This window comes from Vannielia litorea (assembly GCF_018424695.1).
GTDB lineage: Bacteria > Pseudomonadota > Alphaproteobacteria > Rhodobacterales > Rhodobacteraceae > Vannielia > Vannielia litorea_A.
The window spans coordinates 1-41,527 of the sequence record NZ_QTNQ01000033.1 but is presented as its reverse complement, the minus strand read 5'-3'; the positions used below and the strand labels follow the sequence as shown (position 1 = coordinate 41,527).

Here is a 41,527-nt window from a genome sequence, read left to right as displayed (position 1 = left end):
GGCCTGTTTCCTTGGCGCGCGGTGGTTGTCGCGGCGGGGGGCGGTGGAGCGGGAAGCAGCGCCTGCGCAAGAGCGCAGTGAAGGTCGGGAGGTGTAATCCGCCGGGGCCTTCTGTTTCGGCTCCTGCTCTGGCATGGATGCCGGATGCAGGAAGTGCTGACCTTTCGTCCGATCGCCCCCGAGGATGCAAGCTGGATCGCGCCCGTGCTGGCGCGCGCGGAGCTGGCGCGCAACACTGCAACGATACCGCACCCCTTGCCCGAGGGGTTTGCCGCACGTTGGATTGCCGAGTGGCAGGCCTTGCGGGCGGCGGGCGATGGGCTGCGCTCGTCGCCTTGCTGGGTGGCGCGGGTGCGGGCTCGGTCGCGCTTCGACGCGCGGGAGATGCCGCGGAGCTATCTTATTGGGTCGCGCCAGCGTTCCGCCGCAGGGGGGTGGCCATGGCGATGGCGCGCGAAGCCCTGAACGAGGCGGGCCGGATGGGGGTGGCACGGGTGACAGCGGGGCATTTTTGCGACAAAGCGGGATCGGCGGCGGTGCTGCTGCGGCTCGGCTTCCGGGCGATGGGGGAGCGGCAGGCTGTATTCAGCGCCAGCCGGGGCGCGGAGGTGGAGGCGCTGCGCTATGCCTTGCCCCTTGATGCGGACACGGGGATTGACGCAGGCCGCGCGCAGGCGTAATTCACCCTCACAAGTGGCGATTTGTTCACCGGATTGCGGGCCACTCTAAACACTTCCGCTAAAGAGGTCAGGCAGGGGAGAGTCCTCGTCGCTTGGCAGCGGTGAGGGCTTTTTTATTGGCGAAGGAGGCCAATCATGTCTGAACGCAAGACACGCACCAAGCTTGTTCATGGCGGCACGCGGCGCTCGCAGTATGGCGAGGTGAGCGAGGCGATTTTTCTTACCCAGGGCTTTGTTTATGACAGCGCGGCGCAGGCCGAGGGGCGGTTTGAGGCGCTGGGCGAGGACGAGTTCATCTATGCCCGCTACGGCAACCCGACGGTGCGGATGTTCGAGGAGCGGATCGCGCTGCTTGAAGGCGCGGAGGATGCCTTTGCAACTGCAAGCGGCATGGCCGCGGTCAACGCGGCGCTGATGGCGCCGTTGAAGGCAGGGGATCATGTGGTGAGTTCCCGCGCACTCTTTGGCTCCTGCGAGTACATCTTGAGCGAAGTGCTGGTGCGGTTTGGCGTGGAGGTCGAATTTGTCGACGGCACCGACCTGGCGGCCTGGAAGGCGGCGATCCGGCCCGACACCAAGCTGGTGTTCTTCGAGGCACTCTCGAACCCGACGCTGGAGGTGATCGACATTCGCGGCGTCAGCGAGCTCGCCCACGCGGTGGGCGCGCTGGTGGTGGTGGACAATGTCTTTGCCACGCCAGTCTTTCAGCGGTCGCTGGAGCTGGGGGCGGATGTGATCGTCTACTCGGCCACAAAGCATATCGACGGGCAGGGGCGTGTGCTGGGCGGCGTGGTGCTGGGCAGCGAAGAGTTCATCCGCAAGACGCTTGAACCCTACCTGAAGCACAGCGGCGGAGCGATGAGCCCGTTCAACGCCTGGGTGCTCTTGAAGGGCCTGGAAACGCTGGATCTGCGCTGCCGGGCGCAGGCGGGCAATGCCGAGACGGTGGCCAAGGCGCTTGTCGGCCATGAGAAGGTGAAGGCCGTGCTTTATCCCGGCCTGCCGGACCATCCGCAGCACAATCTCGCGCTGGCGCAGATGGAGAAGCCGGGCACGGTGGTGTCTTTCGAGATCAAGGGCGGCAAGGAGGCGGCCTTCCGCTTTCTCGACGCGCTGGAGATCGTGGTGATTTCCAACAACCTCGGGGATGCGAAGAGCATCATCACCCATCCGGCGACGACCACGCACCAGCGGCTTTCGGACGAGAAGAAGGCGTTGCTGGGGATCTCCCCGGGGCTGGTTCGGCTGTCTTTGGGCATCGAGGATGGAGAAGACCTTGTGGCGGATGTGATGCAGGCGCTGGAGATGGCCTGAGCGGCCCTTTCACCTGCGTTTCCACATCACCAGAGGAGAGGGCCGATGACCGCCCGCACCCCCGCCCCCGATTTCCGCCACCTGTCCGTCTGGCCCGCCCGTGGGGCGCGCTATGGCGATGGCAGCCTGACCCCCGCTTTTGCCCCGGGGCAGGCCGCTCATGCATTGCAGCCGCCGCAAGAAATGCCCGAAGCTCAGCCCCGACCCACGGACTGAAAAGGGCGCCCGCAGGTGGCTGCGGACGCCCGGGGTTGCCGGCCACGGGAGAGGCCGACGGCATGTGTGGGCTGTCAGAAGAAGCCGAGCTTGTTGGGGTTGTAGCTGACCAGCATGTTTTTGGTCTGCTGGTAGTGGTCCAGCATCATCTTGTGGTTCTCGCGCCCGACGCCCGATTGCTTGTAGCCGCCGAAGGCTGCGTGGGCGGGGTAGGCGTGGTAGTTGTTCACCCAGACGCGGCCCGCCTCGATCTCGCGGCCGAAGCGGTAGGCGCGGGTGCCGTCGCGGGTCCAGACGCCGGCGCCGAGGCCGTACATTGTGTCATTGGCGATGGCGAGGGCCTCTTCTTCGGTCTTGAAGGTCGTCACCGAGACCACCGGGCCGAAGATCTCTTCCTGGAAGACGCGCATCTTGTTGTGGCCTTTCAGGATGGTCGGCTGGACGTAGAAGCCGTTCTTCAACTCGCCGCCCATCTGGGCTGCCGCGCCGCCGGTGAGCACCTCGGCCCCCTCTTCGACACCGATGGTGAGGTAGGAGGTAATCTTCTGCTGCTGTTCGGCGCTGGCCTGGGCGCCGACCATGGTCTCCATCTCGCGCGGGTCGCCCTGCTTGATCGCCTCGACGCGGGCGATGCAGCGCTTGATGAACTCCTCGTAGATATCCTCCTGGATCAGCGCGCGGGACGGGCACGTGCAGACCTCGCCCTGGTTGAAGGCGAAAAGGACGAAGCCCTCCACCGCCTTGTCGAGAAAGGCATCATCCTGCGCCATCACATCGGAGAAGAAGATGTTGGGCGACTTGCCGCCCAGCTCCAGCGTCACCGGGATGAGGTTTTTGGTGGCGGCTTTCATGATGATGCGGCCGGTCTCTGTGGAGCCGGTGAAGGCGATCTTGGCGATGCGCGGGCTTTCGGCCAGCGGGCCACCCACATCGGGGCCCATGCCGTTGACGATGTTGAGCACGCCGTCGGGCAGCAGGTCGGCGATGACCTCCATCAGCACCATGATCGCCGCCGGGGTTTGCTCGGCGGGCTTCATCACGATGCAGTTGCCGGCGGCCAGCGCGGGCGCGAGCTTCCAGGCGGCCATCAGCACCGAGAAGTTCCAGGGGATGATCTGCCCGACCACACCGAGGGGCTCGTGGAAGTGGTAGGCGACGGTGTCGTTGTCGATCTCCGACATGCTGCCTTCCTGCGCCCGCAGCGCCCCTGCGAAGTAGCGGAAGTGATCGACGGCGAGCGGGATGTCGGCGGCCATGGTCTCGCGGATCGGCTTGCCGTTGTCCCAGGTTTCGGCGGTGGCGATGCGCTCGAGGTTCTGCTCGATCCGGTCGGCGATGCGCAGCAGCAGGTTGGAGCGCTCGGTGGCGCTGGTCTTGCCCCAGGCGTCCTTGGCGGCGTGGGCGGCATCAAGCGCCAGCTCGACGTCGGCGGCATCGGAGCGCGCCACCTGGCAGACGACGGCGCCGGTGATCGGCGTGATGTTGTCGAAGTACTTGCCGGAGGCGGGGGCGACCCATTTGCCGCCGATGAAGTTGTCGTACCGGTCCTTGAAGGGCGAGGTGAAGCTGCTCGCCAGTTGAGTCATCTCGTTCATGGATGCTCCTCCCAAATTTGCGCCCGGCCCCGTGCCGGGATGGGCAGAGCCTGCGCTGCCGGGGTGCGGCGGGGGAGGGGGGGTAGGCCGGGCGTAGGTGCGATGTGTCTCAGCGGTGAGACAGGTCAGGCCGCGCTTTCGCTCAGGCCCAGCCGCTTCATCCGGCGATAGAGCGTGGCCCGCCCGATGCCGAGGCTGCGCGCCGCAGCGCTTACGTTGCCGCCCGCGCGGGCCAGCGCCCGGTTGACGGCGGCGCGCTCGGCCTTCTCAAAGCCGGTCGGCCCGTCGGCGCGCCCGAAGATGTCGGAAGCGGGCAGGGGCGTGACGGGCCCCGTGGGGGCGAGACGGAATGCTTTGCGTGCGCCCCGCGTCGCGCCGCGCAGGATGTCGTCGGCATCGACGGCGAGCAGGGTGACAGCATCGGCCTCCTCGTCGCTGGCGGCGGAGATGATCCGGGTGCCGGGGAAAGCGGCGCGGAAGTGCGCGGCCTCGATCTTGCGGGCGGTCTGGGCGACAACGGCGGCGATGAGCTGGTTGAAGCCCTCGGTCTGGTCGGCACGCGCGGAGGAGACATCGAGCGCCCCGATCAGCTCGCCCTGCGCGCCGAAGATCGGCGCATCCATGCAACTCATCGCGGTGTTGCGGGCACGGAAGTGCTGATCGCGGTGGATAATCACCTCGCGCCGCTCGGCGATGCAGGTGCCGATGCCGTTGGTGCCTTCGGAGCCTTCCGACCAGTCATGGCCAGGTGCGAGGCCCCAGTGCTCGAAGGTGGCGGTGTCGCCCTCGGCGGCGCGCAGATCGAGCACCACGCCCTCGGCGTCGGTCAGCAGCACGCCGCAGCCCGAGCCGTCGACGAGGCGGAAGAGCGCATCCATCTGGGGCGCGGCGATGGCGCGCATCCGGCCCGCGCGCTCGTGGCGCTCGCGCAGTGCGCCTTCGGTTATCCGTTGGACGCCTGCGCGCTGGGCCGGGTCCAGCCCGTGGTGGGTGAGCGAGCGCATCCACGAAGCGGCCAGCCGCGAGCGGGCGGCGGCGGCCGGGTGGCTTGCGGTTTTCAGCACGTGGTCGACGTGGCGTGCAACATGGGTCATGCGGGTTCCTCCCCGGGTGCGATGATAGGCGCTTCGGGGCGCAATGGAACCGCCCTTGCCTACGACTTTGGGGCAATGAAGGGCAGGGCGGTGGCTGTCTCATTTGGCGGATGGCAGGTCGTCCGCGGGGCAGGAAAAGCTTGCAAGGCCGCTAGGGTGCCCCATATGCAGGCGATGGCCCGCACCCGCATGAAAGGGGGAAATTGCCATGAATATCCGTGCTGCCACGCTGGATGAGACCACCGAGGAAGAGGCGCGCGCCGCGCTGGCACAGCTCAGGCGCTGGGCGTCGAAGGCGACCCCTGAGGAGGTTGCGGCGCTCGATCCGGCGATTTCGCGGCTGTTGCCCGATGCGCCGCTGCCGAATTACCCCGCGCTGGCCCGTGCCTACCCCGAAGAGTTCAAGGCGGATGAGGCCTACAAGGCCGGGTTGCCGGACCTGCAGAACGGGCCATCGAGCCTGATCCGGGGCGCGCGGCAGCATATCGAGCATGTCGGGATTTCGAATTTCCGCCTGCCGATCCGCTTTCACACCCGCGACGGCGGGGGGATCACGCTGGAAACCTCCGTCACCGGCACGGTGAGCCTTGAGGCGGAGAAGAAGGGCATCAACATGAGCCGCATCATGCGGACCTTCTATGCCCAGGCGGAGAAGGAATTTTCGCTCGATGTGATCGAGGAGACGCTGGAGGCCTACAAGGGCGATCTGGAGAGTTTCGATGCCCGGATCCAGATGCGGTTTTCCTTTCCGATGAAGGTTGGGAGCCTGCGCAGCGGGCTGGAGGGCTACCAGTATTACGACATCGCCATGGAGGTGGTGGACGCGGGCGGGCGGCGCAAGAAGCTGATGCATCTGGATTATGTTTACAGCTCGACCTGCCCCTGTTCGCTGGAGCTGTCTGAGCACGCGCGGCGGGCGCGGGGGCAGCTGGCGACGCCCCATTCGCAGCGCTCGGTGGCGCGGGTCTCGGTGGAGTGCCTGCCGGGGCAGCGGCTCTGGTTCGAGGATCTGGTGGAGCTGTGCCGCGAGGCGGTGCCGACCGAGACCCAAGTGATGGTGAAGCGCGAGGACGAGCAGGCCTTTGCCGAGCTGAACGCGGCCAACCCGATCTTCGTGGAGGATGCCGCGCGGTCGTTCTGCGAGGCGTTGCAGGCCGAGCCGCGGGTGGGGGATTTCAGGATCGTGGCGAGCCATCAGGAATCGCTCCATTCCCACGACGCGGTGGCGGTGCTGACCGAAGGCGAGACCTTTGCAGCGCAGAGCCTCGATCCGAAGCTCTTCACGACGCTCGTGCACGGCGGGTAGCGGCTGCGAAGAGGCGCCGCGCCGTGAGGCAAGGCACCGATGAGCAGCGCCCGGGGCGGTGGGCAGATTGCCCACCCTACCGCGATACGCGTCACCTGCCCGTCTCGGGTGCGGAGCGTCGGGACAAGTCCCGACCTACAGCGGTTTCGACATGCGGGCGAGGTGGTGGGTTACGCCACCGGCGGTGTAGCTGCCGGTGTGGCCTGTCGCGGTGAAGCCTTCGCGCTCCCAGAAGGCACGGCCACGCGGATTGGCCTTCAGCACGGCGAGGGAGAGCGCGGGGCTACGGGTGGCGCGCGCGCGGGCCTCGACCTCTGCAAGGAAGGCGCGGCCATGGCCTGCGCCGCGCGCCCAGGGGCCGAGCAGCATGAGGCCGAGGAAGGCATCGCCTGGCTCGGGGAAGCCGAAGGAGAGTTCGGCGAGGCCGGAGAGCCGGTCCTCGAGAAAGAGGCCGAGGTGATGGGTGGCGGCAGGGTCGCAGCCGGGCGGGACGTCGGTGAAGAATTCGCGGGCTTTGGCGGGGCCGGGGGCCTCTCCGTCGGCCATGAGGAAGTAATCGGGTGCTGCCTCGTAGAAGGCGATGATTGCGGCGAGGTCATGCTCCGGGGTGAGCGCGCGAATGCTTCGGGCCGTCATTCGGCGGGCTGTCCAAGCCGGGTGAGGCCCTCGCGCGGGGCTTCGTTGGTGGGGAGCCGGACATGGGTGGCGAGGCCGAGCGCCTCCAGCGTGCGGATGAACCAGAAGCCCGGATCGAGCTGGCCGCGTTCCACCCCGAGGCGGGCGGAATGGGGGAAGGCGTGGTGGTTGCCGTGCCAGTTTTCTCCGAATGTGACCAGCGACCAGCCCGGCAGGTTGTAGCCCTGCACCGGCAGGCCCGCGATACGCCAGCCCTGATGGCCCGAACGGTGACAGTAGTGGCCGACCATCCAGTGCATCGTCAGCGACACCCAGACCCGCAGGCAGATGCCCCAGAGCACCCAGCCCCAGCCGCCGAGCGCCCAGAGAGCAAGGGCGAGGGGCAGTTGCTGAGCCATCCAGGTGGCTTCGGTGAAGCGGTAGACCGGGTCGCGGGCCACTTCGGGCTCGATCTCAAGCCGGGGCGGTTGCGTCAGGCGGTAGCTGCACATCAGTTGCCAGTAGGCATCTTTGAAAAACCCTGCACCGTGCGAGGGGTGCGGCGGGCAGCGCTCTTGGCGCTGGTGCCAGTCGCGCATGTCATGGGCGCGGATCATACCCATGGGGCCGGCCATGCCGACGAGGGTGCCGAGCCAGACCAGCAGACGCTCCAGCCAGAGCGGTGTGGTGAAGGCGCGGTGGATGAGCAGGCGGTGCATGCCGACGGAGTGGCCGGCGCAGATGGTGAGGCCGGTGAGGAGGATAAAGACGGCGAGGCCGCTCCAGCTTGGGAAGACCAGGACTGCGGTGAGGCCGCCGAGCCCATGCCCGGCCCACCAGGCCGCCTTGAGCGGCTCGAAGGTGATGCGCCCGGCCATGGCATCGCAGCCCGGCCCCGCTTTCACCCGCTCTGAATCGACCAGTTCCATCACACACGCCTCACCCGAGTTCCCTATAGGAACACCAAGTGTCGCATTGTGGCAATCCGTTGAATCGGCGGCGGTTATTCTGCGGCCAGAACGCCGTGTGCCTGCGTGGAGGAGTTGACGGGGAACATCCCCTTGATAGGGCATCGGTGCAACACGAGACCTTAACGCGCAGGACCATATAGCCATGAGCCGCTACACCCTTACCGTCACCTGCCCCTCCACGCGGGGCATCGTTGCCGCCATCTCCGGCTTTCTGGCCGAGAAGGGCTGCAACATCACAGACTCGGCGCAGTTTGACGACCCGGGAACCGGGAATTTCTTCATGCGGACCAGCTTCAACTCCGAGGAGGGCGCGCCGCTGGAGGCGCTGCGCGAGGCCTTCGGCGCGGTGGCGGAGCCCTTCTCGATGGGGTGGGCGATCCACGACGACGCGCAGAAGATGAAGGTGATCATCATGGTCTCGCGCTTTGGCCATTGCCTGAACGACCTGCTCTATCGCTGGCGCATCGGGGCGCTGCCGGTGGAGATCGTGGCGGTAATTTCGAACCATCTCGACTACCAGAAGGTGGTGGTGAACCACGATATCCCGTTTCACCACATCCGGGTGACGAAGGAGAACAAGCCGCAGGCCGAGCAGCGGATCATGGATGTGGTCGAGGAAACCGGGGCGGAGCTGATCGTGCTGGCGCGTTACATGCAGGTGCTGTCTGACGCGATGTGCCAGAAGATGGCGGGGCGGATCATCAACATCCACCACTCCTTCCTGCCGAGCTTCAAAGGAGCGAACCCCTACAAGCAGGCCTTCGAGCGCGGTGTGAAGCTGATTGGCGCGACGGCGCATTTTGTGACCGCCGATCTGGATGAGGGGCCGATCATTGAGCAGGACACTGTGCGGGTGACCCATGCGCAGAATGGCGACGACTACGTGAGCCTTGGCCGGGACGTGGAGGCGCAGGTGTTTGCCCGCGCGATCCACGCCTTCATCCATCACCGGGTGCTGTTGAACGGCAACAAGACGGTTGTGTTCCCGGCTTCGCCCGGCGGCTTCCGCTCGGAGCGGATGGGCTGACGGAAAGGGCAGGAGCGAGGGGCCAGCCCCTCGCGCTCCCCGGAGATACTTGCAGCAAGAAAATGGTGCGGCGCCGGTCGGGTTTCGGGCGGCGGCGTTAACCTTGATTTGGGGTTAATGCGGGGCGGGGGGGCTTGTGGTAGGCGTCCGGTCTTTGGAGCTGTTGACTCCTTGCTGGGCGGGCCGTGCAGCAAGACCGCCTGGAGCCTGCTCATCGCGCGGGAACTGCGGGTTCAGGTGAGGTTCGACTCTGAAGGGGCGTTTCACCACGTGACGGTCACGGGCCGCACCGCGGGCCCCTGAGGCTCGCTGTTGCTTGACACTTCCCGCGCCCCAAGCCAACCGTTCGTCCATGTTGGACGTTCGCCCGGTCGGTTATGTCATCGGCCTTCTCACAGCCATTCTCGGGGCCATGATGCTGGTGCCCATGATGGTCGATCTCTATGAGGGCAACAGCCAGTGGCCGGTGTTCCTTGAGAGCGGGATCATCACCATGCTCTCGGGCGGGCTCATTGCGCTGGCCTGTGCCAACGGGGTGACCGAGGGGCTGACGCTGCGGCAGACCTTCTTGCTCACCACGCTCGTTTGGGTGGCGCTGCCGCTCTTCGGGGCTGTGCCATTTATCCTTGGCGAGACCGATGCGCGGGTGGTGGATGCCTTCTTCGAGGCGATGTCGGGGCTGACGACCACCGGCTCCACCGTGCTCACCGGGCTGGACGATCTGCCCAAGGGCATTCTGCTCTGGCGGGGCATTCTGCAATGGCTGGGAGGCATCGGGATCATCGTTGTGGCCATGGTGTTCCTGCCGGAACTGAAGGTGGGGGGGATGCAGATTTTCCGCTCGGAGGCCTTCGAGACGATGGGGAAGATCCTGCCGCGCGCCACCCAGATCGCGGCGCAGATCTCGGTGATCTACATTGCCATCACGCTCGCCTGCCTCGTCACCTACCTCTTTCTGGGCATGAGCGGGTTCGATGCGGTGGTGCATGCGCTCACCACCGTCAGCACTGGGGGATTCTCGAACTACGATGCCAGCTTTGGCACCTTTCAGGGCGCGCCGGAATACGCGGCCTCGATCTTCATGATCCTCGCCGCGCTGCCCTTTGTGCGCTACGTGCAGCTGGTGAACGGCAATGCCACCCCGCTCTGGCGCGACAGCCAGGTGAGGGTGTTTCTGAGCATCATCGCGGTGCTGGTGCTGGTCACCACGCTGATCCTGACGTCGATCTTTCCGCATCACTGGGAGCAGGCGATGCGGGAGGGGCTGTTCAACATCACCTCGATCATGTCGGGCACCGGCTATGCCTCGGTGGATTACATGCAGTGGGGCGGGTTCCTGGTGATCATGTTCTTCTTCATCGGGTTGATCGGAGGCTGCGCGGGCTCGACAGCCTGCTCGGTGAAGATTTTCCGCTACCAGCTTCTGTTTGCCTCGATCCGCAGCCAGATCCGGACCATCCATTCGCCCTCGGGTATCTTCACCCCGCGTTATGACGGGCGCCCGGTGGGGCAGGATGTGCTGAGCTCGGTGATGAGCTTCTTCGTGCTCTTCACCGTGTCGCTTGGGGCGCTGGCGGTGCTGCTGAGTTTTACCGGGCTGGATTTTACCACTTCCGTTTCCGGCGCGGCGACGGCGATTGCCAACATCGGCCCGGGGCTGGGGGATATCATCGGGCCGGCGGGCAACTTCAGCACGCTGAACGACACCGCCAAGTGGCTACTGGCGGCAGGCATGCTGGTGGGGCGGCTGGAGGTGCTGGCCGTTTATGCGCTGTTCACTGTCAACTTCTGGCGCGCATAGCGCACCGGCAACTGCTGGCGGGCATAACGCGCGGGACGGGGCCGGGAAGGTGGGCAGATTGCCCACCCTACGGGAGCCCTACACCGCGCGTGGGGATCACTCCCAACAGCTGACCAGAACCGTCATACCTTCGGCCAGGGAGGTGAGATCCTCGGGGGCGAGTGCGGAGCTGGCCTCCGACGGCGTGGCATCGAGCCCGGCGGCGGAGAGGAAGCCCGCGATCGAGGGCACGTCGCGTGCGAATTGCACGTTGTCAGGCAACTGGCGGCTGCCGTCCTGCTGGCGGGCAAGCAACATGCCGAGCACCGCGCCGGACTGGTCGAGCACCGGGCCGCCCGCATCGCCGGGCAGGGTGGAAAGCTCCAGCCGCTGCACGCCGTTTTCGCCGCCCAGCCCGCGCAGGTCGGCGAGGGTGCCGAAGGTGACGGTGGGCAGGCCAAGCACCTCTTCGTAGCTGTAGCCCGCCACGGCGACCTCGGACTTGAGGCGCGGCGTGGACGGGGCGAAGCGGGCGTGAGCCTGAGGCGCCAGCGGCTGGCGGGGCGTCAGCAGGGCGAGGCCTAGGGTGTCGTCGCGGGCGGCGATTTCGGCCTCATAGCTTTCATCCAGGGTGACGCGGCCACATTGGCCGAGCACTTCGGTGGTGGTCAGCACCGCGCCGGAGCCATCGACGTAGAAGCCGGAACGCGACAGCTCGGGGCTGCGGATTTCGAGCCCCGCCAGAAGATCCACCCGCTGTTCTTCACCGCTGTTTCCGGCGCTGTCGGGAAGGATCGATGCAGTCGGCGTGAAGCTCTCGCGCATTTCCTTGACCACGGCGTTCATTATCTTGGCGTCTTCCGGCTTCCACACGAGGGTGAATCCCTTGACCGCGCCACCGTCGAGGCGGGCGTAGGTGTAGCTGTGCAACTCGTCGTTCTGGCCGGTCAGCACGAAGCTGCGCTCGGAGCGGCTGCGCTCGCCTTCCTGGGGAACGATGGTGAGCGTCTGCATGATGTCGTAGAGGCCGAACAGCGTGGTCTGGTCGCCGGTCTGCGAGATCAGCAGGAGGCGGACGCCCCGGTCGTTGGTGCTGTCGTAATGCACGAAGGGTGGCTCGATATGGTCGAAGGCCACGAGGCCGAGGGGGGCCGTCATCTCGATGCCCGCACGGTTGTCGGCCAGGGGGGCCATGCCGAGAGCGGCAAATTCGGCGCGGTAGCCCTCGACCAGCTCGCGGCGCTGGGCGGTGGTGAGCACGCCGGTGGGCTCGTAGCCCTTGGCAGCCTGGTAATCGGCCATGGAGCGGCGGGTGCCGGGGCCGAAGGCCGCGTCGATAGCACCGAGGTAGAAGCCCTCCCATTGCAGGGCCTCCTGAAGCTCGGCGCGTTCGTCCCGGCTGAGTGCGCGCTCGGAGCGGCGGGCCTCGGCGGGGGTTTCATCGGGGATCACCGGCTCGGGCTCTGGTGTGGCCTCGACAACCGCTTCGGCTGCGGACTCCAGATCAGTTGCGGGCTCGTTGCTGGCCTCGGGCTGGGCCGTGGGCGCCGGATCGTTCAGGGTGTTGGCACCCACGGGCCAGAACTGCTGGCGGAACTGGTTGGGGAAGGCGATGAAGCTGTCGGCCGGGATCAGCCGCTCGCGGCGCAGCGCGGCAAGCTCGCGGTCGGCCTGTTGCTGGGTATAGGGCCCGAGCGCGATGGCATACCAGCCCGAGCGCATCCGGAAGCCTGCAGTGTTGGGGAAGGCCGCCGAATAGGCCCGCGCCCGCGCTTCGGCCTCGGCCAGCGTGGGCTGGGCCTCGATCTGCACCCAGACGGTGCTTTGCGCGGTGGCCGCGCTGCCCGCGGCGAGTGCGAAGAGCAGCCAGATCGCCGCAAAAATACGCTTGGTGAAAATCGTCATACTCTGTCTCGTGTCCCATTCCCTGATGGGCCTGAAATGCGGGCCCCGCGCGATTTCGGGCAATCTACCAGTGCTGACGGGCGTTGCACCCCAAATATGCGTGTGTTCAGGCCCCGGGCGTGCGGCGTCGCAGACGGGCCACAGGCAAACGGTTTGACCGTCTCGCGCCCCGGCTCTATTGAGGCGCTGCACGCCGAAACCCCGAGGATACCGCGCCCCATGGCCGAGCATCAGAGCATCGACAAACCCCGCTCCTTTCAGGAGATCATCCTGCGGCTTCAGGCCTATTGGGGCGGCAAGGGCTGCGCGGTACTGCAACCCTACGACATGGAGGTGGGCGCGGGCACCTTCCATCCGGCGACCACCCTGCGGGCGCTGGGCAGCAAGCCCTGGGCGGCGGCCTACGTGCAGCCCTCGCGGCGGCCGACGGATGGACGCTACGGCGACAACCCCAACCGGTTGCAGCATTATTACCAGTACCAGGTGCTGATCAAACCGAGCCCGCCGGACTTGCAGGATTTGTATCTCGGCTCGCTCGCGGCGATAGGGATCGACGCGCAGGTGCATGACATTCGCTTTGTCGAGGATGACTGGGAGAGCCCAACGCTTGGCGCCTGGGGCCTTGGCTGGGAGGTGTGGTGCGACGGGATGGAGGTGAGCCAGTTCACCTATTTCCAGCAGGTTGGCGGGCATGACTGCCACCCCGTGAGCGGCGAGCTGACCTACGGGCTGGAGCGGCTGGCGATGTATGTGCTGGGCGTCGATCACGTGATGGACATGCCCTACAACGACCCGCAGACGCCGATTGCCCTGAGCTACGGCGACGTGTTTCGCCAGACCGAGGGCGAATATTCGCGTTGGAACTTCGACCTGGCGGATACCGACACGCTGCTGCAGCACTTCAAGGACGCCGAGGCGGAGTGCGAGCGCATCCTTGCCGCTCCGTCGGAAGACCCGAAGACCGGCCGCCGCATCGTCATGGCCCACCCGGCCTATGACCAGTGCATCAAGGCCAGCCACCTCTTCAACCTGCTCGACGCGCGCGGCGTGATCTCCGTCACCGAGCGGCAGGCCTACATTGGCCGGGTCCGGGCGCTGGCCAAGCAATGCGCCGATGCCTTCGTGCAGACCGAGGCCGGGGGCTGGGTGCCGGAAGCGCCCGAACCGGAAAACGCATGAACGGCAAACTCGTCGGAGGGGTGATCGTGGGGGCTGCGGCTGTTGCCGGTTTGGCAATCTATTACCTGCAGGTTTACGGCTTTTACGAGCGGGTGGAGCTGCGGGACGACATGGTGCCGGTAGAGCTGACCTCGATTGCGAGCGGGGCGCCCGAGGAGATCATCGCTGACGAGTTCGAGGCGATTGACGCCAGCTCCAGCCCGATCCGCTACCGGGCCTGCTTCACCACCCCGATGAGCCAGGCGATGCTGAGCGAAACCTATGAGCCTTACGAGGAGGCGGTGCCACTGACCGGGCCGGGGTGGTTTGACTGCTACGACGCTGAAGATGTCGGCGTTGCGCTGCAAGAGGGCCGGGCGATGGCCTTCACCGGGGTGGAGAACATCTATTACGGGATCGACCGCGTGGTGGCGATCATGGATGACGGTCGCGGCTTTGTCTGGCACCAGATCAACCACTGCGGCGAAGAGGTGTTTGACGGCAAGCCGGTGCCGCCCGGCTGCCCCGACCCCGAAGGATTTGTTGCGGCACGGTCGCAGGAAGGCGAGTGAGATGGCTGATCTTCTGATCGAACTCTTCAGCGAGGAAATCCCCGCACGGATGCAGCGCAAGGCCGCCGAGGACTTGCAGAAGCTGGTGACCGACGGGCTGGTGGAGGCCGGGCTGACCTACGCCGGCGCACGGGCGTTTTCCACGCCGCGCCGTCTGGCGCTGGCTGTGGATGGCCTGCCCAGCCACACACCCAAAATCAAAGAAGATCGCAAAGGGCCTCCGCTGGAAGCGCCGGAGAAGGCAATTTTTGGCTTCTTTCGTGGTTTGGGCTGGGAGGCTCCCAACTCTTGGTACGCAGAGAAGCTAGCTTCTCTGCGCGATGGAGACGGCGTTTATGGCGAACATATGCTTGTTCGCACCAAAGAGCTGAAAGGCAAACAGGTACTGTTCGCTACGTTCGAGTATCCAGAGCGGCCAGCTGCTGATGTTGTTGCTACAGTGCTGGAGAATGCCGTTCGCAATTTCCCCTGGCCGAAGTCGATGCGCTGGGGGGCGGGCAGCCTGCGCTGGGTGCGGCCGCTGCATTCGATCCTTTGCATCTTGAGCGACGAGAGCGGTGCGCAGGTGGTGCCGCTGGAGATTGACGGGATCAAGGCGGGGGATGTCACGCGGGGCCACCGCTTTCTGTCGTCGGGTGCGATTTCTGTTTCGAATTTCGAGGATTACGAGGCGAAGCTGAAGCGCGCGCGGGTGGTGCTGGATGCTGGGGCGCGGGCCGAGACCATCGCCCATGACGCGGCGCAGCTCGCCTTTGCCAAGGGGCTGGAGCTGGTCGAGGACAAGGGGCTTCTGGCCGAAGTGTCTGGCCTCGTGGAGTGGCCGGTGGTGCTGATGGGCGAGATCGAAGAGCAGTTTCGCGGGTTGCCGCCGGAGGTGCTGCAGACCTCGATGAAAGAGCACCAGAAGTTCTTCTCGGTGAAGAACGCGCAGGGGCAGATCGTGAGCTTTGTCACCGTGGCGAACATGGAGACGAAGGACAACGGCGCGACTATTCTGGCCGGGAACCAGAAAGTGCTGGCGGCGCGGCTTTCGGATGCGAAGTTCTTCTGGGAGAACGACCTGCGGGTGGCGAAAGACGAGGGGCTGGAGGCCTGGACCGCGCGGCTTGAGAACGTGACCTTTCACAACAAGCTCGGGTCGGTAGCCGACAAGGTGGCGCGGGTTGCCGCGCTGGCCGAGAGCCTTGCGCCGATGGTGGGCGCCGATCCGGCGCTGGCGGTGCAGGCGGCGAAGGTGGCGAAGGCCGATCTGTCGTCCGAGATGGTCGGAGAATTTCCGGAACTTCAGGGGCTTATGGGGCGCTATTACAGTGATGCTTCAGGTCTGCCCGCCGAGGTGGCGGCGGCCTGCGAAGAGCATTACTCGCCGCTCGGGCCGTCGGATGATGTGCCGACCGCGCCGGTCTCGGTGGCCGTCGCACTGGCCGACAAGCTGGACACGCTGACGGGGTTCTGGGCGATTGACGAGAAGCCGACGGGGTCGAAAGACCCGTTTGCGCTGCGCCGTGCGGCGCTGGGGGTGATCCGGCTGGTGCTGGCGAATGGGCTGCGGTTGCATCTGGATCGTCTGATCGACGCGCAGCTTCTGCGCCACGAGATCGCACCGGATGACAGAAAGGCTGTCGCCCTGCGAGACGCGCTGCTTGATGAAATTGCGCAGCACGGGGTGTTCGGCGGGGCCGTGCGCGCCGTGGTGGACCAGATCGAGGGCGACGCACCGGAGTGGATTGAGCGCGTAACGGCGCAGAGGCCCGATACCTCGGACGACCTGCTGTCCTTCCTCCACGACCGCCTCAAGGTGCACCTGCGCGGAGAGGGCATTCGGCATGACGTGATCGACGCCTGCCTCGCCATGCCGGGCAAGGACGACCTCACGCTGCTGGTGAAACGGGCGGAGGCGGTGCAGGCCTTCTTGGGCACGGAGGATGGTGAGAACCTCGTGCAGGGGTTCAAGCGGGCAAACAATATTCTCAGCCAGGCCGAAGCGGCGGATGGGGTGGAATATTCCTTTGGGCCGGAGGCGAAGCTGGCGGAGGGGCCGGAGGAGAAGGCGCTGTTCGCGGCGCTGGATGCGGCTGAGCCGGCGATTGCCAGCGCGGTGGAGGCCGAGGATTTTGCCGCCGCGATGGCCCGCATGGCGGCGCTGCGGGCGCCAATCGACGGGTTTTTCGATGCGGTGCAGGTGAATGCGGAGAACGACGTGTTGCGCCGGAACCGGCTGAATCTGCTGCATCGTATCCGCCAGACCTGCTCCACGGTGGCGGATTTGTCGCGGCTGGAAGGCTAAGCCCTTGAGCGGGTTGGTGTTAGCGTTAACTCAATTTTAACGTCGCCCTTGCCCGACTCGCCAATCGGGTTATTCTGCGCCACAGAAAGGATCGCTGCGTTGCAGAAATCGGCCCAGATTGCAGGATTCACCGAGATTAACGCCGAGGCGACACTAAGCGCCTCGACGCATGGTGGCCGTGCGAAGTGCCTGCAACGGCTGATCCGGCTGGGCCTTCCGGTGCCGCAGACAGTGGCGCTTTCGTTTGGCGCGGTGAAGGGGCTTGCCGCTGGGCAGGGGTTTGACGTGTCGCGGCTTCTGGCGACTTTCGGCGCGCGCTCGCTGCTCTGTGTGCGCCCCTCCAGCCAGGATCCGGACTGGGGCGGGCCGGGGGCCATTCTGAACATCGGGATGAACGACCGCCGCCACCTTGAGCTCAGTCAGACCCATGGCGAGGATGCGGCCTCGATCCTCTACCTGCGTTTCATCCAGAGCTACGCGGTGCATGTGGCCCGGCTCGATGCCGATGCCTTCTCCTTCACCGACAATGATCCGACCGAGCGGCTGAAGCAGGCGCTCACGATCTACGAGGATGAAGCCGACGAGCCGTTTCCGCAGGAGGCGGATGTGCAGCTTCTGGAGGTTCTGCGCTCGATGGCGCGGGCCTGGGAGGGCACGACGGCGCGGCTGCTCAGGCAGGCGCGGGGCGCGCCGCCCGATGCCGGGTTGGGCCTCGTGGTGCAGGAGATGGCGCTGGGCGTCGGGCCGGGCGAGAGCGGCTCGGGCGTGCTGCGCTGTGTCGACCAGGTCACCGGGCAGCGCCGGGTTTCGGGCCGCTACCTGCGCCAGAGCTTCTTGCGGGATGCGCTGGAGGCCAATGGCGAGGCGCTCTATCTGCTGGAAGACCCGCGCGGCCCCTCGCTGGAGGGCGAGCAGCCGGAGATCTTCGACCGGCTGACTGAGATGGCCGAGATGTGCCGCGCGCGGCTGCGCGAGGAAATGGAGATCGAATTCACGCTCGAACGGGGTAAGCTGCGGGTGCTCGACGCGGTGCGCGTTAGCCGCAGCCCGCGCGCGGCCTTGCAGATTGCGGTAGCGCTGGCGGAAGAGTCGATCATCAGCCGGGAAGAGGCGGTGCTGCGGGTTGAGCCGCGCGCCCTGCCGGAACTGCTCCACCCGCAGGTGGACCCGAAGGCCAAGCGCGACGTGATCCTGCGCGGCATCGCGGCCAGTCCGGGCGGGGCGATTGGCAAGCTGGTTTTCTCGGCGCAGGCGGCGCAGGCCCATGCGGCGCAGGGCGAGCCCTGCATCCTCGTGCGGCGCGAGACGACGCCGGAGGACATTCGCGGCATGCATGTCGCCAACGGCATCCTGACCGAGCGCGGCGGGATGACGAGCCATGCCGCCGTGATCGCCCGGGGCCTCGGGCTGCCCTGCATCGTGGGCGCCAGTGACATGCGCCTTTCCACCTCCAAGAAGACCCTGCGAACCAAGGATGGCCGCAGCTTTCGCGAGGGCGACACGGTGACCATCGACGGCAGTAGCGGCGAGATGTTGCTGGGCGAGGTCGAAATGCTGGAGCCCGCGCTGGATGACAGCTTTCAGTCGCTGCTGTCCTGGGCCGACGAGCTGCGCGACATCGGCATCCGGGCCAACGCCGACACCCCCGCCGACGCGCAGACTGCGCGGATGTTCAAGGCCGAGGGCATCGGGCTGTGCCGGACCGAGCACATGTTCTTCGAAGAGGGGCGCATGATGGTCATGCGCGAGATGATCTTCGCTGACAGCACCGAAGACCGCCGCGCCGCGCTGGAGCAGTTGCTGCCGATGCAGCGCGAGGACTTCACCCAGCTTTTCGGCATCATGGTGGGCCAGCCGGTGTGCATCCGGCTATTCGATCCGCCGCTGCACGAGTTCCTCCCCTCCGACAGGGAGGGGATGCGGGGGCTGGCCGAGGCCCTGGGCCTGCCGCTCAGCGACGTGGCGCACCGGGTGGAGGCGCTGGCCGAGTTCAACCCGATGCTGGGCCTGCGCGGCGTTCGGCTGGGTGTGACGGTGCCCGAGATCTACGACATGCAGGCCCGAGCGATTTTCGAGGCGACGGTGGCGGTGGGCCGCAAGGGCGACCACGTGGTGCCCGAGATCATGCTGCCGCTGGTCAGCGCCCGGCGCGAGGTGGAGCTGCTGAAAACCCGGATCGACGGCGTGGCGGCGGCGGTGCGCAACGAGACCGGCGCCAGCTTCGATTACCGGCTGGGGGTGATGGTGGAAACCCCGCGCGCGGCACTCCGTGCGGGCGATATCGCCGGGCACGCGACTTTCCTCAGCTTCGGCACCAACGACCTGACGCAGATGACCTACGGCCTCAGCCGTGACGATGCGGGCAAGTTCATGGGAGCCTATGTGCAGCAGCAGGTTTTTCCGGAAGACCCGTTCCATACCCTCGATCAGGAGGGCGTGGGCGAGCTGCTGATGCTGGGGGCCGAGCGGGCCCGGGCGGCGCGCCCGGGGGTGACGCTTTCGGTCTGTGGCGAACATGGCGGCGACCCTGACACGATTGCCTTCTGCCGAGAGGCGGGGTTTGACTACGTGTCGTGCTCGCCCTTCCGTGTGCCGGTTGCGCGGCTTGCCGCCGCTCACCTTGCGATTCGCGACCGGGCAGGCGACGCGCCCGGCGAGCTTCGTTAAGACTTTCAACAACTTTTGCGGGCATTTCTGCGGATATTCGAAGAGAATGTGGGCTGAACTGCGCCGATTGCGCGCATGTCGGGGCCCGGGGGTAGACATATGCGCGTGTCATCCGTTAAGCGCGCCCTCGGCTTGGCACGAGCCTGGGACGTGCTGCGAATTAGAGTAGACGATGCTTAACCTGCGCCGGAAACCGTCCGCGCTGGTCGCCCTGCTTTTGGGCCTGACCACCGCCTTTGCCCCCGCAACCGCCGAAACGGTGATGTCGACCTCGACAGTGCCGACGGAGGTGATTGACGCCACTCAGCCCACCGACCCCCAACTGGACCGGCGCCTCGATGCGCTGCTGGGACAGGAGCGCAAGGCGTTTCAGGCGGTGAGCGGCAAGCGGATCAAGCGGTTGGCGACCACGCCGCGCAGCAGCCTCGGCACCCCCGGCTCGATCAAGGTGAGCTACGGTCGCGGCTGGATCGACAGCCAGCCGAGCCGCAAGGGCGGGGCCGAATGGGCCTGCCTTGCCGAGGCACTCTACTTCGAGGCGCGCGGCGAGACGGTGAAGGGCCAGTTTGCCGTGGCCGAGGTGATCCTGAACCGCGTCAACTCGGGGCTCTACCCCTCGACTGTCTGCGGTGTGATCCACCAGGGCACCGGGCGCAAATACCAGTGCCAGTTCACCTACACCTGCGATGGTTACTCCGACGCGATCCGTGAGCCTGCGGCCTATGAACGGGTTGGCAAGATCGCCTGGCTGATGCTGAACGGCGCCCCGCGGCAGCTGACCGCCGGCGCCACGCATTATCACACCAATGCCGTGCGCCCGTCCTGGGCCCGGAAGTTTCCGCGCACCGCCCGTATCGGCGTGCACAGCTTCTACCGTCACCCCAGCTCGTAAGCCCTGCCGGCATGGCCGCGCTGCAACGCGGCCCTGTCGCATTCCATTTCACTGATATGTGAGTGGCGAACCATTCCGCGACATGGCAGTTGAGGTTCAACCGCGTGTTCATGACAGAGGCATGTATCCGATGATTTCCAGACGACGCCTTCTTGCCGGCACCGCCGCGCTGGCCGCCGTGCCCGCCGTGAGCTGGGCCGAGCAGATCGACCCGACCGCCATCCGCAGCCAGGAGAAGGTGCGTCGCAACGCGTCGAGCTTTCAGGCGCAGGACTGGCGCGACCACTTCAGCGACCTCGGCAAGGCCACGATCGTCTGCGACACGATCAGCCGGGCGCTGCACTTCTGGTCGGGCGACGGCTCGGTTTACAAGGTTTACCCAACCTCCGTGCCGCTGACCGATGAGTTGAAGCGCACCGGGTACACTGAAGTGGTGCGCAAGAAGGTCGGCCCTGACTGGACGCCGACGGCCTCGATGATGGAGCGCGACCCGAGCCTGCATTACATGCCGCCGGGCCCCGACAACCCGCTGGGCACCCATGCGATGTATCTCAGCTGGCCCGCCTACCTGATCCACGGCACCCATGACACCCGCAAGATCGGGCGTCGCTCGTCTTCGGGCTGCATTGGCACCTACAACGAGCTGATCGCGGAGCTCTTTGAGCTCACCCCGATCGGCACGCAGGTGCGTGTGATCTGATAAAGCCGCGCGGCCATTGAACTTGGTCGCAGGTCATGGAAAGAGGCGAGGCATGGATGAAACCGGCCTCGCCTTTTCGCATCATGCCCCCCGCGATGTGATCGCCCTTCGCGAACTCTACCGCGACGTTGAGATCGGCGCCTTTGCCGACGAGCGCGGCGTGGTGCAGAAGCTGTGCTTCGAGGTGCATGCCGAGGTGGTGGGCGAGCCTGCGGGCGACGATGTCGACAAGGTGGTGAGCTACGACACGCTTATCGGCGCGGTCGATGCCTCGCTGGCAGAGGGCCGGGTGGACCTGCTGGAAACCCTGGTCGACCGGATCGCGGCGCGCGTCTTCTCGGAGCCGCGCGTCAGCCGCATGGCGGTGCGGATCGACAAGCTGGAGCGGGGCGAATTCGTGCTGGGCGTCGAGGCGCTGCGGGTGCGCGGTGAGGTGGAGCCGGTCGCGCTGCCCGCCGCCGTGCCCGAGGTTTGCCTGATGGTGCTGGGCTCCGCCGTGCCGCCCGCCGATGGCCCGGTGCTCTACGTGGTGACGCCGGGCTACGTTCCACGCGCGCGCGGAGACGAGGCGCGGGCGCGGGTGATGCTGCTGGCGATGGAGCAGGCGGCCTGGATCGCCGCCGAGAGCGTGGAAGGCGCCCGGGTGGTGGCAAGCCGCACCGAGATCGGCTTTTGCGCGGCGCAGGGCATTCCGGCCTTCTGGGCGCCGTCGAAGCTGGTGCTCGCCGCCGTGGAGCCGCCGGAAGCGCGCCCCGAGGCGCTGGCGGCGTGGATCGCGGCAGAGCTGGCGCCATGAGATACATCCGCCCGCTCGTGCAGACAGATCCGGCCCGCCCCGAAGGCGCGTTGACGCTGGCCGGGGGCTGGTGCTGGTTTGACCGGGTTGAGCTGCTGACGCGCGATGCGCCGCCTGCGATCATGCCCGCCGCGTCGCTGACGGCGGAGGAGCTGGCCCCGCTCACAGCGCCGCGTGCGGCGCTGGCGGGCCTCTCCATGGATGCGCCCCGCGTGATGGCCATTCTCAACCTCACCCCGGACAGCTTCTCTGATGGCGGGCTCCACGCGGGCCGCGAGCTTGAGAACGCGCTGGCGCTCGCCGAGGTGGGCGACATGCTCGACATCGGCGGCGAAAGCACCCGCCCCGGGGCCGAAGAAGTGGCCGTTCGGGATGAGATCGCCCGGGTGGTGCCGGTGATGGAGCGGCTGCGCGCGGCAGGCTGCACCGCGCCAATCTCGCTCGACACCCGCAAGGCGGAGGTGGCCCGCGCAGGGCTGGCCGCCGGGGCCGACATGGTAAACGACGTCTCGGCCATGCTGTTCGACCCGGAGATCGCGCAGGTGACGGCTCAGGCGGGCGTGCCGATTTGCCTGATGCACGCGCAGGGCAGCCCCGAGACGATGCAGGACGATCCGCGCTACACCGATGTTCTGCTCGATGTCTATGACCACCTCGCCGCCCGCATTGTCGCGGCGGAGGCTGCGGGCATCGACCGGGCCCGCATCGTGGTGGACCCGGGGATCGGCTTTGGCAAGACGATGGATCACAACCTGGCCCTGCTCGGACGCCTCTCGCTGTTTCATGCGCTGGGCTGCCCGATGTTGCTGGGTGTCTCGCGCAAGGGCTTCATCGGCAAGCTCGCGGGCGAAGATGTGGCGGCGGAGCGCATGCCCGGCTCCCTCGCGCTGGCCGTGCTTGCTGCAGGGCAGGGGGTGCAGCTATTACGGGTGCATGATGCGCGGGAAACGCGGCAGGGCCTGAGGCTCGCCGCCGCGCAATGGGGCATGTGAGGGGGCTGCTATGGGCAGGACGCTGTTTGGAACCGACGGGGTGCGGGGCAGGGCCAACGCCGCCCCGATGACCGCCGAAATGGCGCTGAAGCTGGGTGCGGCGGCGGGCCGCTACTTTCGCCGGGACGGGGCCAGCGGGCACCGGGTGGTGATCGGCAAGGACACCCGGCTTTCGGGCTACATGTTCGAGAATGCGCTGACGGCGGGGCTGACGAGCACAGGCATGAACGTGCTGCTGCTCGGCCCGGTACCGACACCGGCGGTGGGCTACCTGACCAGCTCGATGCGCGCCGATCTGGGCATCATGATTTCGGCCTCCCACAACCCGGCGCATGACAACGGGATCAAGTTTTTCGGGCCAGACGGCTTCAAGCTCTCGGACGAGGCCGAGGAGGAGATCGAGGCGCTTGTGGCCTCCGGTGTGGAGCCTGCGGCAGCGGAGAACATCGGGCGCGCCAAGCGGATCGACGATGGCCGCTTTCGCTACGTGGAGCGGGCCAAGGCGAGCTTTCCGGTGGGGGCCTCGCTCTCGGGGCTGAAGGTGGTGGTCGATTGCGCCAATGGCGCGGCCTACAAGACTGCGCCCGAAGTGCTCTGGGAGCTGGGCGCCGAGGTGGTGCCGCTGGGCGTTTCTCCCAACGGCTACAACATCAATGAAAACTGCGGCTCGACCGCGCCGCAAGCCGCCGCCGAGGCGGTGGTGGCCCATGGCGCAGATGTGGGCATCTGCCTCGATGGTGATGCCGACCGGGTGATGATCATCGATGAGAATGGCAAGATTGCGGATGGCGACCAGGTGATGGCGCTGCTGGCGGCCCGCTGGGGTGACCTCGGCATCCTCAAGGGCGGCGCGCTGGTGGCCACTGTGATGAGCAACCTCGGGCTCGAGCGCTTTCTGGAAGGGCGGGGCCTGCGGCTGGAGCGCACGGGCGTGGGCGACCGCTACGTGGTGGAGCGGATGCGCGCGGGCGGGTTCAACCTGGGTGGCGAGCAGTCGGGGCATATCGTGATGACGGATTATGCCACCACCGGCGACGGGCTGCTGGCGGGCATCCAGTTTCTGGCCGCGATGGTGGGCACGGGCCGCAAGGCGAGCGAGCTGGCCCGCAGCTTTGAGCCGGTGCCGCAGCTGTTGAAGAACGTGCGCTACGAGGCGGGGGCCGATCCGTTGGGCGCGGCCTCGGTGAAGGCACGGCTGGAAGCGGCGGAGGCCGAGCTGGCCGGGCAGGGGCGGCTGCTGATCCGCAAGAGCGGCACCGAGCCGCTGATCCGGGTGATGGCCGAATGCGAGGACGAGGCGCTTTTGGAGCGCGTCGTGGACAGCATCGTGGCCGAGGTGGAGGCTGCCGGAGCGCCTGCTGCCTGATTTCCGGGCGCCCGGTTCAGAAATTGCTCAGTTTCGAGGGATATGCTGCGGGCGGTCATGCGGCCGGCGCGGCAGGCTATGCTGCACCGCAGAAAAGGCGCAGGCTTGTCTCATGGGAGGACCATTCGAGCAGCCCGCAAGGAGCCTTCCCATGTGCATGACGACCGAAGCCCTCTACCTGTTTTTGAGCCTGATGCCCGCCCACCTGATGGACCTCTCGGAGGACCGGGTGGTGTTGCGGGCCGAGACCCGCGAGGCGCATTGGGTCTACAACGGCGAGCGGTGGTGCACGATGGCGCCGCAGATCGACGCCAACGTGCGGCTCGATCCGGCGACGTGACGGGTTGGGCCTGCCGGTGAGGGCAGGCCCGCGCCATCAGCCACGCAGCTTGTGGTGCAGGATGATCGGCACCACGAGATCCTCCTCATCCGTCAGGTGACGGGCGAGAAAGGCCTCTGCCGCCACGGCCTCATCATGGAAGCCGCGGGCCTCTTCGGCCATCTGCGGCGGGTCCAGATGGGCCAGCTGGATGATGCGGTTGCCCTTGCGGGTAAACCGCTCCAGCAGGGCATCCATCTCGATGTGGTCGCTTTCCAGCATCTCCAGCCCTGCCTCGAAGCGGTCATCCGCCGCGTTCAGCTCGGGAAAGAACCGCCGGTCCTCCCAGGCGTGGTGGCCGTGGAGGTTGCGCACCAGCCGGTCGCCGTAGCGGGCGAGGGAGCGGGTGAAGGCGGCATCGTCCATCTCCTTGTCGAGATAGTCCTCGGTATCTTCCCGCGTGACTCGGGCGAGGTCGCGGAACATCTGGTGAGCCCCCATCCAGCTCTGGACGGAGGCGGCGAAGTTCGGGTGCCCCGGCCAGGTTTCGCGCGGGGTGGCCCGAAGGAGGGTCTGCATCTCAGTCGGCAGGCCCCCTCTTGTGCTCACATGAAGGTTGGTCATGCGGGGCAGATGGGCGTGATGTTATGTTATATCAATGCGCGATACGGCCCGGAGACGTGTGCGCTGTCGCTCACTGGCGGCGAAATAGCCGGGTGAGCGCGCCCAATTGGCTGAGGAGCACGCCTGCGAGGATCAGTGCCATGCCGAGAAAGAGCGAGGCGGGCAGCTGCTCGGACAGGATGAGCCAGCCGAAGAGGATGGAGCAGAGCGGCACGAGGTAGTTGGTGAGGCTCATGAATACCGGGCCGGCGGAGCGGATCACGAGGATGCGCAGCAGGTTGGCCCCGGCGGTGGGGACGAGGCCGAGCAGGGCGAGCAGCAGCAGGCCCTGGGGGCCCGGGTTGGCGGGCGCGCCATGGGTGATGGCGGCGACCGGGATCACGAAGAGCGCGCCAATGCCGACGGTGGCGAAGGTGAGGCCGATGGGGTCGATCGGCGGCAGGCGGCGCATCATCACCGAGGAGACGGCATAGCAGCAGGCTGCGCCGAGGCAGGCCGCCCGGCCCCAGCTTTCATTCGCTGCGCCTGTCGCCGAGAGCGCTTCGGGCCCGATGAGTGCGGCGACGCCAGCAAAGCCAAGCAGGAACCCGGCCGTGCGGCGCAGGGTCATCCGCTCGCCGGGCAGGAACAGGTGCGCCAGTGGCAGAATGAAGAGCGTGACGCTGGCCATGGAGACCCCGGCGAAGGCCGAGGGCACAAACTGCTGCCCCCAGCTCAGGCACATGAAGGGAATGGCGGAGGAGAGCAGGGCCACGAGGGTGAGGCGGGGCCAGTCGGTTTGCGTGGTGGTAAACATGCGCCCGCCGCGCAGGCGCCAGACCAGAAAGGTCAGCAGCGCGGCGAAGCTGACGCGCGCCGCTGCCACCCAGAAAGGGGCGGTGGTTTGCAGTGCGAGACTCTGGACCATGAAGGTGCCGCCCCAGACCACGCCGAGCGTGGCGATCATCGCCCAGCTTCTGGCCGTGATTTCAGGGGGTTGCACGTTCATTTGTATCTCCGGGAACAGACAACCCCGGCGCGGTGGCCGGGGTTGCTCGGTTTTGCTTGGGCCTTTGCAGGCAGAGGCTTAGTTGCGCTCTTTGTCGACCATCTTGCCGGCGGAGATCCAGGGCATCATGGCGCGCAGCTTCTCGCCGACTTCCTCGATCTGGTGCTCGTCGTTGATCCGGCGGGTGGCCTTGAAGTTGGGCTGGCCGACGGCGTTTTCCTGCATGAAGTCGCGCACGAACACGCCCTTCTGGATGTCGGTCAGCACCTCTTTCATGCGCTTCTTGGTCTCGTCGTAGGGCAGGATGCGCGGGCCGGAGACATATTCGCCATACTCGGCGGTGTTGGAGATCGAGTAGTTCATGTTGGCGATGCCGCCTTCGTAGATCAGGTCCACGATCAGCTTCACCTCGTGAAGGCACTCGAAATAGGCCATCTCGGGGGCGTAACCGGCTTCCACCAGCGTTTCAAAGCCCATGCGGATCAGCTCGACGAGGCCGCCGCAGAGCACCACCTGCTCGCCGAAGAGGTCGGTTTCGCACTCTTCGCGGAAGTTGGTCTCGATGATGCCCGAGCGGCCGCCGCCGATGGCGGAGCAGTAGGAGAGGCCGATTTCCAGCGCCTTGCCGGTGGCGTCGTTGTGCACCGCCACGAGGCAGGGCACGCCGCCACCCTTGGTGTATTCGCCGCGCACGGTGTGGCCGGGGCCCTTGGGTGCCATCATGATCACGTCGACCTCGGCGGGCGCCTCGATCAGGCCGAAGTGCACGTTGAGGCCGTGGGCGAAGGCAATGGCGGAGCCGGGCTTGAGGTTGTCCTTCACGTATTTCTTGTAGGTCTCGGCCTGAAGCTCATCGGGCATGGTGAACATGATCAGATCGCACCAGGCGGCGGCCTCGGCGATGCCCATCACCTGCAGGCCTTCGCTTTCGGCCTTCTTGGCGGAGGGCGAGCCTTCGCGCAGGGCGACGGCTACGTTCTTGGCGCCGCTGTCGCGCAGGTTCAGCGCATGGGCGTGGCCCTGCGAGCCGTAGCCGAGGATGGCCACCTTCTTGTCCTTGATCAGGTTGATGTCGCAATCGCGGTCATAATACACGCGCATGGTTTTCCCTCCGGGAGTGGTTTCATTGCGGTGGGTTGTAGCCCTGTGGTGCCGGGTGTGGGAGAGTGAGAGTTGACGTTCTTGACGCTTTCGGCGAAAAGTTAATTCATCTAGGTACATAAATGTGAAAAACTCATGCTCCACGACCACGACAGGCGCATCCTGCGCCAGCTTCAGGCCGAACCGACGCTGAAGGCCAACGAGCTGGCCGAGCGGGTGGGACTTTCCGCCCAGCAGGCCTGGCGGCGGGTCGAGCGGATGGAGCGTGACGGCGTCATCCGGGGGCAGGAAGCGATGATCGACTGGGAGGCGCTTGGGTTTGCGGTGCGGGTGAGCCTGCGGATCACGCTCGACAAAACCCTACCACGCGCCTTTGACGAATTTCTTGAAGCCGCGCGCGCTGTGCGGGAAGTGACTGAAATTCAAACCTTTCTGGGCCGGGTTGACGTGCGACTGGAGGTCATTGCCCGCGACATGGGGCATTGGACGGGCATTTACCGCGAGAAGATCATGGCGCTGCCCCATATCGCCGATATCGAGGCGCTGATGCATGTGAGCCGGATCAAGGTGCAGGAGGCATTGCCGGTATGACCCTCGATGAAATCGACTGGAAGATCCTGGCGGCCCTGCAGGCGGACGGTCGCCAGTCTGCCGGGGCCGTGGGGCGGCGCCTGGGCCTCTCGCAGCCGGCGGCCTGGCGGCGGATCAGGCGGCTCAGGGAGTCGGGGGCGATCCGCGGGCAACGGTTGCGACTGGATGCGGAAAAGCTGGGCTTTGGCGTGACGGTGTTCCTCGGTGTGAAGCTGGCGACGAAAGGGCGGGTTTCATTGGATGATTTCGAGCGGGCCGTGAGCGCGATTCCGGAGGTGCAGACGGTGGAGCACGTGCTGGGGCTGTATGATTATCGCCTGCGCGTCACCGCCCGCGACCTCGCCGATTTCGAGCGGGTGCTGCGGCGGCGGATCATGGCGCTGCCCGGCGTGGGCAACGTGGAGGCCAATGTGCTGCTCACCGAAGAGCGGCGCCCCGGGCCGTTGGGGGGCTTGGCCGGGCAAGGTTGAGAGTGATTCAGTTCAAGGTTCACTCGGCTCATGGTATGCTCGTGGAAAGGAGTTCGCCATGACAAGGATCCTAATTGCAACCGACCTTTCCGAAAGGTCAGACCGCGCATTGCGTCGCGCCTTTCGCCTCGCGGAAGAGATGGATGCGGAGCTGACTGTGCTCACAGTTGTAGATGAGGACTTGCCTGAGAAAATAGCAACTGTGATGGCTGCGGAAGCGGAGGCACAGCTGGTCGCCCAATGTGGGACAATCTCGGAGCGCAAGGCGGCAATCCGCGTGGAAACGGTCGAGCCTGTGGCAGCGATCACCACCAGCGCATCCAGTATCGACGCGGATCTGCTGGTGCTCGGGGTGCATCGGCCACGGCCTTTCTGGGACATTTTCACCGGGACAACCATGGAGCGCATCGTGCGCGCCAGTGAGCGGCCGGTGCTGCTGGCGTCGGGGCCCGTGACAGGCGCCTACGAGCGTGTGTTGTGCGGGATCGACCTTTCGCCCGCCTGCGAGGCTGCGGCGCAGGCGGCCGGGCGGGTTGCGCCAGAAGCCGTTCTCAAGGCATTTCACGCCGTCCATGTGCCCTACCGGGGGCTTTTGGCCCCGCAAGACAGCGCGAAGGCGCTCTCGCCGTTCATCGATGAGGCACAACGCGAACTTGGGGACTGGTGGAAGAGGGCACAGTTGCCCGAGCAGATGGAACAACCGGTTCCCTCTGTGGGCGCGGTGTCTTCGAGCCTCGACAAGGAAATCGAGAGCTTCCAGCCAGAACTCATTGCAGTGGGTGCGCATGGCCGGGTCGCGATTTCGATTTCACTTCTGGGAAGGTTCACCGAGGATCTCATCCGGACACCGCCTTGCGATGTGCTGGTCGTTCGCCGGTAAGACGAAGTAGGGGCTTTGACTTGGGCGCGGTTGGCGATAGCTGTTGGCGACCTTAAACGGAGGATCGCCCCATGAGTGCCTTGCGCGGAGACATTGACCCGGACGGGCTGCTGGAATTCTCGGTGGTGTTCACCGACCGCTCATTGAACCACATGAGCCAGGCATTTCAGGAGGTTATGCGTGACATCTCCGCCGGTCTGAAGGCTTGCTACAACGCCCATGCCGTGGCGGTGGTGCCGGGCGGGGGAACCTATGCGATGGAGGCCGTGGCGCGGCAGCTTGCCAAGGATGCGACGGTGCTGGTGGTGCGCAACGGGTTTTTCTCTTACCGCTGGAGCCAGATTTTTGCGGCCGGGGGCATCCCCTCGGACGAGATCGTGATGAAGGCCCGGCGCGAGGGCAACGAGGCGACGGCCGCCTTTGCGCCCGCGCCGGTGGAAGAGGTGGTGGCCCGGATCAAGGCCGAAGCGCCGGCTCTGGTCTTCGCGCCCCATGTCGAGACGGCCTCGGGCATGATCCTGCCGGATGAGTACATCGCCGAAATTTCCAAGGCCGTTCATGAGGTTGGCGGGCTGATGGTGCTTGATTGTATCGCCTCGGGCTGCATCTGGGTCGACATGGAAGCCACCGGCGTGGACGTGCTGATCTCGGCGCCGCAGAAAGGCTGGTCGGCCCCGCCCTCGGCGGGCCTTGTCATGCTCTCGGCGCGGGCCGAGGAGAAGGTGGCGGAGACAAAATCCGACAGCTTTGCCTGCGACCTCGGCAAATGGCTGGCGATCATGCAGACCTATGAGAACGGCGGCCACGCCTACCACGCAACGATGCCGACCGATGCGCTGCGGGTGTTCCGCGACGCATTGAAGGAAACCGAGGCGCGGGGCTTCGGCGAGGTGAAGGCCGCACAGCAGGCGCTGGGCGACGGGGCGCGGGCACTGATGGCCCGCAAGGGCCTGAAAAGCGTGGCCGCAGAGGGGTTTGGCGCGCCGGGCGTTGTGGTGGTGTACACCGACGATCCGGAACTGCAGACGGGCCGCGCATTCGCCGCCGAGGGCGTGCAGATTGCAGCGGGCGTGCCGCTGATGGTGGACGAAGGGGCCGACTACAAGAGCTTCCGCATCGGGCTCTTCGGGCTCGACAAGCTGGCGGATGTTGAGGCGACGCTCGGACGGCTCGAGCGGGTGTTGGACAAGGTTATCGCCTGAGGCTTAAGGGCGGGTTAACCGCCCATGCCCGCCCGCATCACCGCCCGGCGCAGCGGCGGCACATCGGCCACGGCCTTCAACCCAGAGAGCCGCAGCGATTGCAGCGGCGGCAGGCCGGAGCGGGTGAGCCGGTTGTAGAGCGCGATGGCCGCGACCCGCGCGGCCACGTCGTGGGCACGGGATTTTTCATAGGCATCAAGGTGTTGCCGGGAGCCCAAGCGGTCCGGCGAGGCGCTGTGGAGCAGGGCGGCAAGGTCATTCAGCGAGGTGTTGAGCCCCTGCGCGCCGATGGGCGGGATCACGTGGGCCGCCTCGGCGATGAGCGCGGTGCGCTGGGCGGTCAGGGCCTTGGCGCGGAGCGTGATGATCGGGAAGAGGGCGCGGGGAGAGGCCAGGGTGAGCGGGCCGAGCAGGCCGGCGGAGCGGGTGGTGGCCTCGGCAGAAAAATCTTCCGGCTCAAGGGCTTGCAGGCGCATTGCCTCGGGGCCCGGGTTCATCCATACGACCGCTGAAGTCGGCGTGCCATCGTCATCGGGGAGCGGGATGAGAGTGAAGGGGCCGCCCTGGTTGTAGACCTCGGTGGAAATGTTGCGATGCGGCTCCGGGTGGGTGACAGAGAAGGCGAGGGCCTTCTGGCCGAAGCGGGAGATTTCGGCAGGGATTCCGGCGGCTTCGCGCACAGCACTTTCGCGCCCGTCGGCGCCGATCACGAGGCGGGCGCGCAGGCCGGTGCCATCGGTGAGCCGCACCAGCGCCTCGCCCTCGCGGGTGACCATCGAAGCAAAGCCAGCGCCCCAGTGGAGCGTGACATTCGGCAGCGATTCCAGCGCGTTGAGCAGCACGTCGGCGATGCGCCAGTTCATCAGGTTCTGCGCCAGCGGGGGCGTGCCGGGGGCCTCTGAGGCGAAGGCGCGGCTGTCGCGGATCTGGGGCGGCCAGCCCGTGGTGTCGGTGATGTGCAGCTCTTGCAGCGGCTGAGCGTGGGGCGCGAGTTGATCCCAAAGACCGGCCTCGGAGAAGAGCTCGATCGCCGGGTCGAGAAAGGCGGTAGAGCGTTGATCGCCTTGCGTTCTATCCCGTTTCGGGGCGCCGGGCGCAGCGAGGGTGACACTGTATCCGGCCTGGGCGAAACAGGCGGCGGCGGTCAGCCCGGCGATGCCGGCCCCGGCGATCAGGATATCGGTGGTTTCACGTGCCATGGTCGGGATTTAGGGCGCGGGACGCGCAATTGCCAAGGGGGCGGATAATCGCAGGCAGCGTTTTGCGGAAATGCAGGGGCGAGGCGGTGGAAATCGGCGTTAACCCTGGAAAGCAGGAGGGCACAAGTGATGCACAAGGCATGCACATCCCATGCATATGCAGTTTTGCAAAACGCCGAAGGGTTACCCCGCCGCGCGGGCGACCGGGCGCAAAAAGCCGGTGAGGTCGGAGGTGTGATGGTGGATGTGCGGCGCCGCCAGCGGCTCGGGGGTGACGAGCACGGTGCGCATGCCCATCGCGTGGGGCGCGGCGAGGTTGCGGGGATCATCCTCGAACATGGCGGCGCGGGCCGGGTCCAGCCCGGCCTTTTTGAAGACGGTCTCGAAGGCCGCGCGCTCGGGCTTGGGGCGGAAGCCAGCGTGCTCAACGCCGAACACCTCGTCGAAGAGGCCGGAGAGGCCGCGCGCGGAAAGCACCCGCTCGGCATAGGGCCGGGAGCCGTTGGTGTAGACGAACTTGTTGCCGGGCAGGGCGGCGATGGCGGCGGCGAGCGCGTCGTCGGCCTCCAGATGGTCGAGCGAGATGTCGTGGACGTGGGTGAGGTAGGGGGCCGGGTCGAGGCCGTGCACCTCCATCAACCCGGCGAGCGTGGTGCCGTAGTCGGCCCAGTACTTCTTGCGCAGGGCGTTGGCCTCGGGCTGCTCGATCCCGAGGGCCTCCATGACCCAGGCGGTCATGCGCACCTCGATCTGGTCGAACAGGCGGGCCTCGGGCGGGTAGAGCGTGTTGTCGAGGTCGAAGACCCAGGCGGCGACGTGGGAGAAGAGGGGGGCATGTGACATGGCGCGGACGCTAGGGCCGCCCGGTGTTGGGCGCAAGGGGAGGTGGGCCTGCGGCGTGACGGCGGCTTGCCTTGCGGGGACGGGGGGGCATAGTGTCGCCGGACGAAGACAGGAGACCTCGCTATGCCAAGCGCACGGCCCACGCAGGGCGATGCCTACGGGCTCATTCTCGACGCGATCGATCTGGGCACCTACAAGCCCGGCGACCGGCTGGTGGAGAGCGAGCTGGCGGAGCGCTTCGGCGTGTCGCGCACGCCGATCCGCGAGGCGTTGCAGCGGCTGGAGACGCAGGGGCTGCTGGTGCGCGACGGGCGCAGCCTGATCGTCGCCTCGCTCGACCACAACGAGCTGGCCGAGCTATACGTGGTGCGGGCCGAACTGGAGGGGCTGGCGGCGCGGCTGGCCGCCCGGCATGCGACGACCGAGGAGGTGAAGGTGCTGAGCCAGATGGTGGAGGAGGACCGGGCGAAGGTGGATGACCCTTTGGCGCTGTCCCGCTCCAACCGGCGGTTTCACCGGCAGATCCACCTGGCCAGCCACAACCGCTTCCTGATCCAGCAGCTGGATCTGGTGCATCGGTCGATGGCGCTTCTGGCCACCACCTCGCTGGCGGGCGAGGGCCGGGGCGAGGCAGCGCTGGCAGAGCACCAGGCGATCGTGGATGCCCTGGCCGCCCGCGACGAGGCGGGCGCGGGCGAGGCGCTGCGCCGCCACATCTCGGCGGCCTTCGAGCAGCGGCTCAAGCTGGACGCGGCGCAGGACTGACGGGCGCGGGGCTGTCGAGCACCAGCACAGGGGCGAGCTCATCTTCATCCTCGTGGTGCAGCCCGTGTGTGGTTTTGTCCCAGTAGAACGGCTTGGTGACGATCTCCCAGAGCGCCTTGTAGGAGGCCAGCGCCCCCAGCGGGTAGTAAAAGTGCAGCGTGGGCACCCATTTGCGCAGGGCAAGGTGGCCCGCGAGCCGGGTGCCGGTGAGGCCGACGGCGATGTTGACCAGCTCCGAGGCGAGGAAGGTGCCCGCGAGAGTCCATATCGCCCAGCCGGGCAGCACCGCCGCGACCGGGTGCCAGAGGCCGAGCACCACGAGCCAGAAGCTCCAGAGGAGGGGGGCGAGGATGAATTGCGAGAGCGCGCCGAGAAACAGCAGCTGGAACCCGGCGAAGCGCCAGGCCCCGAGATCGCGCCAGAGCTGGCGGGGCTTGCGCATGTGCACCGCCCATGTGAGGGCATAGCCCTTAAGCCAGCGGGAGCGCTGCTTGACCCAGGGCAGGGCGCGGCAGTTGGCCTCCTCGAAGGTGGTGCTTTGCACAAGCTCCGTGCGATAGCCCAGGCGCACCAGCCGCATGCCGAGGTCGGCATCCTCGGTGACGTTATGGGCATCCCACCCGCCGATGTTCTCCAGCGCCTCGCGGCGGAAGAACAGCGTGGTGCCGCCCAGCGGAATCGGCCAGCCCAGCCGCGCCAGCCCGGGCAGCACCACGCGGAACCAGCTGGCATATTCCACCGCGAAGCAGCGAGAGAGCCAGTTGGTGCCCGCATTGTAGAAGTCGAGGGCGCCTTGCAGGCAGGCCACTTTCGGCGGGCGCTCGTGGAAGCGTTGCACCACCTTGTGGATCTGGTCCGGGTCAGGGGCATCCTCGGCATCCCAGACGCCGACGATGGAGCCGCGGCAGAACTCCAGCGCGTAGTTCAGCGCGCGCGGCTTGGTTTGCACCGCCCCGCGCGGCACGGTGATGACGCGAATCCACGGCGGCAGGTGGGTGCGCGAGAGGGTGAGGCGGGTGGTGTCATCGGAGGCCTCCATCACCAGGCAGACGTCGAGCAGCTCCTTGGGGTAGGTCAGCCGGGAGAGGCGGCGCACGAGGTGGCTGGCGATATGCTCTTCGCGGAACAGCGGCACCATGACAGACACCACTGGCAGCCGGGCGATGGCCGGGCGGTTGCGGCGGCTGTTGAAGGCGGGAAGGGCGGAGGCAAGAGGCAGCGGGCCGGTTTGCTGTGCGGCCTGGGCGGCCGCCTCCAGCGCGGCGGTGCGGCGGTGTCGTTCGCGGCGGTCGGCGCGCAGGCGTTGCCAGGCGAAGGTGGTGGCGGCGGCCTTCAGGGCCATCTGAAGCACCAGCGTGACCACGGCCCAGACGGTGAGCAGGGCAAGCAAGGCGGCGGGTGCCGCGAGGCTGATCAGAACAAGCGCGGTGCAGAGCGCGATGAGCACACGCTGCTTGCGCCGGGTGAGAAACTCGCGGCAACTCAGCGGCTCGGCGACCTTGGTTTCGGCCTTGCGCACCAGATCCTTGGCGCGGATCTGCTGGACGGCGCGATAGATTTCCTGCTCCTGGGCCAGTGCCATGACGACCGGCCCGAAGAGGCGGGTCAGCTCTTCCTGGTGGCGGGCAAAGAAATGCGGGCGCGCGGTGACGATGATGGTGAGCGAGCCACCGCGACGCCAGGGCAGCAGGCCGTCGCGCAGGCAGCGCTCCGGGCTCAGGCGATCGACCAGCCTTGGGTCGGGCGGTTCGAAAAGCGGATCGACGATGCGGGCGCCCCATTGCTGGGCCAGGCCGGCCATCAGCTGGGGCCGGGTAATCATGCTGTGGGCGAGGAGAATGTCGCCCAGTCGTGCCTCCTCGCGGGCCTGCATCGAAAGGGCCTTCAAAAGGTCACCCGGGTCCAGTGCGCCGGATTCGACCAGGATCTTGCCCAGCCTCGGGCGTTCGGCCTCGGGCGGATGTTCGGGTGTGACGAGCTGCAGCGCGCTCTCGGAAAGAGCGGGTGCGGCGCCGGCCACGCTGCGCTGTGGCTGCGGGCTCATTGAGCGCGTTTCCTTCCCCTGGTGGCACCGGGAAGAAAATGGCAGGCTCCCGGCGGCAGTCGCGGAGGCCCAGCAGCCCCCGCCCCGTCACATTGCCGCCCGATTGGTTAAGGATCGGTTAATTCCCATGCTGAGAGCATGGGGTCCGCTGGGGAAGCCCTCAGCCTGGCACCTTCTGCTTCATTGCTTCGGCGAAGCGCTCGAAAAGGTAGAAGCTGTCTTGCGGGCCGGGGCTGGCCTCGGGGTGGTATTGCACCGAAAATACCGGTTTGCCCTCCACCGCGATGCCGCAGTTGGAGCCGTCGAAGAGGCTCACGTGGGTTTCGTGCACACCCTCGGGCAGGGTCTGGCTATCCACCGTGAAGCCGTGGTTCATCGAGGTGATCTCGACCTTGCCTGTCGTCAGATCCTTCACCGGGTGGTTGGCGCCGTGGTGGCCGTGGTTCATCTTGATCGTCCGTGCCCCGAGCGCCAGCGCCAGCATCTGGTGGCCTAGGCAGATGCCGAAGACGGGGATCTCCCTGGCCAGCACTTCCTTGATCATCGGCACGGCATATTCACCCGTCGCCGCCGGATCGCCGGGGCCGTTGGAGAGGAACACGCCGTCGGGGCCGTGGGCCAGCACCTCTTCCGCCGTTGCCGTGGCAGGCAGCACCGTCACGTCGCAGCCTGCGGAGGCGAGGCAGCGCAGGATGTTGCGCTTGGCGCCGTAGTCGATGGCCACCACCTTGTGGCCCGGCCCTTCGCGCTTGGTGAAGCCTTCGGGCCAGGCCCAGCGCATCTCGTCCCAGCGGTAGCTCTGGGCGCAGGTCACATCCTTTGCCAGATCGAGCCCCTCGAGCCCGGAGAACCCGCGTGCGGCGGCGATCAGCGCCTCGATGTCGAAGTTGCCCTCCGGGTCATGGGCCAGCGCCACATGGGGCGCGCCCTGCTGGCGGATCGCCCGGGTCAGCCGCCGGGTATCGAGCCCGCCGATGCCCACGCGCCCGCGCCGCGCCAGCCAGTCCTGCAACTGCTCGGCGGCGCGCCAGTTGGAGGGCTCGGTGGGATCCCATTTCACCACCATGCCCTCGGCCACCGGATCGGCGGTTTCGTCATCCTCGGGGTTCACGCCCACGTTGCCGACATGGGGGAAGGTGAAGGTGACGATCTGGCCGGCGTAGGAGGGATCGGTCATGATCTCCTGGTAGCCGGTCATCGCGGTGTTGAAGCACAGCTCGGCGGTTTTCACGCCCGTCGCCCCGAAGCCCTGTCCGTAGAACAGCGTGCCGTCGGCAAGGGCGAGGCAGGCGGTGGGTTTGGGCTGGCTGGGCATGGGCGCGACTCCTTTGGCGGTGAGGGTCAGTCGGGGCAAATCCGCCCGTGTCTAGGGCGGTGGGCGCGGGGCGTCAAGCGGGGCGAAACGTGGTGTTTCCGTCACGTCCGGCGCGGCCCGGCTTGCCCCGCGCGGCGTGGCCAAGTAGGGTGTGCCCTTGTCTGGCCCGGGGGACGCGCAACCACTCAACTTGCGCGGCGGGCGCAATCAGGGATCTCAACCGTATGGATATCCGCACTCGCGTGTCGACCGCGCTGAAGGAGGCCATGAAGGCCAAGGAGGCCGACCGCCTCTCGACGCTGCGGCTGATCAATGCCGCCATCAAGGACAAGGACATCGCCAACCGGGGAGAAACCGGGGCAGGCGAGGCCGGGGTGACGGATGCCGAGGTGCTGGGCATCCTTGGCAAGATGGTGAAGCAGCGGCAGGAGAGCGCGCGCGCCTATGAGGAAGGCGGGCGGCTGGACCTGGCCGAGCGGGAGCTGTCCGAGGTGAAGGTGATCGAGGAGTTCCTGCCGCAGCAGCTCTCGGAGGATGAGGCCGAGGCGGCGGTGACCGAGGCGATCGAGGAGACCGGCGCCGAGAGCATCCGCGATATGGGCCGGGTCATGGGCATCCTGAAAGAGCGCTACACCGGCCAGATGGATTTCGGCACCGTCGGCCCGATGGTGAAGGACCGGCTGGCCTGAGAGACGGCGGGCCGCTCCGCTTCTCATTGCTCATCGAAAATCCCGGGGGTGTGGGGGCAGCGCCCCCACTCCGTCGGCTCAATCGGCGCTCAGGCCCGGAAACGCTGCGCGAATCTGCGCCTCCTCCTCCGCCGACACCGCAAAGCGCTCCACGAATCGCGCCTTGAAGCTCACCCGCCCGCGCCGCGCGCCGAAGTTCTCTCCGTGGTTCAGGATGTAGAGCGCGGCGGGCGCGTGCAGCGGGGCGAGGGGCCGCCCGGCCAGGGCGGCGAGGTAGGGGAACATCCGGTGCTCGTGCCCGGTGAGCGCCTCCAGAAAGGCGGCCTCGGCGGGATCGCGGGAGCAGCGGAAGGCGGCGCAGGAGCCGCAGAGCTTCCAGAAGGGCTTTTGGCCCGGCTGGGCCAGGCTGCGGGGCGCGGCGCGGGCGAAGGTGCCGGTGCCGGCGTTCAGCAGCCAGCCCTGTTCCACGAGGTAGCCGCCGGGCGCGCGGCGCGTGCGCATCTCGGCCACCGCGCCGGGGGCCAGCAGGTCGTCTGCGTCGAAAGGCATCACGTAGCCATCCTCGGGCCCTTGCGCAGGCAGGGCGCGGCAGAGGGCGGCGAGCTTCTTCCACTTGTCGTTGCCCTCGACGGTTTCGGTGAAGGGGAGGAAGGTGATACGGGCGTCGTGTTCAAGATCGGGCGGAAGCGTGGGCGCGTCCTGCCCGCAGATCAGGGCGCGCCAGTGCCCGTCGGTCTGGGCGGTGAAGCTGGCAAGCGTCTCGCAGAGTCGCGCCTCCACCGTGGCCCAGTCGCCCACGTGGTGCTTGCCGACGAGTGGCAGTATGAACACCACCTCCGGCGCCGAAGGCGCCGCCACGAGGTGCCCGCGGCGCGACAGCGCCGCGGCTTCGGAGGGCGCGGGCCCGAGTGCGCGCGCCAGCGCGGGCGAGAGCGCGGCGGCGGCGCGCAGCGCGGCGCGTTTCCATTTGGGGGTGGCGGGCTGTTGGGCCATCAGTCTCTCAGCGGCAGCAGGGCGGCAAGCTCGGCGTGGAGCGCGATGCGCTCCTCTTCGCTGAGGAAGGCGCCGATTTCAACCTCCCGGCCCTTGCCGGAGAGGGTGATGTAATTTGGCACCGGCCCGCCCGAGCGGTGCAGGGTGACGCGGACCCAGTGCGGGTTTTCCTCCCAGCTCAGGGCCGCGCCCTTGGGGTTGTGCCGCGTGAGCAGCAGCCGGTCGGGCCAGAGGGTGAGCTCTTCGAGGATCTCGGCGTCGCGGTAGTTCTTCTGCAGCAGAAAGTAGAGCAGCCAGAGCGCCCCCAGCATGAAGGGCAGGAGGCCCCAGAGCACCGGCGTGCCTATGGCCGGAATCAGCGGCACGCAGAGCAGCGCCGCGGTGCCGCCGATGAACCAGACGAATCCGATTTTCGGCAACGAGCGGAAGGGCCAGGCCGAGAGCTTGGTGAGGGTGCCCGGAGGGGGCGGGGTGTGCCAGGTGTAGGGCATGGCGTGAGTTTATCGCGGCGTGGGAGCGGGGGCGAGGGGGCTGCTCATCGGGGCCTTGCCTTGCGGCGCGGCCGCTCTTCGCAGCTCCGCTCGCAGGGCGGGACTTGTTTTATCGCCCGGAAAGCAAAAGGCCCCGGGCGCGATGCCGGGGCCTTTCGTGTTCGTGGCGGTCCGCCTCAGTGGTGGGCGACCTTGTCCCAGTCCTCGCGTTTGGGGAGGATCTCGAAGGTGTGCTCCGGCGGCGGGGAGGGCAGGGTCCACTCCAGCGTGTCGGCGTGCTCGTTCCACGGGTTGGCCGCGGGCGAGGGGGCGCCTTTGCGCATCGCGTAGAAGATCGTGACGATGAAGAACACGAAGCTGGCGAAGCTGAGGAAAGCGCCGATCGACGAGATGTAGTTATAGAAGGCGAAGGCTTCGGGGTAGTCGATGTAGCGGCGCGGCATGCCCTGACGGCCCAGGAAGTGCTGGGGGAAGAAGGTCAGGTTTGCGCCGATGAACATGGCCCAGAAGTGGATCTTGCCTGCGGTCTCCGAGTACATCTTGCCGGTGAACTTGGGGAAGTAGAAGTAGATCCCCGCGAAGATGCAGAACACGGCACCGAGGCTCATCACGTAGTGGAAGTGCGCCACGACGTAGTAGGTGTCGTGATAGGCGCGGTCGATCCCGGCCTGGGACAGCACGACGCCGGTGACGCCGCCCACGGTGAAGAGGAACAGGAAGCCGAAGGCCCAGAGCATCGGGGTTTTGAACTCGATGGAGCCGCCCCACATGGTGGCGATCCAGGAGAAGATCTTGATGCCGGTGGGCACTGCGATCACCATGGTCGCCAGCATGAAGTAGCTCTGCTGGGTCAGCGACATGCCGACGGTGTACATGTGGTGCGCCCAGACGACGAAGCCCAGCACCCCGATCCCGATCAGCGCCCAGACCATCGGCAGGTAGCCGAAGATCGGTTTGCGGGCGAAGGTGCCGATGACGTGGGAGATGATCCCGAAGCCCGGCAGGATGATGATGTACACCTCGGGATGGCCGAAGAACCACAGGATGTGCTGGTAGAGGATCGGGTCACCGCCGCCCGAGGGGGCGAAGAAGGTGGTGCCGAAGTTCCGGTCGGTCAGCAGCATGGTGATGGCGCCGGCGAGCACCGGCAGGGCCAGCAGGATCAGCCATGCGGTCACGAAGATCGACCAGCTGAAGAGCGGCACCTTGAACAGGGTCATGCCAGGGGCACGCATGTTCAGAAAGGTGGTGATCATGTTGATCGCGCCGAGGATCGAGCTGGCACCCGAGACGTGCACCGCGAAGATCGCGAGGTCCATCGAATAGCCGCTTTCGTTGGTCGACAGCGGCGGGTAGAGCACCCAGCCCACGCCCGAGCCGAGCTGGCCGTTGCCGCCCGGCGAGAGCACCGAGGCCACGGCAAGCGCGGTGCCGGCGACGTAGAGCCAGTAGGACAGGTTGTTCATCCGCGGGAAGGCCATGTCGGGCGCGCCGATCTGGAGCGGCATCAGGTAGTTGCCGAAGCCGCCGAAGAGCGCCGGGATCACCACGAAGAACATCATCAGGATGCCGTGGGCCGTGACCAGCACGTTCCAGAGGTGGCCGTTGGGCGTGCATTCCTCGCCGGAGGGCAGCATCCGCGCGCCTTCGGCGCACATGAACTGCACCTCGGGGCTCATCAGCTCCATCCGCATGTAGACGGTGAAGGCCACCGAGATGAAGCCCACCGCCGCGGCAGTGAACAGGTAGAGGATCCCGATATCCTTGTGGTTGGTCGACATGAACCAACGGGTAAAGAAGGACCGGTTGTCCTCGTGGTCGTGACCGTGAACGGTGGCGTCCGCCATAGGTGCTGCCTCCCGGCTTGCGTAGTTTATCCCATGGGGCGAGACATGGGCCGACGCTTCGCGCAGCACGGCCCGGCTCTCCCTTCCGCTTCCGCTTTTACGGATCGCATTCAGGAACGGCAATGTGCAAGTGGTCGCAGGGGGTGGAAAATTGCCCGCGCCCGACAGGTGGTGAGGGCTGTATCAGCCCGGGGCCGCCGCCAGTGCGCCGCGGGCGGCGAGGTGAACCTCTTCGCGGCGGTCCTCGGGTGTGGGTGCGGAGGCGAGTCGTTCGATCTCGGGGCGCAGCGCCTCGAAGAGAGGCGCGGGCAGGCGGGGCGGCAGCAGCTCAAGCAGCCAGTATTTCCACGCGCCATCGTCGCCGCGCAGGATGCGGCGCAGCGGCGGCAGCAGCGCGGGGCCCGCCCCGGCGAGGCAATCGGCCACGGGGCTGGCGACCGGCCAGTTGGCATCTTGCAGCCATTCGAGCAAATCGGGCAGCAGCGGTTCGAGCGCCACCGGGCTGAGCGCGGCGGCGCGGCGGACGGCTTCGACATCATGCTTGTCGGTCGGGAGGCAGGGGTGGGGTTCCATGCCCCGAATGTGGGAGGTGTTGTGGATCTGGGCAAGGGGCAGATGTTGGTGGGCAAGCGGACATGGGCCGTGGGGCGGCACCGGCCTTGCAGCTAGAGGTGGCCGCGGTCGGGCAAGGGTTGGCCGGCGCGGCGGCAGGAAGCCTGAGGCGGCGCAGAAGGGGCGCGCGCCCGCCCGGGGGAAGTGGCGAATCGGGGGGCTGTTCAGCCCTGAAAGCGCAGCATCAGGGCCACCCCGGCCCAGGCGGAGAAGCCTGTGAGGACCGCGCCCCATGTGGTGTCGGTCACGACCATGGCCCAGGACCAGTCTTTCATGATCGCCATGGAGGTGAACTCGTAGGTGCCATAGGCCATGGCGCCGATCACCGCGCCGTGCAGCAGGGCGCGGGTCGGTTCGGCATCGCGCAGGGCGGGGGCGGAGACGAGGAAGACGAGGCCCGCGACATAGGCGAGGTAGAACAGCCCGGCGGGGGCCAGCAGGGGGCCGTCTCGCATGGCGTTGCCGAGGTGGCGGGTGAAGAGCGGTTTCATCACCAGCGTCAGCATCACGGCGTCGATGGCCAGGAAGAGGACGGCGGTGATGGCGTAGAGCGGGATCATCGGGATCTCTCCTTTGGGGTGGAAAGGAGGTAGGGCGCTTTGGCGGCAGGCAAGGGGGCCT

At 66.9% G+C, this 41,527-nt stretch carries 39 protein-coding genes and 1 riboswitch; of the genes, 22 read left to right on the top strand and 17 right to left on the bottom strand.

Features of this window, described 5'->3' with window-relative positions:
• Positions 1 to 137: 137 nt before the first annotated feature.
• The 3 genes from DYI42_RS12725 (at position 138) to DYI42_RS12715 (ending at position 2,210) form a co-directional block, all read left to right on the top strand.
• A complete protein-coding gene (locus DYI42_RS12725) occupies positions 138 to 680 on the top strand; it encodes a GNAT family N-acetyltransferase (RefSeq protein WP_244867892.1) in 543 nt (180 codons plus the stop codon).
• Positions 681 to 683: 3 nt separating this feature from the next.
• A riboswitch (SAM riboswitch) is annotated at positions 684 to 763 on the top strand.
• Positions 764 to 815: 52 nt separating this feature from the next.
• Complete coding sequence (gene metZ, locus DYI42_RS12720; protein WP_213546316.1) at positions 816 to 1,994, top strand: O-succinylhomoserine sulfhydrylase; 1,179 nt, start codon at positions 816 to 818, stop codon at positions 1,992 to 1,994.
• A 45-nt stretch (positions 1,995 to 2,039) separates the two neighbouring features.
• A complete protein-coding gene (locus tag DYI42_RS12715) occupies positions 2,040 to 2,210 on the top strand; it encodes a hypothetical protein (protein ID WP_213546314.1) in 171 nt (56 codons plus the stop codon).
• Positions 2,211 to 2,284: 74 nt separating this feature from the next.
• Here the strand turns inward: DYI42_RS12715 and adh are convergent, their stop codons facing one another.
• Together adh and DYI42_RS12705 are read right to left on the bottom strand one after the other, a co-directional pair.
• On the bottom strand, positions 2,285 to 3,805 hold the full coding sequence (gene adh, locus DYI42_RS12710; RefSeq protein ID WP_213546313.1) for an aldehyde dehydrogenase: 1,521 nt from the start codon (positions 3,803 to 3,805) through the stop codon (positions 2,285 to 2,287).
• Between the two features lie 125 nt (positions 3,806 to 3,930).
• A complete protein-coding gene (locus tag DYI42_RS12705) occupies positions 3,931 to 4,899 on the bottom strand; it encodes a GAF domain-containing protein (RefSeq protein WP_213546312.1) in 969 nt (322 codons plus the stop codon).
• Positions 4,900 to 5,107: 208 nt separating this feature from the next.
• On the opposite strand from DYI42_RS12705, the gene folE2 reads away from it, so the two are divergent.
• A complete protein-coding gene (folE2, locus tag DYI42_RS12700; protein WP_213546311.1) occupies positions 5,108 to 6,205 on the top strand; it encodes a GTP cyclohydrolase FolE2 in 1,098 nt (365 codons plus the stop codon).
• A gap of 135 nt (positions 6,206 to 6,340) precedes the next feature.
• Here the strand turns inward: folE2 and DYI42_RS12695 are convergent, their stop codons facing one another.
• Together DYI42_RS12695 and DYI42_RS12690 are read right to left on the bottom strand one after the other, a co-directional pair.
• Positions 6,341 to 6,841, bottom strand: a complete 501-nt coding sequence (locus DYI42_RS12695; RefSeq protein WP_213546310.1) for a GNAT family N-acetyltransferase — start codon at positions 6,839 to 6,841, stop codon at positions 6,341 to 6,343.
• The gene (locus DYI42_RS12690) at positions 6,838 to 7,749 is read right to left on the bottom strand and encodes an acyl-CoA desaturase (protein WP_213546309.1); all 912 of its coding nucleotides are present in this window, start codon (positions 7,747 to 7,749) and stop codon (positions 6,838 to 6,840) included. The genes DYI42_RS12695 and DYI42_RS12690 overlap by 4 nt, the downstream gene beginning before the upstream one ends.
• A 184-nt stretch (positions 7,750 to 7,933) precedes the next feature.
• On the opposite strand from DYI42_RS12690, the gene purU reads away from it, so the two are divergent.
• A complete protein-coding gene (gene purU, locus DYI42_RS12685; protein WP_213546308.1) occupies positions 7,934 to 8,818 on the top strand; it encodes a formyltetrahydrofolate deformylase in 885 nt (294 codons plus the stop codon).
• Positions 8,819 to 9,170: 352 nt separating this feature from the next.
• On the top strand, positions 9,171 to 10,619 hold the full coding sequence (locus DYI42_RS12680) for a TrkH family potassium uptake protein (RefSeq protein WP_213546307.1): 1,449 nt from the start codon (positions 9,171 to 9,173) through the stop codon (positions 10,617 to 10,619).
• 96 nt (positions 10,620 to 10,715) lie between these two features.
• On the opposite strand, the gene DYI42_RS12675 is transcribed toward DYI42_RS12680, so the two are convergent.
• The gene (locus DYI42_RS12675; protein WP_213546306.1) at positions 10,716 to 12,503 is read right to left on the bottom strand and encodes a serine protease; all 1,788 of its coding nucleotides are present in this window, start codon (positions 12,501 to 12,503) and stop codon (positions 10,716 to 10,718) included.
• Between the two features lie 219 nt (positions 12,504 to 12,722).
• Between DYI42_RS12675 and DYI42_RS12670 the strand changes: the two genes are divergently transcribed.
• From DYI42_RS12670 to DYI42_RS12625, 10 genes are all read left to right on the top strand, one after another.
• Complete coding sequence (locus DYI42_RS12670) at positions 12,723 to 13,682, top strand: glycine--tRNA ligase subunit alpha (protein ID WP_213546305.1); 960 nt, start codon at positions 12,723 to 12,725, stop codon at positions 13,680 to 13,682.
• Positions 13,679 to 14,233 carry a DUF6446 family protein gene (locus DYI42_RS12665; RefSeq protein ID WP_213546304.1) on the top strand — a complete coding sequence of 185 codons (555 nt, stop codon included), beginning with the start codon at positions 13,679 to 13,681 and terminating at the stop codon, positions 14,231 to 14,233. The genes DYI42_RS12670 and DYI42_RS12665 overlap by 4 nt, the downstream gene beginning before the upstream one ends.
• 1 nt (position 14,234) lies before the next feature.
• On the top strand, positions 14,235 to 16,520 hold the full coding sequence (gene glyS, locus DYI42_RS12660; protein WP_213546303.1) for a glycine--tRNA ligase subunit beta: 2,286 nt from the start codon (positions 14,235 to 14,237) through the stop codon (positions 16,518 to 16,520).
• 99 nt (positions 16,521 to 16,619) lie between these two features.
• Complete coding sequence (locus DYI42_RS12655) at positions 16,620 to 19,187, top strand: putative PEP-binding protein (RefSeq protein WP_213546302.1); 2,568 nt, start codon at positions 16,620 to 16,622, stop codon at positions 19,185 to 19,187.
• Positions 19,188 to 19,449: 262 nt separating this feature from the next.
• Positions 19,450 to 20,079 carry a cell wall hydrolase gene (locus tag DYI42_RS12650; RefSeq protein WP_213546326.1) on the top strand — a complete coding sequence of 210 codons (630 nt, stop codon included), beginning with the start codon at positions 19,450 to 19,452 and terminating at the stop codon, positions 20,077 to 20,079.
• 130 nt (positions 20,080 to 20,209) lie between these two features.
• Entirely contained in the window at positions 20,210 to 20,779 is a 570-nt protein-coding gene (locus DYI42_RS12645) for a L,D-transpeptidase (protein ID WP_440870640.1), read from the top strand.
• Positions 20,780 to 20,831: 52 nt separating this feature from the next.
• Entirely contained in the window at positions 20,832 to 21,575 is a 744-nt protein-coding gene (locus DYI42_RS12640) for a dihydroneopterin aldolase (RefSeq protein WP_213546301.1), read from the top strand.
• The gene (gene folP, locus DYI42_RS12635; RefSeq protein WP_213546300.1) at positions 21,572 to 22,567 is read left to right on the top strand and encodes a dihydropteroate synthase; all 996 of its coding nucleotides are present in this window, start codon (positions 21,572 to 21,574) and stop codon (positions 22,565 to 22,567) included. The genes DYI42_RS12640 and folP overlap by 4 nt, the downstream gene beginning before the upstream one ends.
• 10 nt (positions 22,568 to 22,577) lie before the next feature.
• On the top strand, positions 22,578 to 23,933 hold the full coding sequence (gene glmM, locus DYI42_RS12630) for a phosphoglucosamine mutase (protein WP_213546299.1): 1,356 nt from the start codon (positions 22,578 to 22,580) through the stop codon (positions 23,931 to 23,933).
• 157 nt (positions 23,934 to 24,090) lie between these two features.
• Positions 24,091 to 24,273: a hypothetical protein gene (locus DYI42_RS12625; RefSeq protein WP_244867889.1), complete on the top strand. Its 183-nt coding sequence runs from the start codon at positions 24,091 to 24,093 to the stop codon at positions 24,271 to 24,273.
• 36 nt (positions 24,274 to 24,309) lie between these two features.
• Here DYI42_RS12625 and DYI42_RS12620 read toward each other — a convergent pair whose 3' ends face one another.
• The 3 genes from DYI42_RS12620 to ilvC all read right to left on the bottom strand — a co-directional run bounded on the left by DYI42_RS12620 (position 24,310) and on the right by ilvC (position 26,965).
• On the bottom strand, positions 24,310 to 24,831 hold the full coding sequence (locus DYI42_RS12620) for a hemerythrin domain-containing protein (protein WP_213546297.1): 522 nt from the start codon (positions 24,829 to 24,831) through the stop codon (positions 24,310 to 24,312).
• A gap of 115 nt (positions 24,832 to 24,946) precedes the next feature.
• Positions 24,947 to 25,864: a DMT family transporter gene (locus tag DYI42_RS12615; RefSeq protein ID WP_244867888.1), complete on the bottom strand. Its 918-nt coding sequence runs from the start codon at positions 25,862 to 25,864 to the stop codon at positions 24,947 to 24,949.
• A gap of 78 nt (positions 25,865 to 25,942) precedes the next feature.
• On the bottom strand, positions 25,943 to 26,965 hold the full coding sequence (gene ilvC / locus DYI42_RS12610; protein ID WP_213546296.1) for a ketol-acid reductoisomerase: 1,023 nt from the start codon (positions 26,963 to 26,965) through the stop codon (positions 25,943 to 25,945).
• A 135-nt stretch (positions 26,966 to 27,100) separates the two neighbouring features.
• Between ilvC and DYI42_RS12605 the strand changes: the two genes are divergently transcribed.
• The 4 genes from DYI42_RS12605 (at position 27,101) to DYI42_RS12590 (ending at position 30,108) form a co-directional block, all read left to right on the top strand.
• Positions 27,101 to 27,556: an Lrp/AsnC family transcriptional regulator gene (locus tag DYI42_RS12605; protein WP_213546295.1), complete on the top strand. Its 456-nt coding sequence runs from the start codon at positions 27,101 to 27,103 to the stop codon at positions 27,554 to 27,556.
• A complete protein-coding gene (locus tag DYI42_RS12600; protein WP_213546294.1) occupies positions 27,553 to 28,026 on the top strand; it encodes an Lrp/AsnC family transcriptional regulator in 474 nt (157 codons plus the stop codon). The genes DYI42_RS12605 and DYI42_RS12600 overlap by 4 nt, the downstream gene beginning before the upstream one ends.
• Positions 27,965 to 28,906, top strand: a complete 942-nt coding sequence (locus DYI42_RS12595) for a universal stress protein (protein WP_342344658.1) — start codon at positions 27,965 to 27,967, stop codon at positions 28,904 to 28,906. Before DYI42_RS12600 ends, DYI42_RS12595 begins: the two co-directional genes overlap by 62 nt.
• 71 nt (positions 28,907 to 28,977) lie before the next feature.
• On the top strand, positions 28,978 to 30,108 hold the full coding sequence (locus tag DYI42_RS12590) for an aminotransferase class V-fold PLP-dependent enzyme (RefSeq protein WP_213546292.1): 1,131 nt from the start codon (positions 28,978 to 28,980) through the stop codon (positions 30,106 to 30,108).
• A 14-nt stretch (positions 30,109 to 30,122) separates the two neighbouring features.
• Here the strand turns inward: DYI42_RS12590 and DYI42_RS12585 are convergent, their stop codons facing one another.
• The gene (locus DYI42_RS12585; RefSeq protein ID WP_213546291.1) at positions 30,123 to 31,307 is read right to left on the bottom strand and encodes an FAD-dependent monooxygenase; all 1,185 of its coding nucleotides are present in this window, start codon (positions 31,305 to 31,307) and stop codon (positions 30,123 to 30,125) included.
• A 183-nt stretch (positions 31,308 to 31,490) separates the two neighbouring features.
• On the bottom strand, positions 31,491 to 32,150 hold the full coding sequence (locus DYI42_RS12580) for a pyrimidine 5'-nucleotidase (RefSeq protein ID WP_213546290.1): 660 nt from the start codon (positions 32,148 to 32,150) through the stop codon (positions 31,491 to 31,493).
• 123 nt (positions 32,151 to 32,273) lie between these two features.
• Between DYI42_RS12580 and DYI42_RS12575 the strand changes: the two genes are divergently transcribed.
• Positions 32,274 to 32,915 (top strand): GntR family transcriptional regulator, encoded by a 642-nt coding sequence (locus DYI42_RS12575; protein WP_213546289.1) that lies wholly within the window; start codon positions 32,274 to 32,276, stop codon positions 32,913 to 32,915.
• On the opposite strand, the gene DYI42_RS12570 is transcribed toward DYI42_RS12575, so the two are convergent.
• Both DYI42_RS12570 and carA read right to left on the bottom strand, forming a co-directional pair.
• Positions 32,890 to 34,959, bottom strand: coding sequence for a glycosyltransferase (locus DYI42_RS12570; protein ID WP_244867887.1), 2,070 nt, complete (start codon positions 34,957 to 34,959; stop codon positions 32,890 to 32,892). The genes DYI42_RS12575 and DYI42_RS12570 overlap by 26 nt on opposite strands.
• Positions 34,960 to 35,119: 160 nt before the next feature.
• On the bottom strand, positions 35,120 to 36,274 hold the full coding sequence (gene carA / locus DYI42_RS12565; RefSeq protein WP_213546288.1) for a glutamine-hydrolyzing carbamoyl-phosphate synthase small subunit: 1,155 nt from the start codon (positions 36,272 to 36,274) through the stop codon (positions 35,120 to 35,122).
• Between the two features lie 224 nt (positions 36,275 to 36,498).
• On the opposite strand from carA, the gene DYI42_RS12560 reads away from it, so the two are divergent.
• Positions 36,499 to 36,963 carry a GatB/YqeY domain-containing protein gene (locus tag DYI42_RS12560; protein WP_213546287.1) on the top strand — a complete coding sequence of 155 codons (465 nt, stop codon included), beginning with the start codon at positions 36,499 to 36,501 and terminating at the stop codon, positions 36,961 to 36,963.
• A gap of 78 nt (positions 36,964 to 37,041) precedes the next feature.
• Here the strand turns inward: DYI42_RS12560 and DYI42_RS12555 are convergent, their stop codons facing one another.
• From DYI42_RS12555 to DYI42_RS12535, 5 genes are all read right to left on the bottom strand, one after another.
• Positions 37,042 to 37,956, bottom strand: coding sequence for a hypothetical protein (locus DYI42_RS12555; protein ID WP_213546286.1), 915 nt, complete (start codon positions 37,954 to 37,956; stop codon positions 37,042 to 37,044).
• Positions 37,956 to 38,447 (bottom strand): DUF2244 domain-containing protein, encoded by a 492-nt coding sequence (locus DYI42_RS12550; RefSeq protein ID WP_213546285.1) that lies wholly within the window; start codon positions 38,445 to 38,447, stop codon positions 37,956 to 37,958. The genes DYI42_RS12555 and DYI42_RS12550 overlap by 1 nt, the downstream gene beginning before the upstream one ends.
• A gap of 176 nt (positions 38,448 to 38,623) precedes the next feature.
• Positions 38,624 to 40,294 (bottom strand): cytochrome c oxidase subunit I, encoded by a 1,671-nt coding sequence (ctaD, locus tag DYI42_RS12545; protein ID WP_213546283.1) that lies wholly within the window; start codon positions 40,292 to 40,294, stop codon positions 38,624 to 38,626.
• A 183-nt stretch (positions 40,295 to 40,477) separates the two neighbouring features.
• Entirely contained in the window at positions 40,478 to 40,867 is a 390-nt protein-coding gene (locus DYI42_RS12540) for a DUF5071 domain-containing protein (protein WP_213546282.1), read from the bottom strand.
• Positions 40,868 to 41,070: 203 nt separating this feature from the next.
• Positions 41,071 to 41,527: DUF2177 family protein (locus DYI42_RS12535; RefSeq protein ID WP_342344657.1), on the bottom strand; the 457-nt coding region annotated here is incomplete at its 5' end.

Coding starts and splice junctions, on each gene's coding strand:
- DYI42_RS12620 (WP_213546297.1), bottom strand. CDS start 24,831: ATGCAGACCCTCCTTCGGGCCACCCCGCGCGAAACCTGGCCGGGGCAC.
- DYI42_RS12585 (WP_213546291.1), bottom strand. CDS start 31,307: ATGGCACGTGAAACCACCGATATCCTGATCGCCGGGGCCGGCATCGCC.
- folP (WP_213546300.1), top strand. CDS start 21,572: ATGAGATACATCCGCCCGCTCGTGCAGACAGATCCGGCCCGCCCCGAA.
- DYI42_RS12640 (WP_213546301.1), top strand. CDS start 20,832: ATGGATGAAACCGGCCTCGCCTTTTCGCATCATGCCCCCCGCGATGTG.
- DYI42_RS12680 (WP_213546307.1), top strand. CDS start 9,171: ATGTTGGACGTTCGCCCGGTCGGTTATGTCATCGGCCTTCTCACAGCC.
- DYI42_RS12645 (WP_440870640.1), top strand. CDS start 20,210: ATGATTTCCAGACGACGCCTTCTTGCCGGCACCGCCGCGCTGGCCGCC.
- purU (WP_213546308.1), top strand. CDS start 7,934: ATGAGCCGCTACACCCTTACCGTCACCTGCCCCTCCACGCGGGGCATC.
- DYI42_RS12675 (WP_213546306.1), bottom strand. CDS start 12,503: ATGACGATTTTCACCAAGCGTATTTTTGCGGCGATCTGGCTGCTCTTC.
- folE2 (WP_213546311.1), top strand. CDS start 5,108: ATGAATATCCGTGCTGCCACGCTGGATGAGACCACCGAGGAAGAGGCG.
- DYI42_RS12615 (WP_244867888.1), bottom strand. CDS start 25,864: ATGAACGTGCAACCCCCTGAAATCACGGCCAGAAGCTGGGCGATGATC.
- DYI42_RS12670 (WP_213546305.1), top strand. CDS start 12,723: ATGGCCGAGCATCAGAGCATCGACAAACCCCGCTCCTTTCAGGAGATC.
- carA (WP_213546288.1), bottom strand. CDS start 36,274: ATGCCCAGCCAGCCCAAACCCACCGCCTGCCTCGCCCTTGCCGACGGC.
- DYI42_RS12590 (WP_213546292.1), top strand. CDS start 28,978: ATGAGTGCCTTGCGCGGAGACATTGACCCGGACGGGCTGCTGGAATTC.
- ilvC (WP_213546296.1), bottom strand. CDS start 26,965: ATGCGCGTGTATTATGACCGCGATTGCGACATCAACCTGATCAAGGAC.
- DYI42_RS12715 (WP_213546314.1), top strand. CDS start 2,040: ATGACCGCCCGCACCCCCGCCCCCGATTTCCGCCACCTGTCCGTCTGG.
- adh (WP_213546313.1), bottom strand. CDS start 3,805: ATGAACGAGATGACTCAACTGGCGAGCAGCTTCACCTCGCCCTTCAAG.
- DYI42_RS12695 (WP_213546310.1), bottom strand. CDS start 6,841: ATGACGGCCCGAAGCATTCGCGCGCTCACCCCGGAGCATGACCTCGCC.
- metZ (WP_213546316.1), top strand. CDS start 816: ATGTCTGAACGCAAGACACGCACCAAGCTTGTTCATGGCGGCACGCGG.
- DYI42_RS12570 (WP_244867887.1), bottom strand. CDS start 34,959: ATGAGCCCGCAGCCACAGCGCAGCGTGGCCGGCGCCGCACCCGCTCTT.
- glyS (WP_213546303.1), top strand. CDS start 14,235: ATGGCTGATCTTCTGATCGAACTCTTCAGCGAGGAAATCCCCGCACGG.
- DYI42_RS12560 (WP_213546287.1), top strand. CDS start 36,499: ATGGATATCCGCACTCGCGTGTCGACCGCGCTGAAGGAGGCCATGAAG.
- DYI42_RS12650 (WP_213546326.1), top strand. CDS start 19,450: ATGTCGACCTCGACAGTGCCGACGGAGGTGATTGACGCCACTCAGCCC.
- DYI42_RS12575 (WP_213546289.1), top strand. CDS start 32,274: ATGCCAAGCGCACGGCCCACGCAGGGCGATGCCTACGGGCTCATTCTC.
- DYI42_RS12725 (WP_244867892.1), top strand. CDS start 138: ATGCCGGATGCAGGAAGTGCTGACCTTTCGTCCGATCGCCCCCGAGGA.
- DYI42_RS12605 (WP_213546295.1), top strand. CDS start 27,101: ATGCTCCACGACCACGACAGGCGCATCCTGCGCCAGCTTCAGGCCGAA.
- DYI42_RS12600 (WP_213546294.1), top strand. CDS start 27,553: ATGACCCTCGATGAAATCGACTGGAAGATCCTGGCGGCCCTGCAGGCG.
- glmM (WP_213546299.1), top strand. CDS start 22,578: ATGGGCAGGACGCTGTTTGGAACCGACGGGGTGCGGGGCAGGGCCAAC.
- DYI42_RS12705 (WP_213546312.1), bottom strand. CDS start 4,899: ATGACCCATGTTGCACGCCACGTCGACCACGTGCTGAAAACCGCAAGC.
- DYI42_RS12625 (WP_244867889.1), top strand. CDS start 24,091: ATGACGACCGAAGCCCTCTACCTGTTTTTGAGCCTGATGCCCGCCCAC.
- DYI42_RS12580 (WP_213546290.1), bottom strand. CDS start 32,150: ATGTCACATGCCCCCCTCTTCTCCCACGTCGCCGCCTGGGTCTTCGAC.
- ctaD (WP_213546283.1), bottom strand. CDS start 40,294: ATGGCGGACGCCACCGTTCACGGTCACGACCACGAGGACAACCGGTCC.
- DYI42_RS12550 (WP_213546285.1), bottom strand. CDS start 38,447: ATGCCCTACACCTGGCACACCCCGCCCCCTCCGGGCACCCTCACCAAG.
- DYI42_RS12665 (WP_213546304.1), top strand. CDS start 13,679: ATGAACGGCAAACTCGTCGGAGGGGTGATCGTGGGGGCTGCGGCTGTT.
- DYI42_RS12690 (WP_213546309.1), bottom strand. CDS start 7,749: ATGGAACTGGTCGATTCAGAGCGGGTGAAAGCGGGGCCGGGCTGCGAT.
- DYI42_RS12540 (WP_213546282.1), bottom strand. CDS start 40,867: ATGGAACCCCACCCCTGCCTCCCGACCGACAAGCATGATGTCGAAGCC.
- DYI42_RS12595 (WP_342344658.1), top strand. CDS start 27,965: ATGTGCTGCTCACCGAAGAGCGGCGCCCCGGGCCGTTGGGGGGCTTGG.
- DYI42_RS12555 (WP_213546286.1), bottom strand. CDS start 37,956: ATGGCCCAACAGCCCGCCACCCCCAAATGGAAACGCGCCGCGCTGCGC.